The 56,277-nt window shown below is 64.0% G+C and carries 57 protein-coding genes and 3 tRNA genes (2 of these 60 running past the window's edge); 28 read left to right on the plus strand and 32 right to left on the minus strand.

The window, feature by feature from the left end; translation table 11 throughout:
- Positions 1-31, minus strand: the start of a protein-coding gene (locus DV733_RS12685) for an NAD-binding protein (RefSeq protein WP_079979469.1). Its footprint begins 1,238 nt before the window's first position; only the first 31 of its 1,269 coding nucleotides appear in the window; its start codon is at positions 29-31; its stop codon lies beyond the left edge, outside the window.
- A 307-nt stretch (positions 32-338) separates the two neighbouring features.
- A tRNA-Arg gene (locus DV733_RS12690) sits at positions 339-413 on the minus strand.
- A gap of 93 nt (positions 414-506) precedes the next feature.
- On the opposite strand from DV733_RS12690, the gene DV733_RS12695 reads away from it, so the two are divergent.
- From DV733_RS12695 to DV733_RS12740, 11 genes are all read left to right on the plus strand, one after another.
- Positions 507-794 (plus strand): DUF7552 domain-containing protein, encoded by a 288-nt coding sequence (locus DV733_RS12695; RefSeq protein ID WP_049994358.1) that lies wholly within the window; start codon positions 507-509, stop codon positions 792-794.
- On the plus strand, positions 791-1,573 hold the full coding sequence (locus tag DV733_RS12700) for a DUF7260 family protein (protein ID WP_049994357.1): 783 nt from the start codon (positions 791-793) through the stop codon (positions 1,571-1,573). The genes DV733_RS12695 and DV733_RS12700 overlap by 4 nt, the downstream gene beginning before the upstream one ends.
- Before the next feature lie 85 nt (positions 1,574-1,658).
- Complete coding sequence (locus DV733_RS12705; protein ID WP_049994356.1) at positions 1,659-2,831, plus strand: ABC transporter substrate-binding protein; 1,173 nt, start codon at positions 1,659-1,661, stop codon at positions 2,829-2,831.
- 1 nt (position 2,832) lies between these two features.
- Positions 2,833-3,348: a DUF7552 domain-containing protein gene (locus DV733_RS12710; RefSeq protein ID WP_049994355.1), complete on the plus strand. Its 516-nt coding sequence runs from the start codon at positions 2,833-2,835 to the stop codon at positions 3,346-3,348.
- Positions 3,345-4,277: an FAD-dependent oxidoreductase gene (locus tag DV733_RS12715; RefSeq protein WP_049994354.1), complete on the plus strand. Its 933-nt coding sequence runs from the start codon at positions 3,345-3,347 to the stop codon at positions 4,275-4,277. The genes DV733_RS12710 and DV733_RS12715 overlap by 4 nt, the downstream gene beginning before the upstream one ends.
- A 76-nt stretch (positions 4,278-4,353) precedes the next feature.
- Entirely contained in the window at positions 4,354-5,361 is a 1,008-nt protein-coding gene (locus DV733_RS12720; protein ID WP_049994353.1) for a HEAT repeat domain-containing protein, read from the plus strand.
- A 65-nt stretch (positions 5,362-5,426) separates the two neighbouring features.
- The gene (locus tag DV733_RS12725) at positions 5,427-6,653 is read left to right on the plus strand and encodes an ABC transporter substrate-binding protein (protein WP_049994352.1); all 1,227 of its coding nucleotides are present in this window, start codon (positions 5,427-5,429) and stop codon (positions 6,651-6,653) included.
- A gap of 3 nt (positions 6,654-6,656) precedes the next feature.
- Positions 6,657-7,847, plus strand: coding sequence for an ABC transporter substrate-binding protein (locus DV733_RS12730; protein ID WP_049994351.1), 1,191 nt, complete (start codon positions 6,657-6,659; stop codon positions 7,845-7,847).
- An 81-nt stretch (positions 7,848-7,928) separates the two neighbouring features.
- Positions 7,929-8,051, plus strand: coding sequence for a hypothetical protein (locus DV733_RS17760; protein WP_257217568.1), 123 nt, complete (start codon positions 7,929-7,931; stop codon positions 8,049-8,051).
- 1 nt (position 8,052) lies between these two features.
- Positions 8,053-9,225, plus strand: a complete 1,173-nt coding sequence (locus DV733_RS12735; RefSeq protein WP_079979468.1) for a FecCD family ABC transporter permease — start codon at positions 8,053-8,055, stop codon at positions 9,223-9,225.
- Positions 9,225-10,127, plus strand: a complete 903-nt coding sequence (locus DV733_RS12740; protein ID WP_079979467.1) for an ABC transporter ATP-binding protein — start codon at positions 9,225-9,227, stop codon at positions 10,125-10,127. The genes DV733_RS12735 and DV733_RS12740 overlap by 1 nt, the downstream gene beginning before the upstream one ends.
- Before the next feature lie 12 nt (positions 10,128-10,139).
- Here the strand turns inward: DV733_RS12740 and DV733_RS12745 are convergent, their stop codons facing one another.
- The 3 genes from DV733_RS12745 to DV733_RS12755 all read right to left on the minus strand — a co-directional run bounded on the left by DV733_RS12745 (position 10,140) and on the right by DV733_RS12755 (position 17,242).
- Complete coding sequence (locus DV733_RS12745; RefSeq protein WP_049994349.1) at positions 10,140-14,039, minus strand: tetratricopeptide repeat protein; 3,900 nt, start codon at positions 14,037-14,039, stop codon at positions 10,140-10,142.
- A gap of 705 nt (positions 14,040-14,744) precedes the next feature.
- Entirely contained in the window at positions 14,745-17,015 is a 2,271-nt protein-coding gene (locus DV733_RS12750) for a CDC48 family AAA ATPase (RefSeq protein WP_049994348.1), read from the minus strand.
- Positions 17,012-17,242, minus strand: coding sequence for a DUF7127 family protein (locus DV733_RS12755; RefSeq protein ID WP_049994347.1), 231 nt, complete (start codon positions 17,240-17,242; stop codon positions 17,012-17,014). The genes DV733_RS12750 and DV733_RS12755 overlap by 4 nt, the downstream gene beginning before the upstream one ends.
- Positions 17,243-17,381: 139 nt before the next feature.
- On the opposite strand from DV733_RS12755, the gene DV733_RS12760 reads away from it, so the two are divergent.
- Complete coding sequence (locus tag DV733_RS12760) at positions 17,382-18,155, plus strand: alpha/beta fold hydrolase (RefSeq protein WP_049994346.1); 774 nt, start codon at positions 17,382-17,384, stop codon at positions 18,153-18,155.
- Here the strand turns inward: DV733_RS12760 and panB are convergent.
- Positions 18,149-18,958: a 3-methyl-2-oxobutanoate hydroxymethyltransferase gene (gene panB / locus DV733_RS12765; protein WP_049994345.1), complete on the minus strand. Its 810-nt coding sequence runs from the start codon at positions 18,956-18,958 to the stop codon at positions 18,149-18,151. The two genes, DV733_RS12760 and panB, sit on opposite strands and share 7 nt — an antisense overlap.
- Before the next feature lie 82 nt (positions 18,959-19,040).
- Here panB and DV733_RS12770 point away from each other — a divergent pair, with 82 nt between their 5' ends.
- Positions 19,041-19,268, plus strand: coding sequence for a DUF5822 domain-containing protein (locus DV733_RS12770; RefSeq protein ID WP_049994344.1), 228 nt, complete (start codon positions 19,041-19,043; stop codon positions 19,266-19,268).
- Positions 19,269-19,359: 91 nt separating this feature from the next.
- On the opposite strand, the gene DV733_RS12775 is transcribed toward DV733_RS12770, so the two are convergent.
- The 4 genes from DV733_RS12775 to DV733_RS12790 form a co-directional block, all read right to left on the minus strand.
- Positions 19,360-19,902 (minus strand): HAD family hydrolase, encoded by a 543-nt coding sequence (locus DV733_RS12775; RefSeq protein ID WP_049994343.1) that lies wholly within the window; start codon positions 19,900-19,902, stop codon positions 19,360-19,362.
- Between the two features lie 88 nt (positions 19,903-19,990).
- Positions 19,991-20,212, minus strand: a complete 222-nt coding sequence (locus tag DV733_RS12780) for a hypothetical protein (protein WP_136342348.1) — start codon at positions 20,210-20,212, stop codon at positions 19,991-19,993.
- Positions 20,213-20,471: 259 nt separating this feature from the next.
- Positions 20,472-21,593 (minus strand): acyl-CoA dehydrogenase family protein, encoded by a 1,122-nt coding sequence (locus DV733_RS12785; protein WP_049994341.1) that lies wholly within the window; start codon positions 21,591-21,593, stop codon positions 20,472-20,474.
- A 111-nt stretch (positions 21,594-21,704) separates the two neighbouring features.
- Positions 21,705-22,214 carry a helix-turn-helix domain-containing protein gene (locus DV733_RS12790; protein ID WP_049994340.1) on the minus strand — a complete coding sequence of 170 codons (510 nt, stop codon included), beginning with the start codon at positions 22,212-22,214 and terminating at the stop codon, positions 21,705-21,707.
- 135 nt (positions 22,215-22,349) lie between these two features.
- Between DV733_RS12790 and DV733_RS12795 the strand changes: the two genes are divergently transcribed.
- The 3 genes from DV733_RS12795 (at position 22,350) to DV733_RS12805 (ending at position 24,730) form a co-directional block, all read left to right on the plus strand.
- A tRNA-Leu gene (locus DV733_RS12795) sits at positions 22,350-22,434 on the plus strand.
- Positions 22,435-23,063: 629 nt separating this feature from the next.
- Positions 23,064-23,261 carry a XapX domain-containing protein gene (locus tag DV733_RS12800; protein WP_049992388.1) on the plus strand — a complete coding sequence of 66 codons (198 nt, stop codon included), beginning with the start codon at positions 23,064-23,066 and terminating at the stop codon, positions 23,259-23,261.
- Between the two features lie 86 nt (positions 23,262-23,347).
- Positions 23,348-24,730, plus strand: a complete 1,383-nt coding sequence (locus DV733_RS12805; protein ID WP_049992389.1) for a sodium-dependent transporter — start codon at positions 23,348-23,350, stop codon at positions 24,728-24,730.
- On the opposite strand, the gene DV733_RS12810 is transcribed toward DV733_RS12805, so the two are convergent.
- Entirely contained in the window at positions 24,727-24,906 is a 180-nt protein-coding gene (locus DV733_RS12810; protein ID WP_049992390.1) for a hypothetical protein, read from the minus strand. The genes DV733_RS12805 and DV733_RS12810 overlap by 4 nt on opposite strands.
- 389 nt (positions 24,907-25,295) lie before the next feature.
- A tRNA-Ser gene (locus tag DV733_RS12815) sits at positions 25,296-25,379 on the minus strand.
- Positions 25,380-25,656: 277 nt separating this feature from the next.
- On the opposite strand from DV733_RS12815, the gene DV733_RS12820 reads away from it, so the two are divergent.
- Together DV733_RS12820 and DV733_RS12825 are read left to right on the plus strand one after the other, a co-directional pair.
- Complete coding sequence (locus tag DV733_RS12820) at positions 25,657-27,513, plus strand: hypothetical protein (RefSeq protein ID WP_049992391.1); 1,857 nt, start codon at positions 25,657-25,659, stop codon at positions 27,511-27,513.
- Between the two features lie 53 nt (positions 27,514-27,566).
- Entirely contained in the window at positions 27,567-28,028 is a 462-nt protein-coding gene (locus DV733_RS12825) for a pyridoxamine 5'-phosphate oxidase family protein (protein WP_049992392.1), read from the plus strand.
- On the opposite strand, the gene DV733_RS12830 is transcribed toward DV733_RS12825, so the two are convergent.
- From DV733_RS12830 to DV733_RS12840, 3 genes are all read right to left on the minus strand, one after another.
- Complete coding sequence (locus DV733_RS12830) at positions 28,016-28,525, minus strand: GNAT family N-acetyltransferase (protein ID WP_049992393.1); 510 nt, start codon at positions 28,523-28,525, stop codon at positions 28,016-28,018. The two genes, DV733_RS12825 and DV733_RS12830, sit on opposite strands and share 13 nt — an antisense overlap.
- Before the next feature lie 125 nt (positions 28,526-28,650).
- The gene (locus tag DV733_RS12835; RefSeq protein ID WP_049992394.1) at positions 28,651-29,043 is read right to left on the minus strand and encodes a hypothetical protein; all 393 of its coding nucleotides are present in this window, start codon (positions 29,041-29,043) and stop codon (positions 28,651-28,653) included.
- 70 nt (positions 29,044-29,113) lie between these two features.
- Entirely contained in the window at positions 29,114-30,163 is a 1,050-nt protein-coding gene (locus tag DV733_RS12840; protein WP_079979335.1) for a deoxyhypusine synthase, read from the minus strand.
- A 117-nt stretch (positions 30,164-30,280) separates the two neighbouring features.
- Between DV733_RS12840 and pdxS the strand changes: the two genes are divergently transcribed.
- Positions 30,281-31,183 (plus strand): pyridoxal 5'-phosphate synthase lyase subunit PdxS, encoded by a 903-nt coding sequence (gene pdxS, locus DV733_RS12845; RefSeq protein WP_049992395.1) that lies wholly within the window; start codon positions 30,281-30,283, stop codon positions 31,181-31,183.
- On the opposite strand, the gene DV733_RS12850 is transcribed toward pdxS, so the two are convergent.
- The 3 genes from DV733_RS12850 to DV733_RS12860 all read right to left on the minus strand — a co-directional run bounded on the left by DV733_RS12850 (position 31,180) and on the right by DV733_RS12860 (position 35,208).
- Positions 31,180-32,238: a CNNM domain-containing protein gene (locus DV733_RS12850; RefSeq protein WP_049994250.1), complete on the minus strand. Its 1,059-nt coding sequence runs from the start codon at positions 32,236-32,238 to the stop codon at positions 31,180-31,182. The genes pdxS and DV733_RS12850 overlap by 4 nt on opposite strands.
- 112 nt (positions 32,239-32,350) lie before the next feature.
- Positions 32,351-33,232: a homoserine kinase gene (locus DV733_RS12855; protein ID WP_049992396.1), complete on the minus strand. Its 882-nt coding sequence runs from the start codon at positions 33,230-33,232 to the stop codon at positions 32,351-32,353.
- Between the two features lie 59 nt (positions 33,233-33,291).
- Positions 33,292-35,208, minus strand: coding sequence for a methyl-accepting chemotaxis protein (locus DV733_RS12860; RefSeq protein ID WP_049992397.1), 1,917 nt, complete (start codon positions 35,206-35,208; stop codon positions 33,292-33,294).
- Between the two features lie 105 nt (positions 35,209-35,313).
- Between DV733_RS12860 and DV733_RS12865 the strand changes: the two genes are divergently transcribed.
- The gene (locus DV733_RS12865; RefSeq protein WP_049992398.1) at positions 35,314-36,633 is read left to right on the plus strand and encodes an NAD(P)/FAD-dependent oxidoreductase; all 1,320 of its coding nucleotides are present in this window, start codon (positions 35,314-35,316) and stop codon (positions 36,631-36,633) included.
- 15 nt (positions 36,634-36,648) lie between these two features.
- On the opposite strand, the gene DV733_RS12870 is transcribed toward DV733_RS12865, so the two are convergent.
- The 5 genes from DV733_RS12870 to DV733_RS12890 all read right to left on the minus strand — a co-directional run bounded on the left by DV733_RS12870 (position 36,649) and on the right by DV733_RS12890 (position 40,407).
- Complete coding sequence (locus DV733_RS12870; protein ID WP_049992399.1) at positions 36,649-37,062, minus strand: hypothetical protein; 414 nt, start codon at positions 37,060-37,062, stop codon at positions 36,649-36,651.
- A gap of 43 nt (positions 37,063-37,105) precedes the next feature.
- Positions 37,106-37,525 carry a hypothetical protein gene (locus DV733_RS12875; protein ID WP_049992400.1) on the minus strand — a complete coding sequence of 140 codons (420 nt, stop codon included), beginning with the start codon at positions 37,523-37,525 and terminating at the stop codon, positions 37,106-37,108.
- On the minus strand, positions 37,522-38,739 hold the full coding sequence (locus DV733_RS12880) for an outer membrane protein assembly factor BamB family protein (RefSeq protein WP_049992401.1): 1,218 nt from the start codon (positions 38,737-38,739) through the stop codon (positions 37,522-37,524). The genes DV733_RS12875 and DV733_RS12880 overlap by 4 nt, the downstream gene beginning before the upstream one ends.
- Before the next feature lie 67 nt (positions 38,740-38,806).
- The gene (locus DV733_RS12885; protein ID WP_049992402.1) at positions 38,807-39,250 is read right to left on the minus strand and encodes a hypothetical protein; all 444 of its coding nucleotides are present in this window, start codon (positions 39,248-39,250) and stop codon (positions 38,807-38,809) included.
- Positions 39,247-40,407: a PQQ-binding-like beta-propeller repeat protein gene (locus DV733_RS12890; RefSeq protein ID WP_161569358.1), complete on the minus strand. Its 1,161-nt coding sequence runs from the start codon at positions 40,405-40,407 to the stop codon at positions 39,247-39,249. The genes DV733_RS12885 and DV733_RS12890 overlap by 4 nt, the downstream gene beginning before the upstream one ends.
- 200 nt (positions 40,408-40,607) lie before the next feature.
- Here DV733_RS12890 and DV733_RS12895 point away from each other — a divergent pair, with 200 nt between their 5' ends.
- Complete coding sequence (locus DV733_RS12895; RefSeq protein ID WP_049992404.1) at positions 40,608-41,306, plus strand: hypothetical protein; 699 nt, start codon at positions 40,608-40,610, stop codon at positions 41,304-41,306.
- Here DV733_RS12895 and DV733_RS12900 read toward each other — a convergent pair.
- From DV733_RS12900 to DV733_RS12910, 3 genes are all read right to left on the minus strand, one after another.
- Positions 41,303-41,740 (minus strand): hypothetical protein, encoded by a 438-nt coding sequence (locus DV733_RS12900; RefSeq protein WP_049992405.1) that lies wholly within the window; start codon positions 41,738-41,740, stop codon positions 41,303-41,305. The genes DV733_RS12895 and DV733_RS12900 overlap by 4 nt on opposite strands.
- Positions 41,737-43,020: an outer membrane protein assembly factor BamB family protein gene (locus tag DV733_RS12905; RefSeq protein ID WP_049992406.1), complete on the minus strand. Its 1,284-nt coding sequence runs from the start codon at positions 43,018-43,020 to the stop codon at positions 41,737-41,739. The genes DV733_RS12900 and DV733_RS12905 overlap by 4 nt, the downstream gene beginning before the upstream one ends.
- Positions 43,021-43,085: 65 nt before the next feature.
- Positions 43,086-43,679, minus strand: coding sequence for a DUF6149 family protein (locus tag DV733_RS12910; RefSeq protein WP_049992407.1), 594 nt, complete (start codon positions 43,677-43,679; stop codon positions 43,086-43,088).
- A 133-nt stretch (positions 43,680-43,812) separates the two neighbouring features.
- Here DV733_RS12910 and DV733_RS17460 point away from each other — a divergent pair, with 133 nt between their 5' ends.
- Together DV733_RS17460 and DV733_RS12920 are read left to right on the plus strand one after the other, a co-directional pair.
- Complete coding sequence (locus DV733_RS17460; protein WP_049992408.1) at positions 43,813-44,469, plus strand: hypothetical protein; 657 nt, start codon at positions 43,813-43,815, stop codon at positions 44,467-44,469.
- 39 nt (positions 44,470-44,508) lie between these two features.
- Entirely contained in the window at positions 44,509-45,612 is a 1,104-nt protein-coding gene (locus DV733_RS12920; protein WP_049992409.1) for a Gfo/Idh/MocA family protein, read from the plus strand.
- On the opposite strand, the gene DV733_RS12925 is transcribed toward DV733_RS12920, so the two are convergent.
- From DV733_RS12925 to DV733_RS12935, 3 genes are all read right to left on the minus strand, one after another.
- A complete protein-coding gene (locus tag DV733_RS12925; protein ID WP_049992410.1) occupies positions 45,613-45,909 on the minus strand; it encodes a hypothetical protein in 297 nt (98 codons plus the stop codon). It lies immediately after the preceding gene.
- A 52-nt stretch (positions 45,910-45,961) separates the two neighbouring features.
- Complete coding sequence (gene gfcR, locus DV733_RS12930; RefSeq protein ID WP_049992411.1) at positions 45,962-46,582, minus strand: transcriptional regulator GfcR; 621 nt, start codon at positions 46,580-46,582, stop codon at positions 45,962-45,964.
- A 281-nt stretch (positions 46,583-46,863) separates the two neighbouring features.
- Positions 46,864-47,730: a mechanosensitive ion channel family protein gene (locus DV733_RS12935; RefSeq protein WP_049992412.1), complete on the minus strand. Its 867-nt coding sequence runs from the start codon at positions 47,728-47,730 to the stop codon at positions 46,864-46,866.
- A 110-nt stretch (positions 47,731-47,840) separates the two neighbouring features.
- On the opposite strand from DV733_RS12935, the gene DV733_RS12940 reads away from it, so the two are divergent.
- Positions 47,841-48,629, plus strand: a complete 789-nt coding sequence (locus DV733_RS12940; protein ID WP_049992413.1) for a M14 family metallopeptidase — start codon at positions 47,841-47,843, stop codon at positions 48,627-48,629.
- A gap of 126 nt (positions 48,630-48,755) precedes the next feature.
- On the opposite strand, the gene DV733_RS12945 is transcribed toward DV733_RS12940, so the two are convergent.
- The gene (locus tag DV733_RS12945) at positions 48,756-49,415 is read right to left on the minus strand and encodes a hypothetical protein (protein ID WP_049992414.1); all 660 of its coding nucleotides are present in this window, start codon (positions 49,413-49,415) and stop codon (positions 48,756-48,758) included.
- A gap of 256 nt (positions 49,416-49,671) precedes the next feature.
- On the opposite strand from DV733_RS12945, the gene DV733_RS12950 reads away from it, so the two are divergent.
- A complete protein-coding gene (locus DV733_RS12950) occupies positions 49,672-49,863 on the plus strand; it encodes a hypothetical protein (protein ID WP_136342349.1) in 192 nt (63 codons plus the stop codon).
- 305 nt (positions 49,864-50,168) lie between these two features.
- On the plus strand, positions 50,169-51,509 hold the full coding sequence (locus DV733_RS12955; protein ID WP_049992415.1) for an IS200/IS605 family transposase: 1,341 nt from the start codon (positions 50,169-50,171) through the stop codon (positions 51,507-51,509).
- A 167-nt stretch (positions 51,510-51,676) separates the two neighbouring features.
- Here the strand turns inward: DV733_RS12955 and DV733_RS12960 are convergent, their stop codons facing one another.
- Together DV733_RS12960 and DV733_RS12965 are read right to left on the minus strand one after the other, a co-directional pair.
- Entirely contained in the window at positions 51,677-52,129 is a 453-nt protein-coding gene (locus DV733_RS12960; protein ID WP_049992416.1) for a UPF0179 family protein, read from the minus strand.
- A gap of 27 nt (positions 52,130-52,156) precedes the next feature.
- The gene (locus DV733_RS12965; protein ID WP_049992417.1) at positions 52,157-52,546 is read right to left on the minus strand and encodes a DUF5820 family protein; all 390 of its coding nucleotides are present in this window, start codon (positions 52,544-52,546) and stop codon (positions 52,157-52,159) included.
- 426 nt (positions 52,547-52,972) lie between these two features.
- Here DV733_RS12965 and DV733_RS12970 point away from each other — a divergent pair, with 426 nt between their 5' ends.
- Both DV733_RS12970 and DV733_RS12975 read left to right on the plus strand, forming a co-directional pair.
- Positions 52,973-55,045, plus strand: coding sequence for a PrkA family serine protein kinase (locus DV733_RS12970; RefSeq protein ID WP_049992418.1), 2,073 nt, complete (start codon positions 52,973-52,975; stop codon positions 55,043-55,045).
- Positions 55,045-56,277: the 5' portion of a PrkA family serine protein kinase gene (locus DV733_RS12975; RefSeq protein ID WP_049992419.1), read on the plus strand. Its footprint extends 1,047 nt past the window's final position; 1,233 of the gene's 2,280 nt are visible here — the first part of the coding sequence; the start codon lies at positions 55,045-55,047; its stop codon lies off the right edge, out of view. Before DV733_RS12970 ends, DV733_RS12975 begins: the two co-directional genes overlap by 1 nt.

A 56,277-nucleotide genomic window follows, 5' to 3' on the forward strand; every position in this document is an offset into this window, starting at 1 on the left:
CCCGGATGGTTCGCCAGTCCCGTCGGTACATACCTGCTTTTCTTCGGGGGACTCGTATAAACGTCACCGTGTGGGTCGGTGGTATCTCGATGAAGCAAAAAGTGAACGGGCGCGGTGGGATTGTGAACAACGCGAAGACGATCGCCCTCGCTTCGCTCGGGCGCTGCGACTTCTCTCGTTCAAATCCCGCTGGCCGCTTCGCTCGTCGCGTCTGCTCCTCGCAGAAGCGGGCGCGGCGGGATTTGAACCCGATGGCGAGACTCACTGCGTTCGTCTCGCGTGATTCAAATCCCGCCGCGCTGCGATTCAGCACGCCTCGCAATCGCTCGGCGGCTTCACGGGCGCGGCGGGATTTGAACCCACGACCATCGGATTAGAAGTCCGATGCTCTGTCCGGACTGAGCTACGCGCCCTCGTCCATCCGTTACCAACCGGCTTTCAAAACAGTAGTGATCCATACCGCCAAACCGAGCATTTCTTTAGGCAGGCCTAAATCCATACTGGTAATGCGATCAACGCTGTGGACACTTCGACGTCGGATCGACCGCCTGGCGATCGAGGAGGGGCGCTACCGGATCGTCTGTGCCCACAGCGGCCTCTCACCGGCGCCGGCCTCGGACGCTCGGTTTCCGGATCGGCGGACGGCTGGGCAGGCACTCGAACTCTGCCGGGCCTACCGGCGCGCGCTCCGCCAGCGCGACCCGCGCGCGCCGCGGTACGATCTGATCGTGGAACCGACGCCCGAACACGCCCCGCTGGCTGAGCAGCGCACTCCTCGGAGGGGATCGCTGTGAACGTCGCCACCGACGTCGAGCGCGCACGCGAGCGCGTCGCCGACGAGCGCGAGTGGACTGCCGAGAAACGCCGAGCATTCGAGCGGTTCGCCGACGCAGTCGCGGAGATCGACGCCGGGACTCCCGGGGGAGCGGCGGCTTTCGGCGGGCCGACGGCCGTCGCCACCGCGAGCAACTCCTCGACCGGCGTCTCGGCTGTGCTGGACGCCTTCGAGGAACACCTCGGGCCGTACAGCGGCGACGCTCAGGAGACGCCCGAAACCGTCCACCAGGCGGTCGCGACCGAGTTCTCGGCCGAACTGGCTGTCTCGCTCTGCGGGGGCGACAGCGCAGGCGTGTTGACACCACAGCTCAAGCAGGTCGTGCAGGCCGAAACGCAGTCGCGCCTGGACGAACTCGACGTGATGGGCCGGGCGCTCGAACGCGAGATCGAGTCGCTGTCGACCGTCGAGGAACCCATCGGAGAAGTCTGTAAATGGTTCGTCGAGCACAATCCCACACTACTCGACGAACTCGGGTTCGACCAGCTCCGGGCGTGGCACGAGACGCTCGACGACCACCGCGAGCGACTCGACGCCGTGGCGGCCGAGCGCCAACAACACCTCGACGCGACGACTGGTGGGCGCGGCGCGGTCGGGATCGAACACCGAGTCCTCGTCGAGTACCTCTACGCCGGCTTCCCGGCGAGCTATCCCGCCCTGGCGACGCTTGCGCGGCTCGAAGACGCCTGTCGGGAGGCCCAGCGATCACTTCGTGCGCATCTGGTCGCCCGGGCTTGATCCCCCTCTCTTCGAGGAACGATCGATATTTTTGGCCCGCCTAAAGATCGAAACGGCTTTTACCGTTTAGGCGGGCCTAAAAAGTATGGAGAGAGACGAGGCGACACGACGAACGTTCGTGACGGGAGGAATTGGAGCAGTGACCGCCGGGCTACTGGCCGGGTGCGGACAGACGGGTGGGGACGACGGAACGCCGACCGACGATACGACGACCACTGACAGGACGACGACTACGGCGAGCGGCGAGTCCGAAAGCGTCGAGACGCCTTACTCGGTGTCAATCGACCCGGTCGGCGAGGTTACCTTCGAGAGCGTCCCCGAAACGTGGGTCGCCAACAACGGTAGCTGGGCGGACATGGGAATCGCGCTCGGCCTCGAACCGCCGAAGGGTGTCTGGCTCAAAAATCGCTACCATACCCAGTACTACGACGCCGTTCCGGGACTGTCCGTCGACAAGAGCGACATGGTGTCACTGTACCAGGAGGGCGGGATCAGCGACGAGGTGTTCTACGAACTGGACGCGGACGTCCACGTTATGGATCCGAACTTTTTCATGAATCGTTTCAAGGGCTGGAACCGGGACGACGTCGAAGAGATCGCCGAGAACGTCGGCCCGCTGTTTGGCAACTGCATCTACGCCCAGCACTACCCCTGGCACGACGACTACCGCTACTACACCCTCTACGAAGGCTTCGAAAAGCTCGCGCAGGTGTTCAAACGAACCGACCGCTACGAGGCCTTCGTCGATATCCACGACGACTTTACAGCGACCCTCGCACCGCACGTCCCGAACGCCAGCGACGCGCCGGCCGGTGCGGTGTTGTGGGGCGTCGGCGACAATCCCGAGTCCTACTACCCCTACATCATCGGCGGCGGGACCGGCTTCAAGCACCTCCGGGATCTGAACGTCCGGGACGCACTGGCCGAGACGGACATCAAGGACTTCCACGGGAGCCGTGACGCGATCGACCTCGAGACGCTGCTGGACGTCGATCCGGAGGTCCTCCTGCTGCGGGGCTACGAGGGCAAGACCGAAGCGGAGTTCCAGGACACCGTCGTCTCGTTCCTCGAAGACCACTCGCTTGCGAGCGCGCTGACTGCCGTCCAGAACGGCGACGTCTATCGCGCTGGCGGGCTCTATCAGGGTCCGATCACGAACATGGTCCTGACCGAGCGTCTCGGCGGCGACCTCTACGATGTCGACGAGGAGCTGTTCGACCGTCAGCGCGTTGTCGACGTGGTGAACGGGGCGTTCTGAGATGGCAGCCAGCGACGGATCCGCGGACCTCGACGACCGGACCCGAGAGGCGGCCGCCGCGAGCGCGACGATCCGCCAGGCTCGCGAACGTATCGAGGCTGTCGCGGTCGATCATGGCGACTTCGGCGTCGCCTGCAAGGATACCGGCTGCTCGCCTGCTCCCGTCACAGACGTGACTTTCGAGACGTTCGAGGCGGCCGAACTGGCGTGTCTCTCCGCGCGGGCCTATCGGTCGGCCCTTCGACGGCTGGATCCGTCGCTGCCCGAGTACGACCTCGTCGTCTGCACGACCGACGAGGGTGCCGTCGAACAGGTGAGCGTTCGCAAGCAGACGAAAGGCCGGCGCGAGAACGGCCTCCCGGAGACGAGCCAGTCGGTGACGATCTCTGGCGGCGCCACCGACGAGTGGCTCCGGGTCGAGAACGCCCCCGTCGTCCACCTCAGGGGTAGTGACTCGCTGCTGGACGACGAGTTCGTCACTCGACAACTCGAATCGAAGCTCACGGAGGAATCATGAGTGACGATCCCGAGCACGTCGATGTCGTGATCGTCGGGGGCGGCCCCGCCGGGGCTTCGGCGGCGGTGTTCACGGCGCGGTACGGCCTCGACACCCTTGTGTTCGACCGCGGCAACGCCGCTCTGGACCGATGTGGCTACCTCGAAAACTATCTCGGCTTCCCCGCTGGCGTCGAAATCGAGACCTTCCAGAAACTCATAGCCGCCCACGTCCGCGAGGCGGGCGCCGAGCGCCGCGAGGAACTGGTCGAGTCGGTCACGCGGGTCGACGGCGACGCGAGCTTTCGTATCGAGACCCAGCAAGGGACGACGGTGGGGGCCGAGGTTGTAGTCGCGGCTGCGTGGTACGACGGCTCCTACCTTTGGGGACTCGACGAGCCGTCGATGTTCGAAGAGCACGAACACCACGGCGACCTCGAAGAGCGGTTCGATCCGGACTACGCCGATTCGGACGGCCGGACGCCGATCGATGGCCTGTACGTCGCTTCACCTGCGGGTGCCCGGAGCGCACAGGCTATCGTGGCTGCCGGGAACGGTGCCCACGTCGCTCGGACGTTGATCGAGGATCGACGACGCGAGCGTGGCCTCTCCGGCGAGGTCGCACCCGAGTACGACTGGGTCCGCCCGGAGTCCGAATATGCGGGGGAGTGGGCCGACCGCGAGCGCTGGGTGGAGTGGTTCGACACCGAGATCGACAGCGAGGAGCTGAGTGAGGAGCACCTCGCCGAGTTGCGCGAGACGTACGTCGACCGGGCGTTCGAGACGAGAGTCACGGAATCCGAGGTCGACGAACGGGCCGCACGTGGGCGCGAACGGCTGGTCGAGGTGGTCGGTGCGGAGGCGTTGCTCGACGCGATGGACGAAGAGACGATCCGCGAGTATGTCGACGAGCGGACGGCCGAGGAAGCTCCCGTCGCCGACGGAGAGTGAGTACGGAATGATCGGCGCAGAGTCGACACCGGGGAACGTTATGAGGTCCCGGGCAGAACCACCTGACAGATACTTCATGGGTGACTCGAGTGCTACCGACCCTTTCGATCACATCCTCGACCTGCTCGGAGACGACTCTCCGGAAGCAGCGAACGAGCGTGTAGCCACGCTCCAGAGCCAGCCAGCGGACGATCGAAAAGCTGCCATCAGATCGCTCCAGTCAGTCGCCGAGGATCGGCCGACGTTTCTGGGGCCAATCGCACCCGCGATCGCCGAGTTTCTCGACGACGAGGAGCGATCCGTCCGTCTCGGGACAGCGAAGCTGCTGGTGGCTATCGCCGAGGCCGATTCTGCAGCCGTGAAGCCAGTCGTCCCGCCGCTCGCCGACCGCCTGGCTGATGACGAAGCGTTCTACTACGTCCGGGCGCGGGCTGCCGAGGCGCTGGGATACGTCGCCGTCGAGTACCCCGACGCTGTGACCGCGCCGGAGATCCTGGCCGACCTTCGAATCGGGCTGGAGTTCGACGAACCCGAAACCAGGGAGAAACTCGCCAAGGCGCTCGAACACGTCGCGCTGGGCGATCCCTCGCGGCTGCGCCATCAGGTCGACCGCCTCGGCGACCATCTCGACGACGAGCCCGAACTGGTCCGCTATCATCTGACGACGGCGCTGGTCGTGATCGGGACGGCACATCCCGAGGCCCTGAGCCCGGCCGAGCATCCCCTTCGCGAGCGTCTGGATGATGAGGTTTCGCAGATCCGGGGACGGGCGGCGTCAGCGCTGGGCCTGCTCGCGGCGGCGGACGGCACGGTCGAGGATGGCTCGCTGCGGGAGAAACTGCAGTCGCTGGCCGACGCGGCGACGGCCTTCGAGGCAGAGCGCGCGCGGTTCGCGCTGGGTGTGCTCGGTTCGGAATCCGGTACCGCCCGAGTTGTCCCGACGATCGACGAGACTTACGATGGGACCGCGGACGCCGTCGCGGACATCCGCGCTCCGGACGACGACGGGCAATGCCCACACTGTGGGCTCGAATTCCCCGAGAACGGGCCGCCGATGTGCCCGCGGTGCGGTGGGCCATACTGACCCCCATCATTTAGGCCCACCAAAAATTCGCAACACTCAAATATTGTTAGGTTGGCCTAAAAAGTATGGCCGACGCGAATCAATCGCGAGTGGGACCGACCCGACGAGACTACGTGAAGTACGGCGGGGCCGTAATCAGTGGTGGCCTGCTGGCTGGCTGTGGGAGCGGTGGTGGCGAAGAGACGCCGACTAAGGGCGACGAGACGAGCCCCGAACCGATGGGTTCGAGTACCGAGACGCCCGTCGAGACGCCGTACTCGGTGACGATGGAGCCGACAGGGACGGTCGAGTTCGACGCGGTGCCCGAGACGTGGCTCGCCTTTCTGAGCACATACGGTGACATGGGGATCGCGCTGGGTCAGGCTGACGGCCTGCAGGGCCTGTGGAACGCCGAGAACGTGCCGGTCGAGTTCTACGACGCCTTGCCCGGCGTCGAGGTCGACCTGAGTGGCGTCACGACCATCACGGGAGAGAACGGCGTCGACACGGAGACGCTGTACGCGCTGGACTGCGACCTGCATCTGGTCGATCCCAACTGGCTCGAACTCATTGCGGACAACTGGGACGGCGACGACACCGCCGAGATCAGCGAGCAGGTCGGTCCGTTCCTCGGCAACTACATCCGCCGGCGCGGCGACGACTGGCACGACTACCCCTATTACTCGCTGTACGAGGCCTTCGAGAAGGTCGCCGCCGCGTTCAGAGAGCGCGAGCGTTTCCAGGCCCTCCGATCTGTCCACGAGGGGATGCAATCGACTATCAGCGAGCAGTTGCCAGCCACCGAGGACAGGCCGACGGTCGGACTGCTGTCGGTGAATTCGGACTTCGAGGGTGGCTCGTTCTACGTCTATCCCGTGCAGGACGGCAACAACCACAAGCAGTACCGCGATCTGGAGATGCGCGGCGCGTTCGACGAGCACATCGACGGGAGTTACGCCCAGTGGGACTACGAACAGCTGCTGGAAGTCGACCCCGACGCGATGGTCTTCCAGTACGGCTTCACCCACGTCAGCACCGACGAGTTCGCGAACAAGGTCGCCGCGATGCGTGAGGATCCCCTCGGCGGACAGCTCAGTGCGGTCCAGAACGATCGCCTCTATCGTGGCGGCACCTCATATCAGGGTCCCGTGGTCAACTTCTTCCAGACAGAGGCGGCAGCCAAGCAGTTCTACCCCGAGGCCTTCGGGGAGTGGCCGGGCTACACGGATGACGATAAGTACCCTGACTTTTCGGAGGATGAACAGCTGTTCGACCACCAGCGAGTCGCGGACATCATCAACGGAGCGATCTGAACGATGCACGAGAACGACACCGACGCGATAGGCGCACCGACGCGACGAGACTACGTGAAGTTCGGCGGCGCAGTGGTCGGTGGCGGCTTGCTGGCCGGCTGTGGTAGCAGCGGCGGCGAGGAGACGCCGACCGACACCGACTCCGCACCGGGCTCGCCGACGGAGACGACGACCGAGTCGAACTCCTATTCGGTGACGATGGAGCCGGCCGGCACAGTCGAGTTCGACTCGGTCCCGCAGTCCGTGGCACCGTTCACCGCCGACTACGTCGACATGATGGTTGCACTGGGCCACGGCGACGCGGCCGAGTCGATCTGGTATCGGGGTCGCTACAAGACGATCCACTACGAGGAACTCGACGGCGTCTCCATCGATCTCGACTCGCTCACGCAGCTGTGGAACGACGGCGTCCCGAAAGAGCCGTTCTACGCGATGGACGCCGACCTCCATCTCATCGACCCCCACGCACTCACCGACTGGTTCCAGGTCTGGGAGCAGGACGACGTCGAGGAGATCAGCGAGCAAGTCGCGCCGTTCGTCGGCAACGTCATCTTCAGACGGACAGACGACTGGCACGACTACCGCTACTACTCGCTGTACGAGGCCTTCGAGAAGGTCGCCGAGATCTTTCAGGAACGCGCTCGGTTCGAGGCGATCGAGTCGATGCACGACGATCTGGTCGCGACGGTCCAGTCCCGCCTACCGGCGCCGGACGAGCACCCGAACGCCGCACTGGTCTTCGGCGGCCAAGAACCCGAGGAGTTCACCCCCTATCGCCTGTCGGGCAACGGCGCCAACAAGGAACACTTCCGGACGCTGGGCCTCGCCGACGCCTTCTCCGGGACTGGCGTCGACGGGCTCTCGACGAGCAACTCGGGCACGATCGACTACGAGACGCTGCTGGAAGTCGATCCCGACTCGCTACTGATCCGCTATCACCGCCAGGGCCTGACGCGCCAGGCGTTCGAAGACGAGGTGGTCTCCTACATGCGAGACCACGAACTCGGAAGTCAGCTTTCGGCCGTGCAGGACGACCGCGTCTTCCGCGGCGGGCCGATCTACAGCGGACCGCTGCACAACCTGTTCATGATCGAGCGCTACGCGAAGGGGTACTTCCCCGAGGCGTTCCCCGAAAACGAACTGTTCGACCGCGACCGTCTCGCTACGATCATCACGGAGGGTGTGGACGGATGACGTCCGAAGGCACCTGTCTCGGCAGGCTGTCGGTGCACACGGTTCGAAACGCTTTTTGATTTTAGGGTAGCCTAAAGAGGTATGGACGAAGAGACTGTGGCGCCGGTAGCGGCCACAGGCGACGTATTCGAAGTCGCGTCTCACAGCGGCGGACAGTCGATCGACCACCAGCGCGCGTCTGCTACCGGCAACGGAGCGGTCTGAGATGGCAAGCGAAGCAGCGACGGGGACCGACCGATCGAGGCTCCGAGAGGGCTTGCACTCCTGGATGGACAGCCGACTGGCAACGCTGTGTCTCGCCAGCCTCGGGATCGTTGTCGCTGGGTTGTTGATTCAGGTCCGGTACGGGCCCTACGACATGACGTTCATGCAGGCCTGGCGGGCGACGTTCAACCCGACGGTGCTGTTCAGCTGGGAGGCCTGGGACGCGTTCCTGTTCGGCGGCGATCTACCCGACGAGGTCGGTGTCGAGAGTCGGATCATCTGGACTGGCCGGCTGCCTCGCGTCTTGGTCGCCGTCCTCGTGGGGATGTGCCTGGCGATTTCGGGTGCAATCTTTCAGGCCGTCACGCGGAACGAACTCGCCAGTCCGTTCATCCTGGGCGTCTCCTCGGGGGCCGGGCTGATGATCCTCCTCACGTTGGTCTTCCTCGGCAGTGTGACGATCACCGTCCCGCTCGTCGGGATGGTACTGGGATTACAGTCGCTGCTGCCGTTGCTGGCCGCGCTCGGTGGCATCGGTGCGTTCTTGATCGTCTACGCGATCGCCTGGAAGAACGGCACTTCCCCAGTGCGGCTCGTGCTCGCGGGCGTGATCGTCGGGACCATCTTCCAGAGTCTCGAGACGGCAGTATTCATGCAGGTCGACAATGTTGCGGTCGTCCAGACGGCGATTCAGTGGACGACCGGTTCTCTGGTCGGGACTGACTGGGAGCAAGTCAGGATCGCGCTCCCGTGGACGATACTCTCGGTCGGGCTCGCACTGGTCAGCGCTCGACAGTTGAACGTCCTGTTGCTCGGCGAGAGCACCGCCAAATCCCTCGGAATGAGCGTCGAGCGGGTACGCTTCGCGTTGTCGTCGGTCGCGGTGCTGGCGGCGGCTGCGAGTATCGCCGTCGCCGGCATCGTCAGCTTCGTCGGCCTGATCGTTCCACACATGGTGCGGAATATCGTCGGGAGCGACTACCGCAAGCTGATGATCGGCTGTCTGTTCGTCGGCCCCGCGCTGATGGTCTCGGCCGACGTCATCGCTCGCCTGGGGATGTTGTTCGTCCGTGACAGTATGCGACAGTTCCCGGCGGGGATCGTCACCGGACTGCTCGGCGGGCCGTACTTCCTGTATCTGATGCGCAAACAGGAACGGATGGGTGAGATCTGATGACCGACGACGAGACAACACGATCTGACGGCGGACTCGGAGAGACGCTGCAACGACCAGTCGACGACGCGGCTGAAGCTGCAACGGCCGGGTCGACGGACACCGCCGGCGACGCCAGCGAATTCGTCGGCGAGGATCTCGTCCTCAGTTACTCCACCTCGGACGAGCCAGTCATCGACGAGGAGTCGATCCAGGTCCCACCCGGTGAAGTGACCGCACTTGTCGGCCCGAACGGTAGCGGCAAAAGCACGCTGCTGAAAGGACTCGCGACCCAGCTTTCGCTCGACTTGGGGCGCGTCCTCATCGACGGCGAGGACATCGAGTCGCTGTCGACGAAAGAACTGGCCCGCCAGCTCGGCCTGCTCTCTCAGGAGAACGTCTCCCCGGATAGCCTCTCCGTCGAGAAACTGGTCGAACACGGCCGCTACCCCCATCGCGGGTTCTTCGAGACGCTGACCGACGAGGATCGGGACGCGATCGAGTGGGCCATCGAGATGGCGGGCGTCGAGCACCTTCGGGATCGGCAGGTCGGCAGTCTCAGTGGCGGCCAGAAACAGCTGGTCTGGATCGCGATGGTGCTGGCCCAGGAGACCGACGTCCTCCTGCTGGACGAACCGACGACGTTCCTCGATCTGCACCACCAGCTAGAGGTGATGGAGATCGTCGAGACGTTGCGAGACGACAGCGATATCACGGTCGTCGTCGTGCTCCACGACATCGAGCAGGCGGCCCGGTACGCGGATCACGTGGTCGCGCTGAACGACGGCGCAGTCTACGACCGCGGCTCGCCTTCGGCGGTCGTTACCGAGGAGTTGCTGGCCGACGTCTTCGAGATCGAGGCCGAGGTCGAGGTGACCGAACGCGGGCCGCGGGTCACGCCGTTGCGACCGCTACACGACTGACGCCGACACTCCTCAGTCTTCTCGGAGCTGTGAGGGTTCGACCGTCTCCAGTTGCTCGTACTCGTCGCGAACGGCCGAGGCACGGTGGTTCGCGCCCGCGGCCTCGAAGCGATCGATCGCGGCCTCGAAGTGCTCGCGGGCACGTTCTCGTTCACCCCGTGTCGCGGCGAGGCGACCCCACTCGACGGAGATCCGTGCCCGTTCGACGGGGAAGGCCTCCGTCCGGAGCGACGATTCGGCGGCCGTGAGTGCGGCTTCGGCGGCGGTCAGCGATCCTCGCTCGCGTTCGATCGCCGCTCGTTCGCGGTGTGTCCGTGCCGTCGGGAACGCACCGTCAGCGATCGATAGCGCCGACTCGAGGCTCTCTTCGGCGGCCTCGACCGCCCCACGTCGACGCCGGATCCGGGCCTGCAAAACCAGCGCCAGTGCGTGCTCACGGTCGTTACCATCCTCGGCGTGGCGTTCGATCGCACCTTCGAGACACTCGCTGGCCCGCTCGAGATCCGACGTTTCCACTGCGATCACCGCAAGTTGGTAGAGACTAGCTGCATTGGACCCGCTCGCACCCGTCTCCTCGTGGCGGCGACGGCTCTCGCTGGCGTGCTCGCGTGCGAGTTCGAGGCTGCCCAAGCGGCGTTCGATCCGGGCCAGTTCGATCAGCGACTCGCCGGTCTTCTGGGGATGGCCGATCTCGCGAGCCAGCGAGACAGCCGCCTCGGCCTGCTCGTGTGCCTGCGACGTCTCGCCCATTCGGAACAGTCCTCGGGCGAGGAACTGCCGGGCGTCGATTTCCAGCTGTCCGTCCCCGATCTCCGTCGCGAGCGCCAGCGCCTCCTCGGCGTGCTCGACCGCGCTCGCCGGATCGTCTGTCTCCTGTGCGAGCAGCGCGAGCGTCCGGTGGGTTGCGCCTTCGTACTGGCGCATCCCGGTCTCGCGTGCGGTCGCCAGTGCCTCGCTGACGTGCTCGCGTGCGTCCGCGAACTCGCCGCGCTCGACTTCGAGGAGTGCGCTGTTCAGTTGCATCGGCAGGGAGACCGACGGATCGTCCAGTGACTCGGCCAGCGGCTGGCCCTGCTCGAAATACCGCTCGGCCTGTTCGTAGTCGTCCTGCAGGTACGCGAGCACGCCGAGGTCCTTCAGCAGGTCGGCCTCGACGGCGGTCGCGCCGGCGTTGCGAGCCGGTTCGAGCCCGAGCAGGAACTGCTCGCGGGCCGCCGAGAGGTCCCCCCGCTCGTTGTCGATCTGTCCGAGATTCCCACGGACGGCGGCGACGTTCCTGCGGTCGTCGACATCGTCGTACAGCTCCAGACTCCGCTGGAAGGCCTCGGCGGCGGTGTCGTACGCCGAACGAACCCGGGCGACGACGCCCCGTTGTCGCCACAGCGCCGCCGACAGTCGCGGAGCCGAAACGGTGTCGAGGACGTCTTCGCCCGCGTCGAGCGCTGCTTCTGCTCGGTCGAGATCGCCCTCCTCGACGGCGATCGATGCCAGTTCGAGGTGTGCGCGGACGTCGGGGTCGAACGCCGCCAGATCTGCGGCCAGTTCGAGGGCTTCGTTCGCGTACTCGCGTGCGGTTTCGAACTCGCCACGCTTCCGGGCGACGCCGGCCAGCCCGAGTCGGCTCTCGGCTCTGGCCCGCTGTGCGTTTCCGTCGCCGGAGCCGAACTCCCAGAGCCGCTGGTAGGCGCGCTCGGCTCCCGAGAGATCGCCCTGCGTCTCGCGCATGACGGCTCGCGCGGCGATCCCGCGGCGCTGTGCACACTTCGTACACGCCTCGGGAATCTCGATCGCCGTCTCGTCGCCGGAGCCGAACAGCGGGGCCAGCGAGGCGTAGGCGCGCCCCACGTCGAAGATTCGGTCGACGGTGTCTTCGGCCCAGGCCGTCGGGTCACGCACGATCCGTTCGAGCAGGGGCGTCTCCTCACCGCAGCGCCGGGCCAGCGCCGCCCGTCGGTCGGGGTCGTCCGCCAGTGAGAGGAGGGCAGACACAGAGCGACCGACACGTTCGTGGGCGGCCGCCCCGCCGACCGCCTCGACGTGGTGTTCCAGAAACGTCGCAGCCCAGCTGACGTGCGGGCCCCGGAAGCGCTCGCCGTCGCCCTCGACCGGGAACAGCGCGACGCCAGTGAGTTCCTCCCGGACTCGTCCCGGAACGTCCGACTCGACGACGTCGGCGACCACGAGCGATTCGAGGGCAGCGGATTCGATCGGTCCGCCGGCGACTTCGAGCAGGGCGATCAGGACGCCGACGTCGAGCGCCTCGGCACCCATCTCGGAGAGCCGCGCGTGGACGCGTTCGACGTCCTCTTCTAAGGTCGTCGGTGTCGACTCGTAGGCCGACAGCGGCTCGACGTATCGCGCCAGTCGATGACAGGCCAGATAGATCGCCCCCGGTGCAGTCGGGGCATGACTGGTCGCGGAGTCGAGTAGTTCTCCGACTGGGATCTCGACGTCGGTTTCGGTCGCCTCCGTGAGTCGGTCGATCAGGCGGCGACACTCCCGCTCGTCGAAAGCGGGCATCGTCACGGTTTCGACGGCGTCACGGCGGAAGGCTTCGACCCGGGCGCTGACGCTGGCGACGAGTGGCTCCTGCCACTCCGACTCGCGGGCGTCCAGCAGGAAGACGACGTCCTCGTGGTCGGCGCAAGTTTCGAGCACCTCGAAGATTCGGCTGGCCTCCCGGCGGACGGCGTCCTCGACGACGACCAGCGTCGGTCCGGGTGCGCGTTCGATGACTCGTTCGAGTGCGCCGACGGCGTCGAACGGCTCGGGATCGGTCGCCTCGCGATAGAAGACACTTCCGTAGTCGGACTCGAGCCACTCTGTGGCGACGCGCTTGCAGAGCGTACTCTTGCCGGAGCCGGGCGGCCCGAGGACGGCCACGCTCGTCTCAGTTCGTAGCCGGTCTATCACCCGCTCGGTCAGCGAGCCCGAGTCGTCGAATCGATCGATCGACTGTCCGTCGAGGACCTCCGGTAGACCGAGGCCAGCCCGGTAGCTGACCGCCGGCGACAGCGGTGACCGACGATTCACGAACTGGTCGTCGAGCCTGACGAACCCCTGCGTGCGAAGCTGTGGCGGGAGACGGTCGCCAAGCAGCGACGACAGGGTCGCCGTCTCGCTGGTATCGACGAGTTCGCCCGACAGATCGGTCGCCGACGAGCGAACGCTCTCGAAGCGCTCACGAGCCCACGCCAGCGTCTCCGGGTCGGCCGACCGACAGAAGCCCCTGATCCCGGCGTCCGCGTAGGTCACGACCAGCACCTCGCTCGGCTCGCCCGACGAATCCTCGACGAGGAGCAATCCGTACGGCGGCGTCTCGCCAACGGCTGCGTCGAACGCCGGCACGTCCGCGAGTTCGCCGAGTAGAGCCGGGAACTCGGTCTTGAGACGCGTCAGCAACGCGGACGGAGCCACGAGCGACACCGAGAGGTCGTCCCGGACGGCCCTGGCGTGGCACATCCTGAGATGTCGGCAATCGACCAGTCGAGGTAGTATCGCACGGTAGCCACCTGCGTCCTCGATTGCGTCGGCGATCGCTTCCAGCAACCGGTAACTGCCTCGTGTCTCGTGGACGTCCCCGGCGGTGAGCAGCGACGCCGGTAGATCCTCCGTCGGCGGGAGCGGTTCGAGGACGGCCCTGTTCGTGAGAATCGCGTCCGTCTCGGCCAGAAACGATCGATAGCGTGTGACTGCCAGTCGGCCGGACTGGGTCGTCACGAACCCCTGGGTCACCCGGTCGACGAACCCGGCATCACCGAGCGTACTGATCGCCCGGTCGACTGTCGACCGGGAGTGATCGAGCTGTTCGACCATATCGCGTTTGTGCAACGGCTCCCCATCCAGCAGTTCGAGGAACTCGGCACGTTTGCCCAGCGTCTCGATCTCTGCTCTCTCCCCGAGGTACTCCATCGATGGTTCTTTTCTCGCGGGTGTCCACAATAACAGTATCGACAGCGCCGGTCGATCAAAGACCTACCTGAAATGTGAGGAGAAACGTCAGCCGGTGAGGGGGCAAGTCAGTCGGTGATCTAAGGGGGTCCCCGCCTCAAGAGATAGTTGCCCGCGAGATACGCCGTGTGGGGTGGTGCCGGACGCGTCTCCGACGGACGCGTCGACGTCACGCTCGCGTGACTCCCTCGGGTGGGGGACACGGTCAGTGCGTGGGTACCTAGATCGGACGGGACGTCTCGCGACTGCTCCGGCGTTCGCGCCGGACGGCTGGTCCCCGCGCGGTCGCTCGGCGCCCGTCCGATTTCCGCCCTGATCCCTGCTGCGTTCGGCCCTCAGCCCGTCGCCTACGCGCCATTCATACGATCTATCTGATACCTCTTCTCACGGTGTGAGGTGGTTGCTCAACCGGTGAGATAAGGCGCCTGCCGACACAACCTCACAGTGCTTGTGGACGTCGGGCGGTACTGTGGGGTGGTGGTCCTCGCGGCCTCGATCGCGAGGTTCGGCTGACCCGACGATCCACGAGTGGGAGTTCCTCACGGCCGTCGTCCGGGTTGCGTTTGCCCGGCGCTCCCGTTCGACGGCTCCGGGGAGATGGTGCCTCTGACAACACCGTCATCCCAGTTTTTTCGAAAACCAGTCGTCGCTCCGAAGAGCGCGCGATCAGTGGAACGTTCGACCGACTTCTTGTTCGTCGCTGATCTCGCTCTCACGGTGGTCGAAGCGCTCTTCGATCTTCTCGTAGCGCTCGCGCGTCTCCTCGTCGACGCTCGGGCCGACCTCGTCCATCGCGGCCTCGAAGTGCTCGCGCCCGATCCGGACGTTCCCGACGCTGTCGTCGACCTCTTCGGGAGCGACGCTGTTGATGAACTCCCGGCTGGCGGCCATCGCAGCTTCGCGGGCGAGTGCTTCGATGTCTGCACCGACGTAGCCGTCGGTCTCCTCGGCCAGTTCGTCGAGATCGACGTCGTCGGCCAGCGGCTTGTTACGGGTGTGGACCTCGAGGATCTTCCGGCGTGCGGCCTCGTCGGGCACCGGCACGTGGACGTGGCGATCCAGTCGACCCGGCCGCAGTAGCGCCGCGTCGATCAGGTCCGGGCGGTTGGTCGTCGCGATGACCACGACGTCTTCGAGACTTTCGAGGCCGTCGAGTTCGGTCAGCAGCTGCGAGACCACGCGCTCGCCGACACCGGAGTCGGTCGTGCCCTGGCCACGTTCGCCGGCGATCGAATCGATCTCGTCGAAGAACACGATCGTCGGGGCGTTGGCGCGGGCCTTCTCGAAGACCTCGCGGACCCCTTTCTCGGACTCGCCGACGTACTTGTTCAGAAGTTCGGGCCCCTTGATCGAGATGAAGTTCGACTGACTCTCGTTGGCGACGGCCTTCGCCAGCAGCGTCTTCCCGGTCCCGGGCGGGCCGTACATCAGCACGCCTTTGGCGGCCTGCATGTCCATCTGCTCGAACACCTCGGGATACTCCAGGGGCCACTGGATCGTCTCACGGAGGCGCTCTTTGGTGCCTTCGAGCCCGCCGACGGAGTCCCAGGTGACGTCCGGGACTTCGACGAAGACCTCACGGAGGGCGGAGGGTTCGATTCCCTTCAGCGCCTCTTTGAAGTCGCCCTCGGTCACCGACATGGCTTCGAGGACTTCGGCGTCGATGGAGTCGGCTTCGAGGTCGATCTCCGGGCGGATGCGCCGGAGGGCGTTCATCGCCGACTCTTTGGTGAGTTGTTCGAGGTCAGCCCCGACGAAGCCGTGGGTGTTCTCGGCGTATCGGTCGAGGTCGATGTCCTCTTCGAGGGGCATTCCGCGGGTGTGGACCTGCAGAATCTCCTTGCGGCCGTTCTTGTCCGGGACGCCGATCTCGATCTCGCGATCGAAGCGGCCACCGCGGCGGAGCGCGGGGTCGATGGCGTCGACGCGGTTGGTCGCGCCGATGACGATGACGTCGCCGCGTTGGTCGAGCCCGTCCATCAGGCTCAGTAGCTGGGCGACGACGCGGCGCTCGACGTCGCCGGAGGTGTCGTCACGCTTGGGGGCGATCGAGTCGATCTCGTCGATGAAGACGATCGCGGGTGCGTTCTCCTCGGCCTCGTCGAAGATCTCCCGTAACTGCTCCTCGCTCTCGCCGTAGAACTTCGACATGATCTCGGGGCCGGAGATCGTCGTGAAGTAGGCGTCGATCTCGTTGGCGACCGCCCGGGCCATCAGCGTCTTGCCGGTGCCCGGCGGGCCGTGCAGGAGGACGCCCTTGGGCGGCTCGATCCCTAGCTGCTGGAACAGTTCGGGGTGGCGCATCGGGAGCTCGATCATCTCCCGGACCTGTTCGAGTTCGTCGTCGAGGCCACCGATGTCCTCGTAGGTGACGCTCGGGGTCTCCCGGTCGTCCTCCGGCGCTTCGCCGGCGATCTGCTCGGCGGGCTTCTCGCTGATCTCGATCTCGGTCTGGTCGGTCACGACGACCGTGCCCTCGGGATCGGTGTCGGCGACCTTCAGCGGGATCTTCTGCCCGCCGACGTTCGAGATCGGGCCCAGCCCGAGCGAGAACGGCACGGTCTGGCCCTTCGTGATGGCCTGCCCGCTCAGTTTGTTCCGGACGTGCGGGCCGATGTTCCCCCGGATCCGGAGGTTCTGCGGGAGCGCGACCGTGATCGACTTCGCGGGCTTGACGTCGGCCTTCTCGACCCCGATCGTGTCGTCGATCCCGACGTCAGCCTCCTGGCGCAGACGGCCGTCGATTCGGATGACACCCTCGCCGGTGTCCTCGGGGTAGCCCGGCCACACGCGCGCCACTGCGCGACCGCCCTGGCGGCCTTCGAGGACGATGTAATCACCGTTCTCCAGATCCAACTCGTCCATCGCGGCCCGGTCGATGGCCGCCAGCCCTCGCCCCGCGTCCTTCTGCTTGAGGGGTTTGACAGTGAGTTTCATCGGCTCACCTCGACAGTGAGGACGCCATTTTTGATAAATGCACGTGCGTCCTCCCCTTCGGGCACCGTCAGATCGTACTGCTCGTCGCCTGCGACGACGATCACGGTGTCGCCGACGATCTCGGCCGAGGCCTCGGTGACGCCCAGATCCGCCGCGAGAACGAGACTCTCCTCGTACTCGTACTGGCGCACTGGAACGTCGCCGCCCAACTGTTGCGTTTCAGTCATACTAACTCAGAGTTAGCATTCTCTCTATATAAATCTTTCCACAGTGTGCGGGGGGACGGGGTGGGATTTTCGACCTTTTGGATGAATTGCGGTTCACACCGGGGAACGACTCATCTGGGTGGCCCCCGAGGGGGAAGGTATGGAGGCGGTCAGCCACGACGGACGGACGACGGCGTATCGACTCGCTGGCGACCCTGTCGACGGTCGAGTGACGCTCGCGGTCCACGGCAGCGGCGCGACCCACCGGCTATGGGCACCCCAGTACGGGCCGGACGGGCCGCGACCGTTCGCGGCCGTCGATCTGAGCGGGCACGGTGACTCTGCGGATGTCGACACAACTCCCGGGTCCGAGACGCTATCGGCCTACGTCGCGGACGTGGCGGCCGTCGCCGATGCCGTCGAGGCGGATGTTCTGGTCGGCAACTCACTGGGCGGGGCGGTGGTCCTCCAGGCGGCGCTCGACGGTGCTGTCGATCCCGCTGGTGTCGTTTTGCTGGGCAGCGGCGCGAAACTGGCTGTCCACGACGACCTCCGTCGGTGGCTGGCCGAGGACTTCGAGCAGGCAATCGAGGCCCTCCACGGGCCGGATCGGCTCTTCCACGACGCCTCAGACCGGGTGCTCGAACGTTCGAAGGCCCAGATGCGAGCGACTGGCCGGGGAGTCACCGAGCGGGACTTTCTCACGTGTCATCGCTTCGACGTCCGCGACCGGCTGGCGGAGGTCGAGGTCCCGCTGCTGGCGCTGGTCGGCGAGCACGATCAATTGACCCCAGTCTCCTATCACGAGTACCTGGCCGAGACCGTTCCCGACGGGCGGCTGTCGGTCGTCGAGGGAGCAGCCCATCTGGCGATGCTCGAACGGCCGCAGGTCGTGGCCGACGAGATTGCGGCATTCGCGGACGACACTCAGTAGATGTCGTCGACTCCGTCTTCGTGGTGGCTGTGGTCCTCGGCCGGGAATTCCCCGGACTCGACGGCCTCGACGTAGCCTTCGATGGCGTCGGTCATCTCCCCGCGGACGTCGCCGAAGGCCTTCGAGAACGGTGCGACCGACTCGGTGAGTCCGATCACTTCGTCGACGGTCAGGACCTGTCCGTCGCAGTTCGGTCCCGCGCCGATTCCGATCGTCGGGATGTCGATCGCTTCGGTGACCTGGGCGGCGACGTTTGCGGGGATGTGTTCGAGGACGAGCGAGAACGCGCCCGCTCGCTCGTGTTTGTGCGCCAGATCGATCATCTCGCGGGCGGCGGACTGGTCGGTCCCCTGGCGGAACAGGCCGATCTCGTTTTCGTGCTGGGGCGTCAGTCCGAGGTGAGCCTGGACGGGGACGCCGATCTGGGTGAGTCGTCGGGTGAGATCGACTGTGTGCGGCCCGGATTCGAGTTTGACGGCGTCGGCGTCGGCGTCCTTGAGCATGCGGCCGCAGTTCTCGACCGCTTCGTCCTCGTCGGCCCCGAACGACAGGAACGGCATGTCCGCGATCACCATCGCGTCGTCGACGGCACGGGCGACGGCAGCTGTCGCACTCTCGATCTGTTCGAGCGTGACCGGCAGCGTCGACTCGTAGCCCAACCGAAGGTTCCCGATCGAATCACCCACGAGCACCATGTCGACACCGACGGAATCGACGATTTCGGCCGTCGGGGCGTCGTAGGCCGTCAACATCGTCACCGGATCGTCGCGCTCCTTCCGTTCTCTGATGTCCTTCGCGCGCATACGAGATGTCGCTCGCGCCACCGGAATAAACGCTCGCTCTCGAATCGAAACCGACAGGATAGCGGGGACCGCAGACTCGTCCATGCCCAGCGTCGAGACGACCGATCCCGATGGCGTCGACTACGGATGGGTCATGCAGGTCACCTTCGTCGTAACCATCCTCGTCGGCGCGCCCGTCGTCGCCGTCGCGGCCATCTTTGCTGACCTCTCTTCCTGGGGCCAGCGCGCATCCTTCGCCGTCCGCGTCGGCGCAGTGGTCTGGCTGCTCACCGCGACCGGGGTCTATCTCTACGCTCGCCGTCACTCCTGATAGTGATTACTGTAGCGATTTACCACTACGACCGCACGATGTCGTGCGGTCGATGTGGAACAGACCGACAGTAATCACTATGAGTGAACCGCTATCGGTCCTGCGCGAGTCGGTCAGTGACCGACTGAAAATCCATTCCCGCCCGGCGTGCGGCTTCGGCGTCCGAGTCTGAATCCCCGACGAACAGCGCTCGCTCGGGGGCGACGCCGAGATCTTCGAGCGCGCGCTGCAGCGGTAACGGATGGGGTTTCATCTCCGCGACGGTGTCTCGGCCGATCACTGTCCCGACGGCGCTGTCCAGTCCGTGCACTTCGAGCGCGATCCGGCAGGCCGACTCGGCGTTCAGCGAGACGACACCAACTGGCTCAGACCGTGGCAGTTCCGCCGCCAGTGGGAGTCGGCGCGACGTCCGCGCACCCTCGCGTTCGAACTCCGCGACGCGGCCGTCCACGCTGGGGAAACACTCCGCTTCGCGCGCCCGTTCGAACATCTCCCAGAGATCAGCCCCACTGGAATCGACGCCGCGCGCGCTGAGTACGGCCGCGACGCTCCGCGCTACTTCGGCCCAGTCGACGTCGAGTTCGACCAACGTCCCGTCCAGGTCGTAGACGACGGCGTCGTAGTCACTCTTCACGGCCGATTCTACGAGAGCGGCGCCAAAGACGTTTTGGTCGTCTCACTGGCGCGGAACAGACCTGCTGCTGTCGATCTCGGACCTGGACCTACTGCTGGTCTAGTGTGTGTTCTAACTCACGGACACGGCCGTGAAGATCGCGAACGTCCTCTTCGAGAATCTTCTGGGCAGTCATCACGGCTCGGAGGTCCTCTTCGACTACGTCTCGGTTATCCAGATCCACTTCCCGAAGCGCTTCGCGAAGCTCGATCCGTGCCTCGACGGGCGTGGAGTCGTCTGCCAGGGCGTTCTGGATATCGTCCGACGTCACGGTCGGCCGAGTCTCTGACCTGTTCTCGAATAGCTCCTCGACGGTTTCGGCGATCGCGTCTCGGTCCGACCCCCGTCGTTCCGCTGACCCACCATCAGTGGCAACCGCGGTGTCTGCCCCACTGTCTGGGTCGCTCTCGTCTCTATCCCACCGGCGATCTGTGTGTGGCGTGTTGTGGACACCCATGATCCCGATGGATATACACTCCAGAGCTCATTAAGAGAAGTGTATTTTTGTTGCTACATAATGTGTTAACTATTCAACAATCGTCAAGCAGTTCCCTGGCGATGACGGTCTTCTGGATCTGGGAGGTCCCCTCGTAGATGGTCGTCACCTTCGCGTCCCGATAGAAGCGCTCGACGGGGAACTCTGTCGTGTAACCGTACCCGCCGTGGAGCTGGACGGCGTCGGCTGTCACGTCGACGGCGGCCTCGCTGGCGACGTACTTCGCGACACTGGCTTCGGTACGGACTTCGTGGTCTGCGTCGGCGCGTTCCGCCGCGTTCCAGGTCGCCTGTCGAGCACCCTCCGTCCGGGCGTGCATCTCGGCGACGGTGTGGCGGACCGACTGGATGTCGCCGATCGGCCCGCCGAACTGCTCGCGCTCGTTCACGTACTCGATGGTTTCGTCCAGCGCCGCCTGTGCGAGCCCGACCGACTGGGCAGCGATTCCGATCCGGCCGCCGGTGAGAATCGACAGCGCCGCCGAGAGACCCCTTCCCTCCTCCGTGAGTCGATTCTCGACCGGGATCTCCACGTCGTCGAGTTCGAGACTCGTCGTATCACTGGCCCGCAGCCCCATCTTCTGCTCGGGTTCGCCCGCTCTCAGCCCCTCGGGGTCGCCCGGCACGAGAAACTGCGTGACTCCGGCGTCGGTTCTCGCGAAGACGACGTAGACGCCCGCTCGCTGGCCGTTGGTGATCCACTGCTTGGTTCCGTCGAGGACGTACGTGTCGCCCTCTCGAGTCGCGGTCGTCGACATCTCGGCGGGGTTCGAGCCGGCGTCGGGTTCAGAGAGGGCGAACGCGCCGACCGGCCGGCCTTCGGCCATCTCGGGCAGCCACCGCTGCCTCTGGGTCTCGGTTCCGAACTGTGCGATACACGACGTTGCGAGCGCGTGGACCGACAGCGCCGTCGCCAGCGCGAGCATGCCGTGGGCCAGCGCCTCGTTGACCAGCACGTAGGTCCGCCGGTCGACGTCGACGCCGCCGTATCGATCGGGAACTGTCAGGCCAGTCAGATCCAGTTCCGCCAGCGCGTCCCAGACGTCCTCGGGGAAGCGCTCCTCGCGGTCGGCTTCGGCCGCGACGGGCCGCACTTCCTCGCGAGCGAACTCCCGGACCGTCTCGCGGATCGCCGTCTGCTCGGCCGTGAGGTCCATGCCCGCATACCACGCACTCGGCGCGCAAAAACCCATCCCCGACGTCGAGCTCGATCTGTGTGCTCGACGGTCGGGTAAGCCGGCGATGTTCGAGAAAAAACAGAACAGCCGTCAGGTCTCGGCCAGTTGGATATCGAGTCGATCCTCGAGTGCGGTGATGACAGAGCCGCCGATCCCGGCCTGGGTAGCTCGGCCCTGTTCGACGGCGAGGATGTCGGCTTCGTCGAGTCCGAGGTCGTCGGCCAGTTCCTCGCGCTGGAGACCGGCGTCCTGGCGGGCTTCGGTCAGCCGGCGGCCGTAATCCGAGACGAGATACGGGAGCTGGTCGTCGTCGTAGTCGGCACCGTCCTCCCAGTGAGAGGGATCGCCCTGCTGAGCGTCGTGGATCTTTGCGGCGTTCTGTGCGGCCCGCTTCTTGCGGTTGACGTCGTTGCTGTCGCCGCTGTCGGTGCTGGATTCCGTCTGTCCTTTCGCGTCGTCGCGGTGTTTCGCACAGGTCGCACACACCTGGAGTTGTGCGCCGGCGATGTTGACAGTCTCCAGAGAGGAGTCGGTCGCACCGCAGAGCTCGCAGCTCCCGCCGGTGTCTCCGGACCCGCCACCGGTCGAGTATTTTGCCATAGTTCGCTGTAGTGTATTGACTGTCTTGAAACAACCGCTTCTGGACAGCGATCCGACGAGCAAGCAACCGAATCGACAGCCATTTTAGTCCCCCTCCAGAACAAAATGATGCGGAAACCGCAAGAGAACGCGAGCGCGTGGGTAGCCAAGCCAGGCCAACGGCGCAGCGTTGAGGGCGCTGTCCCGTAGGGGTCCGCCGGTTCAAATCCGGTCCCACGCATCGCTATGGCGTGAGCAAACCGCGAGCGCCTCGATGCAAGACCGATTTGAATGAGAGAACGCCGCAGGCGTTCGCGTAGTTCAAATCCGGTCCCACGCACTCATCAGAGTGCGGGTGCACTCCCTTGGGACTGCACCCACGCATAACTTCCTACCGAAGCAACAGACGACACAGCGAGAGCCATGCTTGTCGCGGGTGCACTCCCTTGGGAGTCACGCGAGCGAAGCGAGCGTGACGTCGAGACGCCGGTGAGGAACGAACCGGCGTCTCGGAACTGCACCCACGCATAATTTCCTACTGAACCAAAGCCCCGAGAGAAGTCAGTATCCTTGTCGTGGGCGCTGTCCCGGAGGGGTCCGCCAATGACCGACCGGGTGCTCGAGAACTGAAAATCAAAACACATTTGTAGGCGTTTTTCGCCTAAAAATCAGGACCGATAATTGGGGGATAATTTATTTATGCCATGTATCCTTCACCATTTGATGAGGCACCGCGCAGGGTGCCTGACTTTACCCCCACCCCCCACCCCCACCCCAATACCCCCCACCCACCCCACCTTTCCTGCGTTTTCGACCGATCAGCGGTGAGTTCGGCGTAACATTTGAGAGAGCCACGCTCGACTCCTCAGTATGACTATCGCCGTAACTGTCCTGGCGCTTCTGACCGGAATCGCTGCTGGCGCACTGTTTCGACTGTTCCAGGTTCCGATTCCCGCCCCGCCGAATCTCGCGGGCGTCCTCGGGATCGTCGGCCTGTTTCTCGGCTACCGTCTCGTCGAGCACCTCGACGTCGGAATCGACCTCCTCGGCGTGCTCGGTATCAAGTAGAATCGACTCGTTCACTATTTTCCCGGGCAGATACCGGCAATAATCGACGGGTTCATTGAACCTGATCGGCAACGATGTGGTACTCTATGAGTACCGGAAACGACACACGCGAGACGTGGTCGACGCGATTGGGATTCATCCTTGCGGCAGTCGGCAGCGCCGTCGGACTTGGGAACATCTGGCGGTTCCCCTTCCAGGTCGGCCAGGAGGGTGGTGCGGCGTTCATCGTCGTCTATCTGGCGTTCGTCCTGGTGATCGGGTTCCCGGCGATGATGGTCGAGTTCGTCGTCGGTCGCAAGACGGGACTGAACACCGTCGGCGCCATCCGGGAGTTCGCCGGCGGGGCCTGGACGTACCTCGGTAGCCTGTTCGTCTTCATCGGCTTCGTAATCCTCGCCTACTACAGCGTGGTCGGTGGCTGGGTCCTGCGATACGTCCTCGGGAGCGTCACCGGCGGCTACGTCGGCACGACAGGTCCCGAGGAAGCGCCCGTCGCCCAGCAGTACTTCGGCGAGATCGCGACGGGGCTCGACGCGCTGGCCTTCCACGCGTTGTTCATGCTGCTGGTCGTCGTCATCGTCGCGCTGGGCGTCAAACGCGGGATCGAACTCGGCGTGAAGATCATGGTCCCCGCGATCGCCCTGATCTTCGGCGTCCTCGCGGTCTACGCGTTCACGCTCCCGGGTGCGGCCGAGGCCTACAGCTACTATCTCTCGCCGGATCTGGACTATCTGCTCGCCAACTGGCAGTCGATCGTCCCCGCGGCCGCCGGACAGGGTTTCTTCACGCTCTCGCTGGGGATGGGCGTGATGATCACCTACGCCTCGTACCTCTCCGAAGACGAGAACCTCGGGATCGACGGCGCGACGATCGTCGGCTTCAACACCGGCATCTCGATTCTGACCGGGCTGGTCGTCTTCCCGATTCTGTTCTCCGCGGGCGTCGACCCAGGTGAGGGCGGGGCCGGGGCGATCTTCGTCAGTGTCGCCCAGGCGCTGGGGGACATCCAGTTCGGCTGGCTCCTCGGCGTCCTGTTCTTCGGGACGGTCGCGATCGCCGCGCTCTCCTCGGCGATCAGTCTGATCGAGGTGATCGTCTCCTACGCCATCGACGAACTGGGCGTCACCCGCCGGCGCGCGACCGTATTGATCGGCTCGGGCATCTTCCTGCTCGGTGTGCCCGTCACTGTCGATACTGACATGGTCACGCTATACGACATCTTCGCGGCCAAGATCCTGCTCGTCGTCGGTGGGATCCTGCTCGTGGTGCTGGTCGCCTGGCGCCACGCCGACGACGCCATCGCCGAACTCGGCAAGGGGATCGACTCGTTCGCTGGGATCGACCGCGTCTGGCTCTGGACGGTCCGCGTTCCTGTCCTGGTCGTGCTGGTCGTCTCACTTGCCCTCGGGATCCTCGAATTCGTCTCGTTCCTCCAGGGTGACTTCGCCGACTTCCTCGCGTCGCTCTAGGTTTCGCGATCCGTCAGCACTTCCCAGCAGTCGTAGCCCAGCGCTGCCACCAAGAACCCCGCTGCAAGGGCTGACAGCCGCCGTTCTTCCCGACGGACGTTCAGGAGGACGATCACGAGTCCGACCAGAAACGTCCAGTGATCGTGCTGTCTGAGGTGGTTTCCGAGTGTACCCATGTGCGTGTCTCTGTGCCTTGGTCGAAAATAGTCTCTCGTTTTCTCGGTGAGGATGGGATTTGAACCCGACTGCGAGACTTGCTGTCGCTCGTCTCGCGTGATTCAAATTCCATCAGACGTATTCGTCGCTCGCGATTTACTCGCGACAGAAGTACGGTGGGGATGGGATTTGAACCAGAGCCAGACGTGCTCACTTCGCTGCGCGCGACTGGCAGGGCTCAAATCCATCGGACGAAATCAGCGCGGCGCGAAATTGCGCCGCGCAATTACGGTGGGGATGGGATTTGAACCACGGTCGTTCCCGTTCACTCGCTCCGCTCGTTCACCTCTCACTCCCTGATTCAAATCCCAATGCCACTGCTCTTCAGTCACGTCCGTTCCTTCAGAAGCGGTGGGGATGGGATTTGAACCCATGAGTCCGTGAGGACACCTGCTCTCAAGGCAGGCGCGTTGGGCCGCTCTGCCACCCCACCGCAGTCGACCCTTGCGGGTCACCCATCTAATGGCTGTCGGTCTTCGGGGCGGCGACGGCCTCGGCACTCATAGGGCTCGTCACGGCCGGGTGTCGAGGCCGGCTCGGAGCGAGCGCGTCGTCATCGGCCATCTCGACGTTGACCGGTCGGCCATATGAGCACGTCGACTGGCAGAAGATATTATCATTATAGAACACGATTGGCTGATAATGACTGTGATCGCGCGTCGAAGCGATCGAATCGGGCGGCTGACGGACACCGCTCTCGGAGGAAGGCGATGAGTTCGCGACTCGCCATCGCCGGCGTGGCGATGTTGCTGCTGTTGACCGTCGGCGCTGCGAACGTGGTGATCACGGCCGAGCGAACGGCGTTGAACGAGGAGTACGTCTCGAACACCCTCGAATCGGAGGGGGTCTACGAGTCGATGACCGACGAGGCACAAGCAACGATCCAGTCCGAGATCGAGAGCTTCTCGCCGGAGAACAGCCAGCAAGTCCCCGACGGTGTCGATTTCGCCGACCTCGACGCTCGGGCGCTGGCCGAGCGGTCCGTCCCCGAATCCTACGTCAGATCGCAGGCGAACGGGAACATCGATCGTGTGTTCGCGTATCTCCACGGGGAGCGCTCAGAACCCGGCATCCGGATCGACACCGATCCGCTCGCAGCCAACGTCTCTGACGCCGTCTCCGAACAGGTCCAGGCCGTCGATCCAGCGGGCCTGCTGAACGACGCTTCGTTCACGATCGAAGGCTACGAAGTCGACGGTTCGCTCGCACAGGAGCTGTACCAGAGTCGGGCCAGGTACCAGGCCTATCGGAGTGACATCCGCGCTCGGACATCCGCAGCCGAGCGCGAGGAGATCAACAGTGAGGCCAAATCGGAGGCCAGCGCTCGTGCCCAGCAGGCGACCGGGCAGTACGACCAGCAGATCACGCAGGGGACGACCACGATCCAGGAGGCGGTGATCGACGGGCTCACCGACGACGACATGACTTACGAGGAGTTCCGGGACGCCTACGACGCGGGTCGCGCACAGATCGCAGCGGGGGCTGGACAGGCCGCAGCCAACGAGATTGACAATCAGGTTTCGACGTCGGATCTCCTCGATCCGGAACTCGAATCGACACTCCAGGACACGCGCGGGTACGTCCAGACGATAGATACACTTCAGGTCGCGCTCCCGCTCGCAGCACTGGTGTTGATCGCGCTGCTGTACGGTATCACGCGCGCCTGGCAGCCCACCGCAAACGCGACCGGGAAGGTCTTCGTGATCGCCGGGGCGGTCGCACTCGTGGCCGTGCTCGTCCAGAGTGCGCTCCTGGGAATCGTCGAGGATCGCGTCGGGTCAGAACTCCAGACCAACGACGTCGTGGGGATGGATCTCGTGACGAGCTTCGTCGAGGGCATCTTCGAGACGCTGACGGTCCAGTCGAGCGTACTGGTCGTGTTCGGGCTGGTCCTTCTGGGGGTGGTCTACGCGGACGAAAACGGACATCTCGACGGTGTCAAGCGGTCGCTCGGCGTGGAGCCGTCCGCTGCAGGTGGCGCGGCAGGTCCCGCTCCGTCTCGGGCCCGTCAGCAGCAGGGCACCCACCAGCCGCCCCGGAAACAATCCGACCCACGGCCACGACAGCCGACCGGTCGGTCGGTTGCCAGACAGGGACCCCAGAATCATCGGCCCCAGTCTGAACAGCCCTCCGAGAACACACCACAGCACAAACAGCCGGACGACCAGCAGTCGGGACCACCACAAGACGACCAGCAGTCGGGACCACCACAAGACGACCAGCAGTCGGGAGCACCGCAAGAGGGGTCGCAAACGGCTCCTTCGCGAGACGAACGAAACTCAGCCAGAGACCAACAGCCGTCAGCGGAGTCGTCGGCTCCCTCACAGGACGAGACGCAGTCGGCACCCTCACAGGGCGATCAGTCACGGCAGGGCCAGCCGACGGACGTATCTCAAGATGCGAATTCGTCGGGTGAGTCCCATCCCGAGCAGGGCCAGGACGCGACACAGTCTCAACCACCGACTGACGAGCGTGGCGACGACGCGAGCGACCGAGACGACACAGGATCGACAGCGAGCGGCTCGCTCGACGCCTGGGAGACGACCGACGAGTCCGAAGACGAGTAGACCGAATACTTCTCCGGGGTCGCGCTTTTTACGCACGGGTCCGAGGGGACAGTATGGTCCGCGTGACAGGCGCGTGGTCGCACTCGGAGGCCGAGGCGTTTCTCGAGACGACGACCGTCCCGATCAGAGTGGCGTGTCACACGCCAGCGGACGGGCTATGGATGCTCTCGCTGTGGTATCGATACGACGAGGGAACAATCGCTTGCGCCACGAGCGCCGACGCCGAGATCGTCCGCTACCTCCGGAGTGATCCGAACGTCGCGTTCGAAATATCCGTCAACCAGCCACCGTACCGTGGAGTCCGTGGCGCAGGCACAGCTCGCCTCGAACCCGACGCCGAGAAGACGCTCTTGCGGGCGTTGTTCGAGCGCTACCTCGGCGGGACCGACTCCGAACTCGCAGCGACGCTGCTGGCGGATGATCGTGAGGAAGTGCGTATTCTGATCGACCCCGAGCGTCTCTACAGTTGGGACTTCAGTGGTCGTATGCCTGCGGCCGACGATCACAGCGCGTGAAACGGGGCTGGGTGCCGAACGATCCCGCTCACCCCGTCGAGTGCGCCGGGCCAGCACGACCAGACCTGGAACGCCCCCGCCGGCGGGTCGAGATCGCTCTCGAGGCCGTATGCCGTCGCCGCCTCGAACCCGAAGCGCTCGTAGAACGCGGGATCGCCCTCCAGGACGACCGCGTCACAACCCGACCGCTTGCACGCCCGGAGCGTGGCACGGACGAGTCTCGTCCCTGTCCCTTCGTCCTGGTGCTCGGGCGCGACAGCGACCGGTCCGAGCACGGCGATCTCGACGCCCGGAGAACCGACGACCGAGGCGTTCGAGACGGCCGCGTAACCGACGACGCCGTCCTCGCGGGCGACCATCGAACACCCGGCTCGCAGATCCTCACCATCACGCAAGACTGCGGCGAGTTCCGCCTCGACCCCGTCTTCGAAGGCCGCCCGTAGCAGGCGCTCGATCGCTGGTTCGTCGTCCGGCATCGTGGGCTCGATGTCGACCACGTGCGTCGGTCGTCCGGGGCGGCAAAAAAACCGTCCGGAACGCAGCCCGGCTCGCTACCTGCCAGATGGCGCGTCATACAGACGAGAATGGCCTCGCGAGCGGAATACTGATTGCAGTTTCATGGCTACTGCTCGTCGTAGGAGACTGGCTGATAGTCGAGGACGTCGACCCCGCCCAGCGAGACTGCGTCCGGGTGGTGGTCTCCCCGTGGGTCGTGATAGCCGGCGGGTTCGAGCGTCGCCGCGACGACTGATTGCTCGTCGGTCGTCGGCCACATCGTCGCCGTGACCGACTGCTGTTCGTGGCGGGCACAGTAGACGCCGTACAGCTCCCAGGTATGGCCCTCGTAACACGACAACGCAGCGGTCACCTCGTCGCCGGCGCCGAGCGTCGCCCCACACTGCGAGCAGGCGACCGCTCCGTCGGCGAGATCGAAGTCGACGGCGTAGCCACCGGCGACCATCCCGGTCACCGCGCGAGCGACCCTGGACTCGGCCTCGGCGGTCGACTCCGTCATTGCTGGCAACTGTGTTCTACTCCCACATATAGCTACGCTCGACGCGACTCCCTGGCCGCTCCCAGCGGGGCTACTCGCCAGCCCGTTCGCGAGCGGCGGCGACCAGCAGCGGCAGCGTGATCGTCGCGTCGGCGTAGACCGAGGCGTTCCGGGCGGCCTTTTCGAGTTTGCCCCACGACCGAGCCTCGTCCAGGGTCGCGCCCGACAGGCCGCCAGTCTGGGGCGGGTCCATCGTGAGCTGGACGGCGTAGTCGTAGGCGTCTGGCGAGACCAGCATCGTCTGGAGGACGTAGTTCTTCGGGACGCCACCACCGATGACGAGTGCGCCCGCAGTGTCAGCCTCGTAGGCGAGATCGGTCAACTGCGTCATATCAGCCAGCGCGTCCAGCGAGAATTCGGAGGTCTGGTTGTACATCCAGGCCTGCAAGCCGAGAACGGAATCCTGGACGGCGGGACAGTAGATCGGGACGTCGTGCTCGGCGGCCGCGGCGGCGATCCCTGCGCCTTCGTCGATCTCTTCGCGCTCGTTGACCTCGCTGTTGGCTCGTCCGAGTTCCTCGGTGAGACGCTGGATCGAGACCAGACCTTCGTCTTCCAGCACGGGAAAGACTTCCTCGCGGAGGTGGCTCTCGAACAGTGCGAAGTACTCCTGGGGGAGATAGACGTTGTAGATCCGGTCGACCTCCTCGTCGCGCAACTGCTCGTCGTGCTCGCGTTCGGTCTTGCCCTCGGCATGGACCTGACCGTGGTGGTGCTTGCCGCCGATGGCCTCAATGGTGTCGTGGGTGAGGTTCGCGCCCGTCGTCACGAGCGCGTCGATGTGGCCGTCCCGGATCAGGTCGGCGACGATCTGTCGCATACCCGTGGGAACCATCGCACCCGCCAGTCCGACGAAAGTCGTCACGTCGTCGTCGAGCATCTCGGTATAGATGTCGACGGCCTCGTGTAAATCGGCGGCACCGACGCCGGCCTTGCCGTACTCGTCGGCGAGTTCGCCGACGGTCATGCCCGCGCGGGCCTCGGCGTGGCCGATGGGATCGTGGCTGAACGTCTCCCGGTGGGAGTCCTGGTGGCCGTGCTCGTCGCCTTCGTCTCCGCTGTGTTCGTGGTCGTCGCTCATTTGTCGAACGTGAGACGGGCAGGGTGTTGAACGCCGCGGTCTCCGAACAGGGTCGCACGTCCCTCCCGACGCCGGCCAAAGAACACGGCTAAGTGAATCCACACCCAAGAACGCGCCATGTCCGAAGATCTCGAAGACCTGAAGCGCGGGACCGAACTGGTCAAGCGCGGCTTCGCGAAGATGCAGAAAGGCGGCGTCATCATGGACGTCGTCGACCCCGAACAGGCCCGGATCGCCGAAGACGTCGGCGCGGTCGCAGTCATGAACCTCGAAGCTGTCCCGGCCGACATCCGCAAGCGCGGTGGTGTTTCCCGGATGGCCGATCCCTCGTCGCTCCAGGCCGTCATCGACGAAGTCTCGATCCCGGTGATGGGCAAGGCCCGTATCGGTCATATCAAAGAGGCCCAGATCCTCGAAGCGGCCGGTGCGGACATGGTCGACGAGAGCGAGGTCCTCACACCGGCCGACGACCGGTATCACATCGACAAGCGCGACTTCACCGCACCGTTCGTCTGCGGCGCACGCAACCTCGGCGAAGCCCTTCGACGCATCGACGAGGGTGCGGCGATGATCCGCACCAAGGGCGAGGCCGGTACCGGCGACGTCAACCAGGCCGTCCACCACCAGCGCAACATCAAGGGCGCGATCCGCAAGCTCGAAGGCATGTCCCACGAGGAGCGCGAGAAGTGGGCCCGCGAGCACGAAGCGCCCGCCGAACTGGTCCACGAGACCGCCGACATGGGCCGGCTCCCGGTCGTCAACTTCGCGGCCGGCGGCATCGCGACGCCTGCCGACGCCGCGCTGATGATGCACCACGGCTGTGACGGTATCTTCGTCGGCTCGGGCATCTTCGGCGCGGAGGACCCCCGCGCGATGGGGACCGCGATCGTCGAGGCCGTCAACAACTGGGACGACCCCGAAAAGCTCGTGGAGATCTCCTCGAATATCGGCGCTGGCATGAAAGGTGACGCCAACGTCGACCTGCCTGAAGAAGAGAAGATGCAGGGTCGCGGCGTCTAGAGTTCGCGGTCCATCGGATCTTCTAATTCGCCGAGGACTTCCTCGAAGGCGTCGGTCGCCGTCAGCAGGCCGACGACGTCACCGTCGTCGAGCACCAGCGCGAGTTCCTGATTCTCGGCCTGACACTGGTCGATGAAGTCGCTGACCGAGGTGTCCGAAGCGACGGTCAGCGGCGGCGTTGCGAGCTCTTCGAAGCTCGTCTCACCGCTCTCTAGCTCGTCGAGGTTGTGCAGCACGGTCGGTGCGTAGACGATCCCGACGAACTCCTCCAGGTCGCCCTCGACCAGCGGGAAGCGGACGTGTGGCGTCCCTTCCATGCGTTCGAGATTCTCCTCCAGACTCGCGTCCGTCGAGAGCGCGACGATATCTTCGCTTCCGACCATGATCTCCTCGACGGCGATCTCACCGACCTCCAGCGCGTTCATGACCTCATCACGGCGCTCCTCGGAGACTTCGCCCTCCTGCAGCAGCGAGTCCATGCGGTTGCGAAGCTGGGCGCGCGATTCGATGACGTCCTCTTCGGTTTCGAGCCACGCGCCAGTCATCTCGACGCCGAAGAGTTTGAGCGTGTACTTTGCGACGGCGTCACCGAGCTTGATGATCGGCGAGATCAGGACGTAGAACCAGTGCAGCGGCGTCGCACCGTAGCGACAGACGAACCGCGAACGCTCGACACCGAGGTAAGTCGGCGTCTGCTCACCGTGGGTGAGGTGAACGAGGTTGATGATCAGATACGCGATGAACGCCCCGGCACCGACCGTCGCGAGCGTCGTCCCGGCGAACAACGGCTCGAACAGCGCCGCCAGTGCCGGCTCGGCGACGATCCCGACGGCGATACTGGAGGCCGTGATCCCGACCTGACAGGTGGTCAGGTACAGTTCGAGTTCGTTGGTCATCTCCCAGGCCCGCTCCAGCCGGGCGTCGCCGTCGACGAACTCGTCTTCGGTGAACTGGCGGGCACGAGTCAGCGCGAACTCGATCGCGACGAAAAAGCCGTTGGCGAGAATGAGCAACAGCCCAGCGACGAGCCGCGCGCTGATCGCGACAGTGGACATCGACATTACTACTCGGCGGATGAACGCCCCAGCGTGTTAAGGGTGGTGTACTGGACTGAGAGGGTCCTACGGCTGGTATTCCGGAAGCGTGCGAGTGGATTCTGGAAGCGTGTTAGGGGTGGTGAACGGTCGCACCCTGGCCGATCCGGGTCTGGTAGGCGCGGGCGTCGACGCCCTCGGCCTCGAAGGCGTCGAGCATGGCCGACGCCACGTGCTTGCGGTCGTGCTCGGGACAGACGGCCAGGATTGCCGGGCCTGCACCGCTGATCGTGACGCCCGTACTCCCGGCGTCGAGGGCCGCCTGTCGGACCTCGCTGTAGCCGTCGATCAGTTTCGCCCGTGCGGGCGTGACGACTGTGTCTTCCATCCCGCGGCCGATCAGTTCGGGGTCGTCTCGGTGCATGCCAGTCGTGAGGGTCGCCGCGTTGCCGACCGTCTCGACGAGCTGGTCGACACTGGTCTCCGTAGGGACCACGCGTCGTGCGTCCCGCGTCGAGACGACGATCTCGGGGAGACACGCGACGAGCGGGACGCTGGCGTCGACCTGCGTGACGCCGTCCGGTGTGGCGATCGTGAAACCACCGAGGATCGACGGCGCGACGTTGTCGTCGTGGGCGTCACCGGAGACGACGGCTTCGCCTTTGGCGGCGATGGGGACCAGTTCCTTTCGGGTTTTGCCCCGGTCGTAGAGTTCGTTGAGCGCGACCGCGGCTGCGGCAGCGCTCGCCGCAGATGAGCCCAGCCCCGAGGCCGGGCGGATCCCCTTGTCTATCTTGATCCGGGCGGGGGCGTCTAGCGCTTCTGCGACCGCGCCGACCGTGTTCTTCTCGGGGTCCTCGGGGATGTACTGGCTGCCAGCACCCGTGACCTCGATCGTCGTCCGGTCGGCACGCTCGACCCGGACCACGTCGGCCGGGTGAGAGAGTGCGACACCGAAGACGTCGAAGCCACTCCCCAGGTTGGCGCTCGTCGCGGGTGCCCGCACCGTCAGCATACCCCGCTGTTGCCGGAGTACCCGCAAAAAGGTAGCGGACTGCCGTTCCGCCGGCTAGGTCACGACTGCGGCGTACCGCCCTGTTTCGAGCCGGTTTCGAACCGGCCGAGCAGGTCTTGCAATCTTTCTGCACGATCACGCAGCGACCCGATGCTCTCTGAAACCTCGGAGATGGTAGCTGTCTGCTGTTGTGCGGCTGCCGAGACTTCCTGTGCATTCTCGGCGGTTCCCTCGCTGCTCTCGGACACCTCTTCGACGATCGAGACCGTTTCTTCGGCGGTCGCCGCCTGCTCGTCCGCCGCTTTGCTGATCTCCTGTATGCCGTCGTCCGTCCGCTCGGCGTTGTCGGCGACGCGCTCGAACCGCTCGACGACCGCTTGCACGGACGCCACTCCCGCGTCCATGCGCTCGCTGGCTTTCCGAGCTTCCGCGACTGCAGTATCGGTCTGGGACTGGGTCTCCTCGATCAGTGATTGGATCTCGGCTGCCGACGTTCGCGTCTCCTCGGCGAGTTGCTTCACCTCGTCGGCGACGACCGCGAACCCGTCTCCACCGGCCGCTCCTCCGGACTCGGCACGGGCGGCCTCGATGTTGGCGTTGAGCGCCAGCATGTTCGTCTGCTCTGCGACGTCGCCGATCACCTCCACAACCTCCCCTATCTCGTTCATTCGCTCGTCAAGCGCCTCGACGTCCGCGACTGTCGAGGCGAGTGACGCCTGGACCTCTTGGATGTCGTCGATAGCGTCCTGTGCCTCTGTTTCACCAGCTTCGGCAATCTCGGCGGTTTCCTGTGAGGCTGTCGCGACCGATTCCGCAGATGATGCGACTTCCTCGACCGTCGCCGACAGGTCCTGCATCTCTCTCGCGACGTTCCCGAGCATCTCTCGCTGTTGGTCAGCCTCCCGGGAAATCGCTTGCATAGACGCGCTCACTTCGTTGCTCGCCCGCTCGACCTCTCCAATCCCGTCGGCCGCGTTCGTGCTCGCCTGGGAGACTGTCCCGGCGAAGGCCTGGATCTCCTCGACAGTCTCTTCCATCTCGATGAGCATCTGGTTGAACGATGTCGCGATCTGGGCCATCGCCTCGCTGTCGGTCTCGGTGTCCAGCCTGACGTGCAGGTCTCCGTCGGCCGCCCGAGCCATCTCTTTGCTATAGGCGTCGGCCGTTGCTTCTAGCTGTTCGTTCAACTCCGCGAGTTCGGCTTGCCGTTTTTCCGCCTCGGCTTTGGCCTGCTCGGCCTCCTCGCGAGCCGCCTCGATCGCCGCGTTCTTCTCCTCCAGAGACGCCACTTCGGCGGTTTTCTCTTCGGCCTGTCGGAGTCGCTGTTTGGCCTGCTCGCGCGAGCGCATGATCGAGTACCAGTTGATCATCAGCGCCAGCGAGAGACAGAGCACGAAGACGGCGTGGATCACCGCCCACGACAGCGGGTTCTGTATCGCCGCGGGGTGATTGTAGACGGCTGCCCCGCCGATCATCCCGAAGATGGCGTGTTGTGCGGCGACGTAGCCGACGCCGATCGCGAACGGGAGCCAGTCCTCGTAGACCGCGACGACGCCGAGCACGACGAAGAAGTGAAAGTGTGCCTCGATGAATCCGCCCGAGAAGTGCACCAGAATCGCCGAGGCAGACACCAGACCCGTCGCCGCGAGACCGGTCCGCGCTCGCTGGGGCAGACGGGACCACGCGGCCAGCAACGTCAGGCCGAGCAGGACGGCTAACTCCGACAGGATATACGGCAGCGGAATCTCGGGGATCGTCGCCCCGGAGAACAGCGACTCGGTCCCCTCGAACAGCCCGAGGGCGAACAACAGCGGGACGTGTGCGAGCAGGAGATAGATGATGTTTCGGTGTCGACTCTGCCAACTCTCGTCCGGAATCGTCTGCCCGCTCGGGACGTACTCGAGAAACTCACGAAACCGCTTCAGAAACCCTCCTGTGTCCAGGGCATTCGATGGATCGACGGTCGCTTCGCTCATAGGTGCTCCAGACAATACCTGAGAAAAAGCGTTCGCTTCCCGCTATCAAACGTAGTAACGGAATCGAATGAAAAGGTCTATTCGCGCGACAGCGAAAGCCTGGGTATGATCGGCGTCGTCGGTGGCGGGATCGCCGGCCTCGCGGCCGCCTACCGTCTCCAGCAACGCGGCCACGAGGTACAGGTGTTCGAAGCCAGTGAGGGCCTCGGTGGCCTCGCTGCGACCTACGAGACCGCCGGCGACCGCATCGAGAAGTTCTATCATCACCTCTCGAAGTCCGAGGAGACGATCCTCGAACTCGCCGCAGAGCTGGAAATCGACGTCGAGTGGCGCTACAAGTCCGACGCCTTCTACGTCGAGGGGACGGTCCACCCGATGGACAAACCCTGGGAGATCCTGGCCTATCCCTATCTCAGTTTCTACGACAAGTTCCGCCTGGGGATGCTCGTCAGCGAGATCGACGTCCGCGGGTGGAAACCTCGCACCGACACCTACGACAATCTGGAGGACTTCGAGGACGTCCCGATCAAGGACTTCCTGCTCGAACACACCACTCAGGGCGTCTACGAGTACTTCTGGGAACCACTGCTCGACGCGAAGTTCGGTTCGCGCAAAGAGGACGTCTCCGCCGCGTGGCTGCTCGGTCGGATCAAGTTCCGCGGCGAGCGCGACCTGCTGAAAGGCGAGCAGCTGGGCTACGTCGAGGGTTCGCTCGGACGGTTGCTCGACGCGCTCGTCGAGGCCGTCGGCCGCGAGCACATCACGACCGGCGCTCGGGTGACGGAACTCGACACCGCCGGCGGGGCGGTCCAGTCGCTGACTGTCGAGACCGACGCGGACGAGGGTGACGGGGCTGCGACGACGACCCACGACGTCGACGCCGCGATCGTCGCAGCCATGCCGAACGTCCTCGAAGATCTGACCGGGTATCCCTGCGAGATCGACTTCCAGGGCACGATCTGCTCGGTGCTCTCGCTGGATCAATCGCTGACCGACACCTACTGGCTCAACCTCATCGACGACGCGCCCTTCGGCGTGCTCATCGAGCACACCAACTTCGTCCCCGAGGAGCGCTACGGCGGCGAACACCTCTACTATCTCGCCAGCTACGTTCAGGACTACGAGGAAGCGTTGTGGAAGCGCTCGAACGACGAGGTCGAACAGCTGTGGCTCGACGGCGTGGCCGACCTCTTCCCGAAATTTGATCGCGAATCGGTCAACTGGATCGAGACGGCCAGAAACCCCAGAACCGCACCCATCTACGAGCGCGGCTATCTCGACATGGTGGTGCCCTACGATCTGACCGAGGAAGTCGCAGACGGTATCTACTACGCCGGGATGGCCTCGCGGGCGCAGTACCCCGAGCGTTCGCTCGACGGTGGGATCGAGGCCGGCTACGCCTGTGCGGACCTGATTAGCGAGTGAGGCCGCGGCTGGGACTCACCGCGATTGTCGCCTGACGGCCAGCCGAAGCCGGGCTTTTCCGAGTGCGTACCAGCGTCGGTAGGTCAGGAGGTACGCCATCGTCGCCGTCATCAGATAGAGGACCACACGCTCGGTGGCAATCTGCCACGACGCCGTCGTGATACCGAAATTACCCCACAGCACCCATCCGACCACGACGAATCCCACGGTCGTCACTATCCCGAAGGCGAACAGGTGGTCTCTGATCGCTGGCCGATACCGCAGGATCAGAGCCGTCATCACGACCGAGAATCCTCCGAACCACGCGAATGCACTGTCGAACCCGATTCCTGGGGTCGCCTGCAAGACGAGCCAGACCGGGTAGCAGGCAAGCGTCACGCCGAGCCACGTCGCCTGGAGTCGGTCGAGTTTGCCCAGCCCGTTTCCCATACTCTCTTTGAAACTCCGCCAGGGCCTGGGGCGCTCCTCGGGATCAGCCACTCGTCTCACCTGCCGACTCGTCGCTGCTCGTGGCCCACTCGGCTGCGAGCCAGCCGAGCGCGGCGGCGGCGACGGTCACACTCGCGAGTTCAGCCACCGCGAGTGTCGACAGCTTGAGTTCGGACTCGAACCCGACGAACGCGTTGTACCCGAGCCCGTAGAGAATCGAGCCGAAGATGCCAGCGAGGAGGATGCGCGTCCCAGGGTGGTCGGTCCAGAGTACGAGTGCAGTCGCGACAAGCACACCGGCTGCGACTGCGCCAGTGAGTACCTGCCAGTCCGGTACACCGATCAGGTTCCTGTTGAGCAGTGGCGGCAATGCATAGAGACTGAACAACAGGACGCCGCCGAGCGGATACGCCCACTGCTTGATCGGGCTCGTTCTTCCCGGTGGATCGAGTTCTCGTCTCATCGGTGTGCGTAGAGTGTGGCCTCGTCTTCGTGGTTCGTGAAACTGTACACCTGTCCGCCGGCGGCGATCACGGTTCGCGGAAGATTCTCGCCGGCTGGCTGACTCCTCCCGAGGTCGTCTCCACTGTCGGGGTCGACGACGAGCATACCACCCCGAACTGGAACATACAGTGCCGACTCGGTCAGGACGAGCCCCCAGTGGCCAGCCTGTTCGATCGTCTGTTCCCACTGTTTGTCTCCCGTCTCGGCGTCGAGAGCGAGGAGACGAACTGCACCGGGATTGGTCAACGAGTCACGATCCTTGAGATAGACGCACTCCCCGTCAGTGGCGACCTGTGCAATGTTATTGAATTTCAGATCGACCGACCACGCGAGTGTTTCGGTCGCCGTATCGAGGGCTTTGAACACGTAGTCGTCGGTCGTGCCGTAGATGAAATCCCCGCGCGCCGCAACTACCCGAGGTCTGTGCGCACCTCCCCATATATGGTCTGTATGGCGCCACTTCTCCTGACCGCTGTGTGGATCGATACCGGCTATGATCTCGTGAAACCCCTCATCATATCTCTTACACGCGAGCGTATCCTCGACCACGAGCGTCGGCCTCCAGCAGCGGCGTTGCCACTCTCTCCCGCCGGTCTCCGCATCGAGACCGATGGTTTCCTCGTCTCCACCACAGATCACTGTCGCCCCGGCGACCGATAGTACTGATGAGATCCCGCTGCGCGCCCAGCGGATCGCTCCAGTGGCGGCGTCGAGTGCGTACAGCTCCTTGTGTTCTCTCCCACAATCATCGGCTATCTCACACTCGGCCGACCCTGTCGAGCAGACGTACAGCCGGTCCCGCCAGAGCGCGACTTCCTCGGGCGTTCGGTTCGCTGGGAGCGACTGTGACCAGCGACGCGCTCCGTCCTCGGCCGCGTACGCGCTGACGCGATCGGTGGACACGTAGACCGTGTCTTCTGAAGCGACGAGGAAGCCGTATCCCGATCCAACCGTCTGTTCCCAGGCGACGGTCGGATCAGTCGTTGGACCGTCGCTGGTCGGCTGATACCCGCTTCGCTGTGGCGTCCGCCCGGCCATCGGCCACCGCCCGGGCGGGACCGACGCACTCAAACTGGCGTCGACGCCGAACCGACTCGGATCGAGGAAGGCGCCTACTGCGGCACTGCCCACCCCCAGCAAACCCAGCACCTGACGACGTGTCGCCTGTTGCACACCTGCTGGTACTTAAGCTACTGACAAATACCTTCTGAACAAATGTGGTGTGCTCTCGGACGCGATCCTACGTCTCGGTCTCCTCGGTGGACTCGCTCCCGTTGATGTCAGCAGCGAGTAACCCGATCGCGAGCGAGCCGACGGTGAGGCCACCGCGGTCGGCCAGCGTGAGCATCGAGCCTTCCAGGTCGAGCGCCGGGGAGATGACGACCATGCCGACGAGCAGGTAGACTCCCGAGGCGACCAGCGCCGTGACGACCATCGTGGCAGTGTAGTCTGCCCTGGGATACAGCACGACAGCGGCTGTCGTGACGAGGGCGACCCCCGCCACACTTGCGAACGGCAGCCACTCCGGCCCGGCGATCACCAGGCGGCTGACCAACGGCGTGACTGCGACTGCGCCGAACAGCGCGGTCGCGGCGAGGAGTGCGACGATTTTGAGGTACGGACCGCTATTAGCCGGACTCGAAGGTCGCGCTCTCGACGGTATGCCGCTTCCTTCCGGCCTCATCGGTACGCCACCGCCGTCGCCGTATCGACGTAGAACACCTGTCCACCCGCGACGAGCAGCTGTCCATTTGCCTGCCGTTCGGATAGGTCCCCGGAATACAGCGAGAAACGCCGCAGCTCCCGGCCAGTGGCCGGACTGAGTGCGGCGAACCCGTCCTCGGTACTGACGTAGAGTGCGTCGTCGGTGACGGCAGGTTTGACCGTCCGGCTGATACCCTCGACGGACTGTCTCCATCGAAGCTGTCCCGTCTCCGCCTCGACGGCCAGTACCTCCTCGTCGAGACCTGTAAAGTAGACCTGCTCGCCATCGGTCGCCACCGGCATCGATTGCTCGTACTCTCGATCGAAGCGCTCGGCCCACAGCACCGAATTCGACGCTGTATCGAAGGCTGTGAACTTCTCCAGGCCACTGTAGACGACCCCGTCGTGAACCGCGATGTCACGCTCGGGATCGTCGGTGATCCACTCGGCCGTCCACTCGATCGACTCCGTCGTCGGGTCGATGCCCACGATGGTTGTAGAGAACTCACCTGTCTGGAAACCGACCATCTCGCCGGTGGCGAGAACCGGATCGTCGTAGTCCGAGACCCTCCAGCGCGTTGCACCCGTCTTCGCGTCGAGACCGACCGTTCCCCTGCGCTGGCCCCGGCAGATGACCGTCCGCCCGGCGACGAACGCGACCTCTATTCGGGACTCCCGGTGTGCCCACTCGATCGTTCCCGAATCCGTGTCGATCGCGTACACTCTCTCACCGTCGGCGACGTAGAGCGTTTCGTTCCAGCACACGTGAGTCAATCCGATACTCTCTGTCGTAAGTGGCTCCGCCCATCGGGTCGATCCATCGGCTGTCGACAGCGCCGTCGGCCCAGTGATCGCCAGCGTGTCTTCGGTGGCGACCGTCGTTCCCTCGTGAAAGATTCCGAGGAGGTCGTAGACGTCCCGTTCCCACACCATCTCGTGCTCCTCAGGCGGGCCAGCCGACTCCGGCTGGTACCCGCTTCGCTGTGGCGTCCGACCCTGCATTGGCCACTGTCCTGATGGAACCGCCGCATCGAGGTCTTCTGCGGCCCCGGTACGGCCCGGCGAGATGTAGGCACTCACACCGATGCCGGCCACCCCGACTGACCCAAGAAAGGCCCGCCGGCTCGACTGCTGCATGGTCGAAGCCATTCAACCATCAGACAAATACTTTGTGAAATGAACGGTCACGACGATCACTCATAGTGATTATTGTAGGTCTGTTGCGGATCGACCGCCCGACTGCGGGCAGTCGTACCGGTAAATCGCTACAATAATTACTATCAAACCCCCGTTTGAGGTATCGATAGCTACCTCGTCGCTCCCGCCAGTGGAGTAGTATGCACCGACGAACGCTACTCGTCTCTCTCGGTGGACTGGCTGTGACCGCGACCGCTGGCTGTATGAGCGCTGGCGGTGACGACTCGACACCGACCGACGACGACAATTCGACGCCCGACGATCAGCCGGGGAGTTCCGGCCTGCCGACCGACGACGGGGACGACGGCGGTATCCGCCCGGCCGACGGCGTGACTCCCGAACCGATGCCGGTCGACATTTCGGATGTCTCGTGTCCGACCGTTCGCGAAGACGCCGACCTGCGCGTCTGCTCGACGACGACCGATCTCGACGACGCCGATATCGCGCTCGTTCCACCTCGCCCGCCGCTGTTCGAGCCGACGACTGGCGACGACGATGTCGAAGTCTTCGAGATCGAACTCCGCAATCAGTCCGACGCTACCTTTGGATTCAATCCCTACGACTGGTCGCTGAAGCGCCACACCGGGGATGGCTGGGCGCACGTCGCCCCCGAGATGACGCCCGAGCCCTGGATGCGACTCGAACCCGGCGACTCCTACACCTATGGACTGGCGGTCGAATCCGTCCCGACGGAGCGGGTCGACGGCTCCCGCCGGATCGTGCAGGATCTGGATAGTGGCACGTACGCACTCGTGGTCGACGGCATGCTCGAACGCGGCGACGGCGGCGAGCGCGTCGAGTGTGCCGCGGTGTTCGTGGTCGAACGATCCGACGCCTAAGAGTCTAGATCGTCGGTCAGATGCCAGGCTGCCCCGAGAGATAGTGCGGCCGCACCAGCCGAAATTAGCGCCACCTCGACGGCGGCGGCCGGCGAGCCTCGGACTACTGGCAATGGATCGAACATGACGAACTGAATCGCGAACGTCAACGGTGTCGCGACGAGGACGTAAGTGATCGATCTGATGGCGTGTGCTCGACTCCGCCAGCACCGGAACGCGAGCGGGACGACCAGGCCCACGAGTGCTCCTGTCTGAAGCGGGACGTACTCGCCGTGCGTCTGGAGTCCCACCTCGATCACTGGTGGAAACGCTACCATGCCATAGAACGGTGCGAGACAGACGGCGATCACCGTCTCGGGGTTGATCGACCCGAGTCTGTTCGCGACTCTGTCGACCGTGCTCGTTTCGTCCGTGGATGATCGTTCCGTGGTCATGAATATGCGGTGAGTCTGCCGCCGGACACATAGTAGAGCGCCCCATCTGCGATGGACGGCGGAATCGCCCATCGCTGGTCTGTCCGTGGTGGCCTGCCGATTCGTGATCGCTTCTGTCCCGAGTGGATGTCGATGACGACCAGTCCCTGTTCTGTCGGCACGTACACTGCCGTGTCTGTGATTGCTGGGTTGGTGACGACCGGCGAGACGGACGTCTGCCACAGTTGTGTCCCGAGGCTCTCCTCAGTCGGTCTGACGACGGGAAACGCCGTCACGCGTTCCTCGGTACAGACGAACCAGTGGTCGTCATCAGTGACGACGACCGGTCGGCTGTGTTCGAAATCCGTCTGCAACGACTGATACTCGCCTGATCGGAGATCGACGACGACGAGGTCGTCTCCCGATCTTGTCAGTATTTCGAACAACCCGAGTCCTGACGACGTAATCGTCGCGGTGAGGACATCGCTGCTTCCGAGCGCGATATCAGCGTCAGAGATGGACTCGCTCGACACCATGTTCCAGTCGTAGCTGTCCATTTCGAGAGTGAACTTGCGTGCGTCTGGCCCAGCGTAGACAGTGGGGTTGTATCCAATGGTACCGGTTGTTTCGAGGATGTTCCCCGTCGTCACGTCTAAGAGTCCAGCGTCGTAGTCGGCCGGACCATTGTTAAAAAGCACAGCGTCGCCGAGCAGCGCCTGCCCACTGACTCCAGGTACCGCCCAGTTCATCGTCCCCGATTGGGCTTGGACTGCATACAACACCGGGAATTGTTCCGTCCCGCCGGTGACGAATACCTGGCCATCGCGACACGCGAGCCATCCGACCCAGTTACTGAACGATGCACCCTCGATTGCTATCGGTTCGTCGCCGAAGCGACTGCGATATTGCCGGACTGCCGGCGGCGGGGTCACCTTCGGCGGTCGAAACTGCCACTGCTCGCGCCCGCTGTCGCGGTCGAGTGCGACCAGTGCGTCCGACTCCAGCACGTAGACGTGTCGTTGATCGACCGAGAGACACATCGTCTCCGGGAGACGGACGTCTGCCCTGTCGAACTCTACCTGCCACTGCCTGGTCGGATCCGCCGCCAACCCACCACTGCCAGGCGCGTAACCGCTTCGGCGGGGATCACGACCGCGCTCCTGCCACGTTCCCTCGGGAACGGACGTCTCCAGCGAGGGGGTCTCGGAAAACAGCCCCCCTGGTCCCAGCGCTTCGCTGGCGGCGAGACTCCCCACGCCGCCCAGCCCCGCGAGGACCTCCCGTCGACTAAATTGTCGCACTACCGCGAGTTCAATTACCGATCAAAAATACTTTTTGATCTATATATCGGCTGTGGTCGCGTCGATTACCCTTCGATCTTGTTTTCGTCCACACCCGGCGCGTCTTCGACGTCGACTTCCTCGGGCTCCTCGCCGCCGCCGACCACCAGCTCGCCGTCGCCGGTCTCGACGTAGACGTCGTCGGCGAACCCGCCCTCGGCGTAGGGGTGCTCGGGTTCCTCCAGTTTCTCGGGGGTCGACGGCGCGGACGGGAGGCCGTCTTCGGGGTGGAACTCACCCAGCGGGTAGTCGATGGTGATCCCGTGGGCCTCGAAGAACTCGCCGTAGCGCTCGTAGTGGTCGTCGAGTTCGTCGCTGGGGAACTCCATCATCTCTGTCCAGCCGTGGTTGTAGAAGGCGAAGTTGGCCTGGATGTGCGTGATCTCGCGGGCTTCAGCCTCGGGGAACCCCTCCTGCAGGGCGGCAACGTAGGTGTCCATCGTCGCGTCGAAGAAACCGTCGAGGTACTCGCGGCGTTCGTCCTCGTGGCCCTCGTCGGCCTTGTCGAGAAAGACGCCCGTGTGGAGGTCGACCAGTTTATCGTTGACGCGCTGGCCGACGACTGGCATGGTCAGTGCCTGTTTGGCGGCCCAGTGGCGGACGTTCTGGCGGATCTTCATGGTGATCGCTTTTGGGCCTCACGCCTCTTGAACGCAGTGATAGCGCCGACCGCGTGGCTCGGCAAACCCAGACGTATCTCTTCGGGGATGTGTCGGGTACCTTTATGTACTGGAAGTGTGATGAAACCCGTGTATGTCCGAAGAGAACGATCCGAATGGCGGTAACGAGGGGCAACAGGGCGGACAACCGCAGGGGGGCCAGGCCCCACAGGGCGGCCAGCCACAGGGGGGCCAGGCAGCGCCGCAGGGTGGTCAGGCGCCACCGCAGGGTGGACAAGCGCCGCCGCAGGGTGGCCCGGGCGGCCAGGCCTACGGACAGGGCCAGCAGCCGGTCAACCAGGGGCCGGGGCTTGCGGATAAGTTGCAGCGACCTGAGGTGAAGAGCCAGATCATCAGTGGAGTTGGATTGTTCGCAGCAGTCGGGGTCGGTCTATTGTTCGTCAATTTCCTTCCGAGTGTGATTGCAGATGAAGGTCTGAGCTTTACCTTCGGTGGTGCATTTGTAACTCTCGGTGCTGGGCCGCTCGTAGCGCTGCTCGTTGGACGTGAGTTCGGCCGTCTGGATGTCGAACAGAATGTGGCACTTGCAGCGTCTTATCTCTCTTCTGTTGGGGGATACCTGGCGATGGGATTCCTGGGCTTGCTCGGAACCGAGATGGCTGACACTCCGGGGGCTACTACGCGAGCCTTCCTCGCGAGCTTTGGAGACCTCATCTTGCCCCTGATCTTCGCCGCACTGGCTGTCGGGATCACTGCTGTCGTCGCCACGTATCTCGAACGGAACTACTGACGCAGAAGCTATTTTTCACTGCCCGCCGACCCACCAGCTATGCCACTTGCAGTCGGAATGCTCGGCTATCGGTTCATGGGTCGCGCACACGCAAACGCACTCGCTCGCCTGCCGATGTTCTTCCCCGACGCGCCCGCCGTCGAGCGTGACGTCCTGATCGGCCGGGACGAACAGGCACTCGCCGGGGCCGCCGACCAGCTCGGCTTCGCGCGGACGGCGACTGACTGGCGCGACGTCGTCGAAGAAGTCGACGTCTTCTACAACCTCGGGCCGAACCACCTCCACGCCGAGCCCTCCATCGCGGCACTCGAAGCCGGCGTGCCAGTGCTCTGTGAGAAGCCGCTGGCCGCTGACGACGAGGCTGCCGCCCGGATGGCCGACGCCGCCGCCGCGGCCGACGTGCCGACGGCGACGGCGTTCAACTACCGCTTCGTCCCGGCGATCCAGTACGCGAGGGAGTTGATCGAGGCCGGCGAACTCGGCGAGATCCATCACTTCCGCGGGCGCTACCTCCAGGACTGGCTGGTCGATCCCGAGGCGCCCTGGAGCTGGCGGCTCGACGCCGACCTCGCGGGCTCGGGAGCACTCGGGGATCTGGGCGCGCACACGATCGACCTCGCGCGGTATCTCGTCGGCGATATCGCGGAGTTGAGCGGGCACCTCCACCGGTTCGTCGACGAGCGGCCCACACCAGATGGCGACGAGACCCGGGAAGTGACCGTCGACGACGCCTACAGCGCGCAAGCGACCTTCGCAAACGGTGCGATGGGGACGTTCGAGGCCTCGCGGTTCGCGACGGGCCACAAGAACGACCACACGATCGAGATTCACGGCTCGAAAGGGAGTCTGCGATTCGGTCTGGAGCGGTTGAACGAACTCGAAGTCAAGTTCGAGGGCGACCGCGGGTATCAGACGATTCTCGTGACCGACGAGGACGATCCCTATGGCGGGAGGTGGTGGCCGCCGGGACACGTCCTCGGGTGGGAACACACCTTCGTCCACGAGAACTACGAGTTCCTCAGCGCGGTCGCCGAGGGCGACGAGTACGAACCGAATTTCCAGGATGGGCTGGCTGTCCAGCGTATTCTCGCGGCGATCGAAGAGAGCGACGAGCAGGGGCAGCGAGTCGACCTGGAGTCGTAGTCAGTACCGGAAGAGCCCGTCTTCAGGCCCTGGCGGAGCTGTCGCGTAGTAGTAGCCGGCGCTCGCGACGTGGACGAGGAGTCCAGTGACGCCGATCCTGGCGAGGAGGTCACCGCCGGGGTCGAAGCGATCGGCGACCAGGATCGCGACGACCGGGTTGAGACCGATCATGAAGCCGGCGAAGCCGACGATGATTCCGACGAGCGAGATCGCGCGCAGCGAGCCGGCGACGCGGGCGTCCGCGTGCATCTCGGACAGTTTCTCCCACAGAAGTCGTTTGTATCGATCCCAGCCCATCAGGAATCTCTCAAACTTCTATACGGTTTCGGCCCTGAAATACTGTCGGGCGTTACTCGCCGTGCATCTGGACAATCTCGACCAGCGAGTATATCGGAACGCCGTCGATGTCTTCGGCACCGCGCTTGTCCGTGAGGACGACTGCCGCCTCGGGCGTGCCGCCGCGCTCACGGATGCTCTCGATGGTCTCGCGCATCGTCTGGCCGGTGTCGATGTTGTCGTCGACGATGTAGCAGTTTTGGCCCTCGATCGACGCGAAGTTCCGCGAGAACGACCCGCTACCGTCGGCGGCGTCGTCGTTCCACTGGTATTTGCTCGGGAGGTAGACGCTGATGTCGGTCTCCAGTTCGCGGGAGATGACTGTCGCAAGCGGCGCGCCGGACTTGCCGATCCCGACTGTGAGATCGACGTCGTGGTCGTCGTCGGACAGCAGGTCGGCCATCGCGATGCCGACGTGAGTCAGGCGATTGCTGTCGCTACCGATGGCGCTCCAGTCGACGTGGACGTCCGCCGGACTCGTCGTCGTGTCTTTCTCGCTGCCGCGCCCGCTCTGTTCGACCAGCCAGCTCGCCGTCTCCCGGGAGACGTTCAGCTCGTCGGCGATCTCGCCCTTCGAGAGCCCGCGGTCCGTCAGCTCACCCGCACTGTCGATGAGTTCGTCGGTCGACTTCATTCACTCTCCCGATTCGAGCGCCGGGAATAAAACCACCGGTGATCCGACGACGTGAGATCGAAAAACGTTTTACTATCTGTGTTGTTAACTCAGGTAGCCCGTCGGCACACCGTCGTGATGTCTTTATCCACGTGCGACGGGCCACCCCCCACCCCCCACCCCATTCGATACACCCTTTCGGTGTGACCTACGATCCGTTAGTTGATCGTCCGCGCTGTGTCTTCGATGCTGTGAGCACGGGACGACAGTCACAAAGATAGCATCGTCTCCAGCGGACTGATCTACTGGGATCGTTCGACAGTAACGTCCCCGGAAAGCTCTTGCATATTCGCCGGCGCGACGGTCACGCCGGCCGCGGCGAGGGTGTCCTTCGCACGCGAGGCGAAGTCGGTCCTGACTGCGAGGATGTCGGTCTCGGCTGGATCGACGACCCAGAATCTCACGACCAGCTCGACGGCTGACTCACCGAGGCGCTCGACGTGGACGGCCGGGGCCGGTTTGGCGAGGATCCGGTCGTCTTCGACGGCGGCCTCCCGGAGTAGCGCCGTGACCTGGGGAATGTCCTCGTCGTAGGCGACGACGAGCGACTCGTTGACGCGGTAGCGGACGCCGTCGTAGGGGTGGACGACTGGCTTCGTACTGAGGTCGTTGTTCGGGACGGTCACGATCTCGTTGTCGGGCGTGCGAACGCGGGTCGTCCGGAGGCCGATCTTGACGACCGTGCCGCCGCGGCCGCTCCACTCGATGTAGTCGCCGACGTTGAAGTTCGCGTCGAGGACGAGGAAGATCCCGCTGACCAGATTGCTGATGACGTCCTGGCCGGCGACGCCGATCGCCAGCGTGATCGCCGCGACGACGATAGCCGAACCCGAGAGGTAGCTACCGAACCCGGCGGCGGCGATGGCGACCGGGAACGCGACGACGGCGAAGACGACGCGGAGGTAGAGGTCCACCGCCTCGACCAGCGTCGGATTGTTCGCGTTGCGCAACTGGACGACCCGGCGGGCCGGCGGGACGACGAGGAAGCGACCGGCGAGATAGACCAGCCCGAACGTACAGATGAACAGTCCGACTCGAAGCAGCCACCGTTCCGTGTCCGGATTCAGCGCCGGCACCTGCGCCAGAGTCGTCAGTAGATCGACGTGCATACCGGACGCTCGGCTGGCGAGCGTGTAAAGCTCCGGTCGGATTTCGACCGGCGTTCGCGAGTGGACCCAGAGCACACAGCATAAGTAGGCCACTCTCTAATACCGGCCAAATGCGGATCGAACAGGTCGGTGACGGCGATCCCGAGATCGCTGTCGTCGCAGCAGTTCACGGTGACGAACCCTGCGGCGTCCGCGGGATCGAGCGACTGCTCGACGCCCAGCCGGACTTCGAGCGGGCGGCGAAACTGATCGTCGCCAACGAGGAGGCGCTGGCGGCCGAGAAGCGGTATCTCGACGAAGACCTCAACCGGGCGTTCCCCGGTGATCCGAACGGCGAGACGCACGAATCACGGCTGGCGGCCGAACTGACCGGCGAACTCGAGGGCTGTACGACGCTGGCGCTGCACTCGACCCAGTCGTACGAACACCCCTTTGCCATCGTCCGGGAGGCCACTGGCGTCCCGCTGGAACTGGCAAGTCAACTCGACGTCGCGGCCGTCGTCGAGACGGGACCGTTCGACGACGGCCGGCTGTTCGAGTCGGTGACGCAGCTGGTCGAGGTCGAGTGTGGCTATCAGGGGTCGGATCGGGCCGCCGACAACGCAGCGCGACTGATCCGGGAGTTCCTCCGGGCGACGGGCGTGCTCGCCGACGAGCCGCCGCTGGACCCCCGGGAGCATCCGGTCTTCCGGCTCGACGACGTCGTGCCGAAGTCCGAGGCCGAGGAGTACGAGGTGTTCGTCACCAACTTCGAGCGCGTCGAAGCGGGCGACCCCTTCGCCGCGGTCGACGGCGAGTACGTCATCGCCGACGAGGAGTTCTATCCCGTCTTGCTGTCGGCCTACGGCTACGAGGACGTCTTCGGCTACACTGCCAAGAAACGCGACGTCTCGGTCTGAGCGCCTTCGATTACGAGTCGAATGTACTCATCCAGGCTTTCGAAGACGACACACTGTCAGCTAGTGCGCGGAAGAAGGCGTGACAGGTGGCGATCTGGTCCGCAGCGACCTACTGCTGGGCCTCTCTCAACGTGGGGTCCGCCACGAGGCGAGTAACCCACCGATGCCGCCCAGCACGACGGGATAGACGATCCCCATAAGCCCGATCGCCAGTAGAGATTCTGGACTCATAGACACTTCATACGATGTATTGGGCCCGTATGCTGCGGTGAAAAGTAGTATCCCGATTCCGGTGAGTGGCAGATATCCGACAACGATAGTCCCACCGGCTATGGCGTTTCCCGTACGGGTCGTCCGTCGGTCAGCAAACAGTGCGGTGACATATCCGGCACCGACGAGTATCAGCACTGGAATCAGGAACCAGACTACGGCTGGGATCGTAAGATTGCTCGTTTCCAACAGGATATTCGCTGTCGCCGACCCCGTCTCGTACCCTTTTTCCGGGACGACTATCTCGACGAAGTGGGTATTGTAGAATACCCATCCGGCGAGATCAGTATCGCTACCCGCTATCTGCGGGTATTTGAGAAACAGTGCGATAACGTCCAGATCGATCTGCCAGGGGGTGCTAAACGTATTCGAAACGTCAGAGCTCACTTCATACTGGACGAGGAGAAACGTGAGTATGTACCCGAGAACGTATGCCCCCACCCCGAGCAAAGCCCCTCTAACCAGGCGGTGTCGCTCACGTAACCGACGCTGCATCGTGTGTTGCGTTTCGGACATCGAATACCCTTACGTCTCTCAAACTATGCAAATATGTTTCGATATATACATCACTTCCAGTCGTGTGTGATAGTCATTACTGTAGCGATTTACCGCTACGACCGCCCGGAGTCGGGCGGTCGATGTGGGACAGACCTACAGTAATCACTATGAGTCGTTTCCCAGGCTCTCCCTGGCAGTCTGGGATATGTTGGTCTGACTAATATTCCTGATGACCAGCAGACACTTGCGGGTGTACCGAGCACGTCACGGTACCATGCCCGACTGCGCCCGCAGAGATGTCCTCCGTGTGGACCTGCTCAGCAGTGCGATCACACTCGCCGGCTGTCGCTCACGGGCGGACTCCGACGGGACGGCGACCACGCAGACGATATCGAACGCGACGGCGACCGTGATCGATCAGACCGACGACGGCCTCCGAGTCGGGGTTCGACGACCCTACCTGTAACAGCGAGAGAGTCCCGCCCTTCCCGTGAGCGACGAGTGTTCCGACGCTCTGTCGGAACCGAGGACTGAACAGGGCGGGCGTGAATCGCGTAAGCTCCGGTGAGAAACCGCCGTGTTACTGCTGGTCTTGAGTCTCCAACGTTTCGAGTCCCGTTTCCAGCACCTCAATATACGCTTCATCGAGCGATAGGTCGTTTGCTTCGGCGTAGTCTTTCACCCGTCCGTGTAGCCCATGCGAAATATCTATTGCTGGTCGCATTGTCTCATAGGACTTATTTGACACAGGGACGTGAAAACAATTGTGGCATGAAGCGAACCAACACGTTCGCCGTGCGACCGCTCTCCGACGATGGTGAGCAACTGCTACGGGACCTGTTGGACGCTTCCGCCGCTCTCTGGAACGAAGTCAACTACGAACGCCTCATGCGGTACAATGACGAGGACGGCTTCGAGGGAGACGTGTGGGACGCCAATACAGGCCGACTCGAAGGCAAGTACAAAGGCGTTCTCGGCGCGTCCACCGCCCAACAGGTGATACGCAAAAACAGCGAAGCGTGGCGCGGGTTCTTCGACACGAAGAACAAGTACCACGACGAGTCGAACACGTCGGTCACGGAACACCCGGAACCGCCGGGCTTCCGTGGCAACGAGGACGATGGGCGGCAACTCAAGACCGTCATTCGCAACACGTCGTACACCGCCGAATGGGGCGAGCGGTCCCGACTTGAGATACTGGTCGGGAGCGAATTGAAAGACCAATACGACCACACCGGACGACTCCGGCTCGAAATCGCTGGCGACCCGACGTGGCCCGACTACGAGAAACAGGGCCGATTGGACCTGTGGTACGACGAGACGGACAGCACCTTCCGAGCTTCGCAACCCGTGACTGTTTCTGATGATACACGGGACACTCCACTGGCCGATGAAAAGGCCGCTCTGGATATTGGTGCCAACAATCTCGTCGCCTGTACCACGACGACCGGCGAGCAATATCTGTACGAGGGCCGTGAGTTGTTCCGGCGATTCCGTGAGACGACACGAGAAATCGCCCGGTTGCAGTCCAAACTACGGGAAGGCCGATACAGTAGCGAGCGCATCCGACGACTGTATCGGAAGCGAACCCGTCGTCGGGACCACGCCCAAGAAGCACTGTGCCGTGACCTGCTGGAACGGTTGTACGCCGAAGGCGTCGATACCGTGTATATCGGTGGCCTGACTGACGTACTGGAAACGCACTGGTCGGTCAGGGTGAACGCCAAGACGCACAATTTTTGGGCGTTCAAGCAATTCACTGAGCGACTGGCGTGTACCGCTGAGGAATACGGTATCTCGGTTGAAGTCCGGTCAGAAGCGTGGACCAGCCAAGAGTGCCCGCAGTGTGGTTCGACAGACCGAACGACACGGCATCAGGACACGCTCACCTGTCCGTGTGGGTTCGAGGGTCACGCCGACCTTACAGCGTCAGAAACGTTCCTGAGACGGCACACAGAGAAGGCAGTCAGGCCGATGGCACGGCCCGTGCGGTTCGAGTGGGACGACCACAACTGGTCGGGGACACCACACCCTCACGAAAGTCCCAAAGAACAGCGCACAGACCCGAGTACCGTCCACCGTGACGGGAATGTTGCTTCCAGGGAATCTTAGACCGACTGAGACTCCCACGGAGGAAACCCCGGCGTTCGCGCCGGGGAGGATGTCATTCGTATACGACAAACAGCGGGAGTGTCGCCGACACCGCGACACGCGCAACGTACCTAGTCGAGGTCGGTCGTGCGGATCGGCTGTCAGGCGAGAGCGTCGATCCCTGTTGACTAGGCGTCCTTCGGCGGCGCGAACTCCACGAGCGTCAGCTCCCGATCGAGCATACAGTAGTCGTGGGGTGGCTCGCCCAGGACCTCGTCGATCGTGTACTGTTCGTCGAACTCGGCCCCGGCGGGCTCACAGTACTCGTGGCTCGGACACTCGGTGTAGGGACAGGGTCCGGGGAGCGTGGCTTTGCTGCCGGCGTAGGCTCCTTTGCTCGCGACGTTGGCCTGGATCGGCGCGGGCTCGACGTCGACTGCCTGGACGCCGGTATCGTGGACGCCACAGTCGAGGACGCTCGCGTTCTCCCGAACCGCGGCCACGCGATACTTGCGCCCCTCGGTGAGATTAAGGCACTGATCGCGGTAGGGACAGCCCTCACAGGCGTCGGCCGGGCCCTGATAGACGAAGGTCTGGCCGACCTCGGCTAACCGAGTGCCGATAAGCGTGAGTTGGGTCATTGGAAGGGAGTTGCGCGTCGAGCCGGATTAAGCTTCCCGACCAGTCAGTTCGTCCAGCCGATCCAGATACGCCTCCCGGGGCACCTGATAGCAGTCGCGGTAGTCGTACTCGCCCGCCGCAAATTCATCCGCAATCTGGTGGGCACCCTCGATTGCCCCTTCGCGATTGTCGTAGCGCTGGCGGGGCCCGGAGACGTCGGGTTCGAGCGACAGCGTCACGAACCAGGGATCGTCCGGGTGCGGGCGATTACGCCCCGGTCGACGGTCACGCTGGCCTTTCGTCAGAAAGATCGTCGGGAGACACGGCGGTGGAAACTGCTCGCTGTCGAAGACGTCCGGGCGATAGACCAACACGACCTTCGTGCGCTCGTCGCTCCAGACCTCCCAGCCGGCGGGGAGTCGATCCTCGATGTCCATACCCACAACTCATCTGCCACGGAGAAGAACGAACCGATCCAGTCAGTACCACCGATTATCCAACCCTATTTAAAATATCTCGAACGGGGGAATCTGCCCGTCTCTGCCTGAGTTAGGCTCGCGGACGATGTATCGGGGTTTTTCGAGCGATTCGGTCACAGACTCGACCCATATCAGGGGAGTGCTTAAGTATCTGGAAACACCTTAGTTATTATAGTATCGGTGGCTGCGTCACTCGATACCACGCCACACAAAGCGGTCCCCGCGCGGGGAATGTGATACGCACCACATGACACAGAAAACCACAGTCGCGCTCGGTCGACGGTACCCCTCCACAGACCGGGCGACGGTGGCGTCCGACGCACGTACCCGACCACGGCAGCCGCTGGCGCAAGCCGGTGCTGTCCTCACCCCGTTCGTGATAGCATGACAAGCAATCCAGACACTCTGGCAGAACTGAGCGACGACTACCGGGCTTCGATCCCATCAGACCTCCGTGAGCACCACGACTTCGACTGGTACCTCGACCAGTTGTACGACGAACCGACCATCGCCCGCAACGCCCACCAGCGCGTGGCGGACATGTTCGACTTCTACGGAACTGAGTACGACGAGGACGCCGGCCTCGTCGAGTACAAACTCGCCTCCGAAGACCCGATTAACGACGGCGAGAACACCTTCTACGGCCAGGTGATCCACGAGTCGATCCACGAGTTCGTCAACAAAGTCAAGAGCGGCGCTCGCGGGCTCGGCCCCCAGAAGCGGATCAAACTCTTACTGGGTCCTGTGGGCTCCGGGAAGTCCGACTTCGACCGACAGGTCAGGCGGTACTTCGAGGACTACACCCGCCGCGACGAGGGGCGGATGTACACCTTCCGCTGGACGAACCTCTGTGACGTCATCCCGGATCAGGATCCGTCCGACGACACCGTTCGCTCGCCGATGAACCAGGACCCGCTCGTGTTGATCCCCGAAGCCCAGCGCGAGCGCGTCCTCGACGACATCAACGAGATCCTCGATGCGCCCTACACCATCCGCAACGAGCAGAGCCTCGACCCGGCCAGCGAGTTCTACATGGATCGGCTGCTGGCCTATTACGACGATGACCTCGAAACGGTGCTGGAAGATCACATCGAGATCGTCCGACTGGTCGCCGACGAGAACATGCGCCAGTCGATCGAGACCTTCGAACCCAAAGACAAGAAAAACCAGGACGAGACCGAACTGACCGGCGACGTCAACTACTCGAAGATCGCCATCTACGGCGAGAGCGACCCCCGAGCGTTCGACTACTCGGGGGCGTTCTGTAACGCAAACCGCGGTATCTTCTCGGGCGAGGAACTGCTCAAACTCCAGCGGGAGTTCCTCTACGACTTCCTGCACGCGACCCAGGAGCAGACGATCAAGCCCAAGAACAATCCCCGGATCGACATCGACCAGGTGATCGTCGGCCGGACGAACATGCCCGAGTACAAGGACAAGAAGGGCGACGAGAAGATGGAAGCGTTCAACGACCGGACGAAACGGATCGATTTCCCCTACGTTCTGGGCTACGAAGACGAGGCGAAGATCTACCGGAAGATGCTCAGAAACGCCGATCTGCCGGACATCCAGGTCGAGCCCCACACCCTGGAGATGGCGGGCCTGTTCGGCGTGCTGACCCGCATCGAGGAACCCGACGCGGGGACGATCGATCTCGTCCAGAAAGCCAAAGCATACAACGGCGAGATCGACGAGACCGACGACATCGACGTCAAGAAGCTCCGTGAGGAGGGCGACACCACCGCCGAGATCGGCGAAGGGATGGAAGGTGTGAGTCCGCGGTTCATCGGCGACGAGATCGCCGAGGCGATCATGGACTCGATGCACCGCGGCCGCGGGTTCCTCTCGCCGCTGACGACGTTCAACCACCTCGAAGAGAACCTCGAAAACCACGGCTCGATCCCCGAAGACCGCTTCGAGACCTACTACCGCTACCTCGAACTCGTTCGAGAGGAGTACAAAGATCGGGCCATCGAGGACGTCCGCCACGCGCTGGCGTACGACGTCGACGAGATCCAGCGCCAGGGCGAGAAGTACATGGACCACGTCATGGCCTACATCGACGACGACACCGTCGAAGACGAGATCACGGGTCGCGAGCAGGAGCCCGACGAGCAGTTCCTTCGAAGTGTGGAGGAGAAATTGAATCTGCCCGAAGACCGCAAGGACGACTTCCGCCAGGAGGTCGCTAACTGGGTCTCCCGTCGTGCTCGCGAGGGATCGAGCTTCGATCCACAGGACAACGACCGTCTGCGCCGGGCGCTGGAACGCAAGCTCTGGGAGGACAAGAAGCACAACATCAACTTCTCGGCGCTGGTCTCCAGCGGCGACATGGACGACGACGAGCGCAACGCCTGGATCGACGCCCTCACTGATCAGGGCTACAGCGAGGACGGGGCCAAGGAGGTGCTCGAATTCGCCGGTGCCGAAGTCGCCAAAAGCGAGATGGAAGACTAATGTCCGGCAAGGACTACATCACTGCGGCGGATCGGGAACTCGACGCGACCTATCAGGAGCCGATGTCGCTCTCCCAGTACGTCGATCTGATCCTGGATCGACCGAATCTCGCGGCCCACGCCTCGAAGTACCTGTTGAGTGCGATCGAAGCCGCCGACACTCGCACTGTCATCGAGGAAGGCGAGGAGAAAGAGCGCTATCGCTTCTTCGACGACCTGCACAACGACGGCGAACACGCTATCCTCGGCAACACGGAGGTACTGAACGCGTTCGTCGACGACCTGCGCTCGATCGCGGCCCGCCGGGGCAAAGAGGAGAAGATCGTCTGGCTCGACGGGCCGACTGCCACCGGAAAATCCGAACTCAAGCGCTGTCTGATCAACGGCCTGCGAGCCTACTCGAAGACTGACGAGGGCCGCCGGTACACCGTCGAGTGGAACGTCGCCGGTGCTGGCGAACAGTCGAGTGCTCTCACCTACGGCGACGAGCCGCTCAGCGACGAGGACGACTGGTATCAGAGCCCGGTGCAAGCCCACCCGCTGACGGTGTTTCCCGAGGCGGTTCGCGAGGACGTCCTCGCGGCGGTCAACGACCGGCTGGACGACTACGTCCCGATCCACGTCGACGGCCGACTCGATCCGTTCTCCCGTGAGGCCTACGACTACCTCGAAGAGCAGTACCGCCGCCAGGGTGTCGAGGACCTGTTCTCCGCGGTCACGAGCCCGAAACACCTCCGCGTGAAGAACTACGTCGTCGACGTCGGACAGGGAATCGGCGTCCTCCACAGCGAGGACGAAGGCTCGCCGAAGGAACGACTGGTCGGCTCGTGGATGGCCGGCATGCTCCGAGAACTCGACTCCCGCGGGCGCAAGAACCCCCAGGCCTTTTCCTACGACGGCGTGCTCAGCCAGGGCAACGGCCTGCTGACCATCGTCGAGGACGCCGCCCAGCACGCCGATCTCCTCCAGAAGCTGTTGAACGTGCCCGACGAGGGTTCTGTCAAGCTGGATAAGGGAATCGGGATGGACGTCGACACCCAGATGATCATCATCTCGAACCCTGACCTCGAAGCGACGCTGAATCAGCACGCCGAACGTGAGGGACAGGACCCGCTGAAGGCGCTGAAGCGACGGCTCAACAAACACGAGTTCACCTACCTGACGAATCTCTCGCTGGAAGCCCAGTTGCTCCGGCGAGAGCTGACCAACGATACCACCGTGTGGGAGGCTGAC

Source organism: Halapricum salinum, from assembly GCF_004799665.1.
GTDB lineage: Archaea > Halobacteriota > Halobacteria > Halobacteriales > Haloarculaceae > Halapricum > Halapricum salinum.

Coding starts and splice junctions, on each gene's coding strand:
- DV733_RS12750 (WP_049994348.1), bottom strand. CDS start 17,015: ATGAAACTCACTGTCAAACCCCTCAAGCAGAAGGACGCGGGGCGAGGG.
- DV733_RS12695 (WP_049994358.1), top strand. CDS start 507: ATGCGATCAACGCTGTGGACACTTCGACGTCGGATCGACCGCCTGGCG.
- DV733_RS12810 (WP_049992390.1), bottom strand. CDS start 24,906: ATGGGTACACTCGGAAACCACCTCAGACAGCACGATCACTGGACGTTT.
- DV733_RS12735 (WP_079979468.1), top strand. CDS start 8,053: ATGGCAAGCGAAGCAGCGACGGGGACCGACCGATCGAGGCTCCGAGAG.
- DV733_RS12850 (WP_049994250.1), bottom strand. CDS start 32,238: ATGTCCACTGTCGCGATCAGCGCGCGGCTCGTCGCTGGGCTGTTGCTC.
- DV733_RS12710 (WP_049994355.1), top strand. CDS start 2,833: ATGGCAGCCAGCGACGGATCCGCGGACCTCGACGACCGGACCCGAGAG.
- DV733_RS12970 (WP_049992418.1), top strand. CDS start 52,973: ATGACAAGCAATCCAGACACTCTGGCAGAACTGAGCGACGACTACCGG.
- DV733_RS12705 (WP_049994356.1), top strand. CDS start 1,659: ATGGAGAGAGACGAGGCGACACGACGAACGTTCGTGACGGGAGGAATT.
- DV733_RS12935 (WP_049992412.1), bottom strand. CDS start 47,730: ATGCACGTCGATCTACTGACGACTCTGGCGCAGGTGCCGGCGCTGAAT.
- DV733_RS12855 (WP_049992396.1), bottom strand. CDS start 33,232: ATGCTGACGGTGCGGGCACCCGCGACGAGCGCCAACCTGGGGAGTGGC.
- DV733_RS17460 (WP_049992408.1), top strand. CDS start 43,813: ATGTCCGAAGAGAACGATCCGAATGGCGGTAACGAGGGGCAACAGGGC.
- DV733_RS12890 (WP_161569358.1), bottom strand. CDS start 40,407: ATGCAGCAGTCGAGCCGGCGGGCCTTTCTTGGGTCAGTCGGGGTGGCC.
- DV733_RS12725 (WP_049994352.1), top strand. CDS start 5,427: ATGGCCGACGCGAATCAATCGCGAGTGGGACCGACCCGACGAGACTAC.
- DV733_RS12940 (WP_049992413.1), top strand. CDS start 47,841: ATGCGGATCGAACAGGTCGGTGACGGCGATCCCGAGATCGCTGTCGTC.
- DV733_RS12820 (WP_049992391.1), top strand. CDS start 25,657: ATGAGTTCGCGACTCGCCATCGCCGGCGTGGCGATGTTGCTGCTGTTG.
- DV733_RS12730 (WP_049994351.1), top strand. CDS start 6,657: ATGCACGAGAACGACACCGACGCGATAGGCGCACCGACGCGACGAGAC.
- DV733_RS12715 (WP_049994354.1), top strand. CDS start 3,345: ATGAGTGACGATCCCGAGCACGTCGATGTCGTGATCGTCGGGGGCGGC.
- DV733_RS12950 (WP_136342349.1), top strand. CDS start 49,672: ATGCCCGACTGCGCCCGCAGAGATGTCCTCCGTGTGGACCTGCTCAGC.
- DV733_RS12910 (WP_049992407.1), bottom strand. CDS start 43,679: ATGAAGATCCGCCAGAACGTCCGCCACTGGGCCGCCAAACAGGCACTG.
- DV733_RS12770 (WP_049994344.1), top strand. CDS start 19,041: ATGCCCAGCGTCGAGACGACCGATCCCGATGGCGTCGACTACGGATGG.
- panB (WP_049994345.1), bottom strand. CDS start 18,958: ATGCGCGCGAAGGACATCAGAGAACGGAAGGAGCGCGACGATCCGGTG.
- DV733_RS12885 (WP_049992402.1), bottom strand. CDS start 39,250: ATGAGGCCGGAAGGAAGCGGCATACCGTCGAGAGCGCGACCTTCGAGT.
- DV733_RS12925 (WP_049992410.1), bottom strand. CDS start 45,909: ATGGGCTGGGATCGATACAAACGACTTCTGTGGGAGAAACTGTCCGAG.
- DV733_RS12755 (WP_049994347.1), bottom strand. CDS start 17,242: ATGACTGAAACGCAACAGTTGGGCGGCGACGTTCCAGTGCGCCAGTAC.
- DV733_RS12800 (WP_049992388.1), top strand. CDS start 23,064: ATGACTATCGCCGTAACTGTCCTGGCGCTTCTGACCGGAATCGCTGCT.
- DV733_RS12875 (WP_049992400.1), bottom strand. CDS start 37,525: ATGAGACGAGAACTCGATCCACCGGGAAGAACGAGCCCGATCAAGCAG.
- pdxS (WP_049992395.1), top strand. CDS start 30,281: ATGTCCGAAGATCTCGAAGACCTGAAGCGCGGGACCGAACTGGTCAAG.
- DV733_RS12740 (WP_079979467.1), top strand. CDS start 9,225: ATGACCGACGACGAGACAACACGATCTGACGGCGGACTCGGAGAGACG.
- DV733_RS12965 (WP_049992417.1), bottom strand. CDS start 52,546: ATGGACATCGAGGATCGACTCCCCGCCGGCTGGGAGGTCTGGAGCGAC.
- DV733_RS12860 (WP_049992397.1), bottom strand. CDS start 35,208: ATGAGCGAAGCGACCGTCGATCCATCGAATGCCCTGGACACAGGAGGG.
- DV733_RS12760 (WP_049994346.1), top strand. CDS start 17,382: ATGGAGGCGGTCAGCCACGACGGACGGACGACGGCGTATCGACTCGCT.
- DV733_RS12720 (WP_049994353.1), top strand. CDS start 4,354: ATGGGTGACTCGAGTGCTACCGACCCTTTCGATCACATCCTCGACCTG.
- DV733_RS12895 (WP_049992404.1), top strand. CDS start 40,608: ATGCACCGACGAACGCTACTCGTCTCTCTCGGTGGACTGGCTGTGACC.
- DV733_RS12955 (WP_049992415.1), top strand. CDS start 50,169: ATGAAGCGAACCAACACGTTCGCCGTGCGACCGCTCTCCGACGATGGT.
- DV733_RS12840 (WP_079979335.1), bottom strand. CDS start 30,163: ATGAGCGACGACCACGAACACAGCGGAGACGAAGGCGACGAGCACGGC.
- DV733_RS12790 (WP_049994340.1), bottom strand. CDS start 22,214: ATGGCAAAATACTCGACCGGTGGCGGGTCCGGAGACACCGGCGGGAGC.
- DV733_RS12870 (WP_049992399.1), bottom strand. CDS start 37,062: ATGGGAAACGGGCTGGGCAAACTCGACCGACTCCAGGCGACGTGGCTC.
- gfcR (WP_049992411.1), bottom strand. CDS start 46,582: ATGAAGTCGACCGACGAACTCATCGACAGTGCGGGTGAGCTGACGGAC.
- DV733_RS12745 (WP_049994349.1), bottom strand. CDS start 14,039: ATGGAGTACCTCGGGGAGAGAGCAGAGATCGAGACGCTGGGCAAACGT.
- DV733_RS12945 (WP_049992414.1), bottom strand. CDS start 49,415: ATGTCCGAAACGCAACACACGATGCAGCGTCGGTTACGTGAGCGACAC.
- DV733_RS12835 (WP_049992394.1), bottom strand. CDS start 29,043: ATGACGGAGTCGACCGCCGAGGCCGAGTCCAGGGTCGCTCGCGCGGTG.
- DV733_RS12825 (WP_049992392.1), top strand. CDS start 27,567: ATGGTCCGCGTGACAGGCGCGTGGTCGCACTCGGAGGCCGAGGCGTTT.
- DV733_RS12865 (WP_049992398.1), top strand. CDS start 35,314: ATGATCGGCGTCGTCGGTGGCGGGATCGCCGGCCTCGCGGCCGCCTAC.
- DV733_RS12785 (WP_049994341.1), bottom strand. CDS start 21,593: ATGGACCTCACGGCCGAGCAGACGGCGATCCGCGAGACGGTCCGGGAG.
- DV733_RS12900 (WP_049992405.1), bottom strand. CDS start 41,740: ATGACCACGGAACGATCATCCACGGACGAAACGAGCACGGTCGACAGA.
- DV733_RS17760 (WP_257217568.1), top strand. CDS start 7,929: ATGGACGAAGAGACTGTGGCGCCGGTAGCGGCCACAGGCGACGTATTC.
- DV733_RS12920 (WP_049992409.1), top strand. CDS start 44,509: ATGCCACTTGCAGTCGGAATGCTCGGCTATCGGTTCATGGGTCGCGCA.
- DV733_RS12805 (WP_049992389.1), top strand. CDS start 23,348: ATGAGTACCGGAAACGACACACGCGAGACGTGGTCGACGCGATTGGGA.
- DV733_RS12960 (WP_049992416.1), bottom strand. CDS start 52,129: ATGACCCAACTCACGCTTATCGGCACTCGGTTAGCCGAGGTCGGCCAG.